Here is a 56,775-nt window from a genome sequence, read left to right as displayed (position 1 = left end):
TCGCCCTGGGTCGATGTACCGAGCGCCCGCATCATTGCGGCAGCGCCAATTGCGCCCGGAGACCCCAATACGCGCGCGCAGCAGGGCGTGCAGGAGAACTTCTCTCCCGCGAAACTGGCTGCGCTTTATGGCACGCGAGAGGCTTACCTTGCGCGGTTCAACGCCGGACTGGACGCTCTTGTCGCCGCGCGCTGGATCACCACTGCCGATGGCGCGCGCTACAAGTCGGAAGAGGCAGCCAAGCCGCCGTTCTGAGGCGGGTTTCGGGAGCGGACAAATGGATGAAGTGATACCTGCGCTGGATCGCCGCACACTCCTCTGTGGCAGTGCAGCACTGGGCCTGACAGGCGCAATAGCTTCGCCGGTTGGCGCTGCTGCTACCATTCCCGGTGCAACTGAGATCAAGGCCTTGATCGACGAGCGCGTGGCGGCGCAGCAGCTTCCGGGAGCGGTCGTCGCACTGGGGGGAAGCAACAGACCCGCTTCATTCGTCTTCGGCGGCACAGTCGATTTCGACAGCGCGAGCCGTGTCAACGAACACACGCTGTTCCGCATGGCATCGATGACCAAGCCGATCGCCGGCATGGCCACCATGCTCCTCATCAGCGAGGGCAAGCTGAAGCTGGACCAGCCCGTGGCCGACTTCATCCCCGCCTTCGCCAACATGCGGGTTGTTAGCGATCCTAAGACTACCGAAAGCCGCCCCGCAGAACGGCTGATCACCATTCGCCACCTAATCACCCACACCAGCGGGATCGTGAACGAGGCGTCTGGCACGATTGCCGAGAGCTATCGCCGCCTAGGCGTGGCAGGCGGCGCGCCCTCGCCAGCAGTGGCGGCGGATGCTCTGCCGGCTCCGCGATCCCATGAGGATTACGTCAATCGGCTCGCGCAGGTGCCTTTGGTCTGCGATCCGGGCACGAAGTGGCTCTATTCCCCCAACCTGGACATTGCCGCGCGGGTAATCGAGGTGATCTCGGGCATGCCGTTCGACACCTTCCTTGAAAAGCGCATGTTCGCGCCGCTGGGAATGACGAGCACCGGGTTCTGGGTCAGATCCAGAGACAAGGGTCGGCTGATGACCATGTATGCGCGACAGGGAGGGGCTCTTCTGCCGACCGATACTGCGGCGACATCGCGTCTGCTGGTGAAGCCCGATATTCCCCGCGCTTCTGGCGGGCTCGTCTCGACCGCGCGCGACTATGATCGCTTCCTGTGGATGGTGGTGAATGGCGGCTTGCTCGACGGCCGGCGCGTGTTCCCCGCCGATGCAGTGAAGCTTGCTACCTCGAACCTGCTGCCGCCGGGTACGGACATGACCCAGTACACGTCACGCACCGGCTATGATGGCTTTGGCGCGGGCGGCATGGTCACGGTCGGCGGTCCAAGGCCGGGCACATATGGCTGGGGCGGATCGAGCGGGACGACGGGTTTTGCCAATCCCGCCCTGAAGTCGCGCTGGGGGAGCTATACGAATGTCGGCGCGAGTGACTTTGGCCGACGCGCCATGGCGGCTGCTGGCATGTCTTTCAGTCAGGCCATCATGCCCGGCGGTGCCGAGCGGATGGTTCCGGCAAAGAACTGAGCTTCAAGAGCCGGGCCGCACGGCGGCAATCAGTCCGCCATCGACTAGTATGTCGGTGCCGGTGATGTACGAAGCCTGGTCCGAGGCGAGGAAGGCCGCGACCCCGGCAATTTCGAGCATCGAACACTCGCGGCCGAGCGGAGCGGCTTCGAGCAGCGCCATCTTGCCCGCCGAGTGCTTGTATGATTCCGCCCCCTGCGGCGAGGCGATGAGACCTGGCGACAGCGAAACGATGCGCAGACCGCGCTTGCCCCAAGCCGGGGCGAGTCTGCGGCACATGCGGTTGAGCGCTGCCTTGGACAGCGAATAGGCCTGATTTGCATTGGCCTCTGCGCCGAGCTCCGCCGCGAGCGCCGCGATGAAATCCGGCCGCAGCGGATCGTCGAGCAACGGCAGCAGAGCGGCGGGAACATCCTGCATGTGCGCTGCCGAGGACGAGATAAAGATGCCCGCGCCTCCGGGCTCCAGAACATCGAGGAAAGACTGTGCTACGCTCGCAGCGCCCACAAGATTGACCGCCATGATCGCAGTAAAGTCTTTCGCCGCGGGTGACAGGCCGACGACGTGAGCGAGTGTTCTTACATTCCCCTGCGCCGAAGCGGCATCAGCCAATGCGGCAATATCCGAAGGACTGGTGACATCGCAGGCGATGGCGATGGCATCGTAGCCCTGACTGCGCAGGTCGGCGCAGTGCTGTTCGGCCAGCTGGGCATCGCGATCGGCAATCAGCAGTCGGTGCGACAGGCCAAGCCGCCGGGCGACAACCATGCCCAATCCGCCGGCACCAACCACTACGGCCAAGGGCCAATCGGGCCGCTCGCTGCTTCCTGCTTTTGCCATGTTCGATCTCCAGGGCTGCTCGATTGCAGCCATGCCGCCGGACCATTGATGCAGGCAAGCGTTAAATTGAGTATGTTCATTTTATCAGGAGGCGTGCTCATCAAGACCATTTGAGGCTAAAATTGTCGCAGATTGTACGTTTGCCAACAAATGAGGTTGCTCAATATTGACCGTGGGCCGTCATTGGCATAGCTTTCGGCACAAGAGGCAAGCCAGTGACCGGATTCGTCGCTGCCCGCAAAGGGCGGGATGCGCTGGACCGCCGGAAAGGAAGCGTAAGGACTACAATGAGATCGTCAGCCATCCCGCCTTCCAGTCGCAAAATCCGGCCGTCCGTGGCGCCGCTGGCAGCACTCGGCACGCTTGCGGCGGCAGTCATCTCCTCAGGCGGCGCAGCGCAGAACCCCGGCTTTGCCGAGCCGCGGTCGCCCGGCGGTCCAACCACTTTCCGCCGTCTGGACGAGGCGCAGTACAAGCGCTCGATCGCGCAGATCTTCGGTGCCGACATCAAGGTGCCTGGCCGGTTCGAGCCGCCCGTCCGTGATGAAGGGCTGCTGGCCATCGGCAGTTCCAAGGTTATCGTCACTCCCTCGGGGATCGAACAGAGCGCCGTTCGCGCGCGTGAAATTTCGGCAGAAGTGCTGAGCGAAGCCAAGCGCAGCCGCTACGTATCGTGCCAGTTGACCGCTTCGTTCGATGGCCCTTGCGCCTCGCAGTTCCTCGACAAGTATGGCCGCCTGCTGTTCCGCCACCCGCTCTCGGCGCAGGAGCGCTCGGCAGCCTTGGCTCTCAGCCGCGATGTCACGCAGACCTCGGGCAGCTTTGCCAAGGGGCTGTCGGCGGGCCTGTCGTCACTGCTGGTTTCGCCCGCCTTCATCTTCCGCGTCGAACAGGCCGAACCGGATCCTGCGGACAAGGGGCGGCAGCGGCTCGATTCATGGTCGCTCGCCAGCCGCATCAGCTTCCTGTTGTGGAACGCGCCGCCCGATGCGGAACTGCTCGATGCAGCCGCCAACGGCTCGTTGCATACGCAGGCCGGTCTGGAAAGGCAGGTCGATCGCCTGCTCGCTTCGCCCAAGCTTGAGGATGGCGTGCGGGCATTCTTCAGCGATATGCTGGGCTTTGACCAGTTCGACGGACTGTCGAAGGATTCGGCAATTTTTCCGGTGTTCAACCCGCGGCTGCGCGACGATGCCAAGGAGCAGTCGCTGCGAACAATCACTTATCATTTGCTGACCAAGGACGCCGATTACCGCGAGCTTTTCACGACGCGCGAGACGTTCCTTAGCCGGTCACTTGGCGCGCTTTATGGAGTTCCGGTCACAGCCAAGGCGATCAACGGTTGGATGCCCTATAGCTTCCCGGAGGGCAGTCCGCACGCCGGTTTGCTGACGTTCCCCGGCTTCTTGCTGCTGGACCCTTCGCACGAGGGCCGTTCTTCTCCGACGATCCGCGGCAAGACCGTGCGTGAGAAGTTTCTCTGCCAGACGGTTCCCAATCCGCCGGCCAACGTCAACTTCCGCATCGTGCAGGATACTGCCAACCCGCAGTTCAAGACCGCGCGTGAGCGGCTTAGCGCGCACAACGAAAGCCCGGCCTGCGCAGGATGTCACCGCATCACCGATCCCATCGGTCTTGCGCTTGAGAACTACGATGCTGTCGGGACCTATCGGACGCACGAGAACGGTGCGTTGATCGACCCGAGCGGCAAGTTCGACGGCAAAACCTACAGCAACGCGATGGAACTGACGCGGCTGCTGCATGACAGCCCGAGCGTCCCGTCCTGCGTGGTCCAACGCACGTTCGAATATGGCACTGGCCGTCAGTCCGTTCCGGGCGAAGGACCTTGGCTGGAGGCGCTGAGCCAGCGGTTCACTGCCGATGGCTACCGCTACAAGGCCCTGCTGCGCCGCGTCGCCACCAGTCCGGCTTTCCAGGCCGTTGCACTGCCTGCACCGATTGCGCCCAAGCGCGTCGCCTTGCTCAATCGCCAGCCCTGAGGAGAATGTCGATGTCCCTTTCCAAGTGGAACCGGCGCAGCGTGATGAGCGGAATGCTGCGCGGTGCATCCGTTGCGGTCGCTCTGCCCTGCCTCGACCTTTTCCTCGATGGCAATGGCGAAGCCATGGCGGCAACCGGATCGCCGATCCCTACCCGGTTCGGCACGTGGTTCTGGGGCTGCGGCGTGAACGAAAAGCGCTTTTTCCCCGATGCGGTTGGCCGCGACTTCGCCTTCAAGGAGGAGTCGATCGCGCTCGCTCCGCTGAAGGACAAGATCACCATGTTCTCGGGCTTCAACGCCTATCTCGATGGCCAGCCGAACCTGACCCACTGGTCTGGCATCATGACGACGCTTGGCGGTACTGTGCCGACCAAGGGTGGCAACGGTCAGGGCGCTGCGCCGGCCACGACGCTCGATTGCCTTGTTGCCGATCACCTCGGCACTGGTACGCGGTTTAAGCAGATCGGTATCGCCTGCACCGGGCAATCGAATGTCAGTTTCTCGATGCGGGCTGGTACCACTGTGAACCCGTCCGAGGTCGATCCGCTGGCGCTCTACACCCGCCTGTTCGGCACCGGCTTTCAGGATCCCAATTCGGGAACCTTCAAGCCTGATCCCAACGTGATGATCGAACAGAGCGTGCTGTCGTCAGTGAAGGGCCAGCGCGAGGCGCTGGGCCGGGTTGTCGGCAGTGCCGACCGGCACCGGCTCGACCAGTACTACACCTCGGTTCGCGAGCTCGAGAATCAGCTTGCCGTGCAGCTCCAGCCGCCTCCGCGCGCCGACGCCTGCGTGGTGCCAAAGGCGCCCGCCGGCATGGAGCCCGGCACGACCTGGGAAGATGCCACCGCAATGCATGATCGGCTGACTGACCTGCTGGTGATGGCACTGGCCTGCAACCAGACCCATGTCTTCCACGTTGCGCTGTCACAGGCGACGTCGAACCTGCGCAAGGCCGGGCAATCGATCGCGCTGCATGAACTGACGCACGAAGAGCCGATCGATCCCAAGCTGGGCTACCAGATAGAGGCAACCTTCTTCCTCGAACGGGTCATGGGCCTTTACGCCAATCTGCTTACCAAGCTCGACAAGGTAAAAGAGGGCAACGGGACGCTGCTCGATCACTCGCTGATCCTGGCAACTTCGGAAGCCAATCTGGCAAAGCTGCACACGCTGGAATCGCTGCCAATGGTCGTGGGCGGCAGCGCAGGCGGCCGCTGGAAGGCGGGGCAGCATATCGCCGGGAAGGGCGACTCCGTCACCCGCGTCGGGCTCACGATCCAGCAAGCGCTGGGCATGCCGGTGGGCACCTGGGGAACCGGCGGCAACGAGACCTCGAAGACCATCGGTGAGGTCATGGCATGATCGATTGCACCCTGGCCCGTCGCTCGCGAACAAGGACGACCACAATGAAATCCATCGTAATCCTCGCAGCTGCTTCGCTTGCAGTCGGCAGCGCCGGAGCACCCGCGCTGGCCGCAGACGCTTCTCCGGCTGGCACTGCGGCGAAGTACACCTCCAAGACCACGCCAATGTCCGTGTTGCTGGGCGATCCGGCAGCAAAGGCGGTGCTGGTCAAGCATGTGCCGCAGCTGGTTGCGAACTCAGACATTGCGGAGCGTGCAGGCGGCATGACGCTCAGCGAGATCGGCGAGGCCATAAAGGCCTACTCGCCCGATGTGCTTTCCGAAGCGGTCCTCGTGAAGATCGACACCGATCTGGCAGCTTTGCCGGCGCGCTGAAACTTCGCGGATCGATTGAAAACAATAAGTGAGAGGACAGTATCGCGTGCGGAACGATGGAAAGCTTGGTCTGATTGCACTCTGTGCGATGGCGCTTGGCTGGAGCGAAACGGCCTCGGCATACATCGGCGACAGCTTCCTCTCGATCCCCGATCAAAAGGGCCACTGGCAGGGTACCGAACACAAGGGCTGGATCCGCGCGGAGGCCAGTGAGTGGCAGGGCCGCCTGACCCGGCTCAACAGCGGCGCCACCGATCCGCTGGCCGGAAACAAACTGTTCTTCGGTGGTCCCAACGTGCCGAAGCCGGGCAACGGCGGCGGGAAGATCGCGCTGTCCTTCAGCAAGACCAACGCCGATCTACCGGCACTTATGGCGCTTTGTGCCAAGAAGACACCGATCGCGCAGATGACCTATGCCGAAAATTCGGACCGTGCCCGTCCCGTGCTAGAACTTGGCGCCCGCCCGGCCGAGTTTCCAGCCTACTGGGAATACCGTCTGAAGGACGTAATTGTAGAGGATTGCCCGGTCCTCAAAGGCGCCGCTGACCAGATCATTATGATCTCGTTCCGCGACATCGAATGGCTGAACTATGATCCGGCGCGGCCCAACGCCAATCCCATTGCGGTCGCGCCTGAGAAAGTAAGGGCAGTCCGGCCGACAGCACCGCAAGCCGGCAAGAAGACCCGCGCCTACCTGATCACCTGGATTGCTCCCGCAACCCTGCCTCCGCAGACCGAAGCTTGCCCGGCGCTTGAAACCAAGCCTAGCGAGGCGGACGTCTATCGCTATCTCACGGCAGACGAAGTTGCCGTGCTCAAGAAGCGCTGGGCGATGAAGGGCGTGTCATATGGCCCTGACAGCGAACGGCGCGGACCGCACCGGATGAGCGTTGCCAGTTTCCCCGGTTCGGTGCCTGATCCGGTCATGCCTGAGCCGAAGGCGACGATTGCCGATGGCCTTGATCTCGATGGTGACCAGACCGGCACGCGCACGCCCAATGGCATCCGCAAACATGCCAATTTCACGGCGCCGGACGGCCGCAAGGGCATCGATAACCAGCTCCTGCGCGTCTATGGCTGCGTCCCCGGACTGCGCGGCAAGCAGGGCTATGGCAACCAGACGCCTAATGCCCGCCGCGCCGATGGCAACGTCGTCACCCTCATCGAAGTCAGCGGCATCGATGACGATAAGAATGACAGCGAGGTCGAGGTCGCGTTGATCTATTCGGGCGACAGGCCGGTGAGGGACAGCCTGGGCAAGACCTTCATCCCGAACTATACTTTCTCCCCGAGCCGCGATCCCAACTTTGCCATCTACAACGCGCGGGTGAAGGGGCGGATCGTGGACGGCGTGGTCATGTCTGACCCGATTTCGCTGCTCAAGATGAACCCCGGCCAAGGCCCGGAAGCCAGCCTGCATCAGGCCCGCTTCCGCATTGCACCGCAGGCGGACGGATCGGCCAAAGTGCTGCTTGGCGGCTATCAGGAATGGAAGAAGCTGGCCGTCAGCAGCGGCTATTCCGAGGGCCTGTTCAATTACAAGATCCCGGGCCTTTATTACGGCTTCCGCCGCCACGCTGATGGGCTCTACGATCCGTTCTCGGGTGAATACAACGGCATCTCGATGGCATACGAGATTGATACGGTGCCGGCGTTCCTTGTGGACGAATAGCGCGTTCAACGCGCCTCTCCGGTCCACCGACTGGACAGCGGCAAACTGCGCGGGCAAGTAACCCGGGTGAGCAAGGACAAGCCCGTCAGCCCGATCGACGTTGCGGCATCACGCCTGCGTGACGTTGCCCTGACCGCCGACGAGGGCACCCTGCTTGGCAGCGAGGATGCGCTGGTCGAGATGGCCGGTGTTTCGCGCGTTACCGTGCGGCAGGCCGCGCGGCTGCTGGAGCGGGAGGGCCTGCTCAAGGTAAAGCGCGGGATCAACGGCGGCTATTTCGCCTCGCGGCCTGATGCCGATCTCGTTGTAGCCACGGTGTGCAACTATCTCGATTCACTGGGCTTTCAGGCCAACCGCACCGGCAATGTCAGCACGGCCTTGTGGGTGGAGACGCTGCGTCAGGCGGCCTGCGCGGACCGTGACCGGGTGCGCAAGGTGGCCCGCGAACTGGTCGCATTGTACGAAGCCGTACCCGACGAGGCGCCTGCCATCGTCATCTCGCAAGCCGAACGTGATGGCCGCAAGCGGATCTTCGAACTGATCGACGGGGCCTATATCGACCTGATTTTCCAGATCAACGTCACCTTCGCCCGCAGCAAATATGCCACCCTGGTGTCAGGATCGCCGGGCGTGGTGAACAGCCGCTTTGCCCGGCGCTGGCGGCAGGCCAAGCTCGCCGAGCTTGATGCCATCGTCCAGGGCGACGAGCTGCTTGCCATGATGGCCGCCCTGCACACGCGCCGCCTGTGGGAGGGCCGCGCGGTCGATTGGAGCCAGGACGACGACAGCGGGCAATGACCCCGGACGGCGCGCCCGGCACGCTTGACGAAAAGCCGCAGCCGGCTCCCCGCCTCGGGCTTGGTGTCCAGTTGCTCTATGGCCTTGGCGCTCTGGCAAGCGCTGCCAAGACGGTCCCCATCAGCCTGTTCCTGATGCTCTACTGGAACCAGATCGTCGGCCTGTCGGCTTTCATGGTTTCGGCGATCGTCATGGTCTCGCTGGTTTTCGACGCGGTGTTCGATCCGTTGGTCGGGGCGTGGTCCGACCGGTTGCGCAGCCGGCTGGGGCGGCGCTTGCCGCTGATGTACGCGGCCATCGTGCCGATGTCGGTGCTGTTCATCATGCTGTGGACCCCGCCGCGCTTCACCCCCTTCGGCATTGAGATCTACCTGGCGGTGGTCCTGCTGGCGCTGCGTCTGTTTGATACCCTGTTCGAATTGCCCCACCTCGCGCTCGTGCCCGAACTGACGCGCGACTATGACGAGCGGACCCGCCTGCTCACCATCCGGTCGCTGTTCGAAGCCGTCGGCGGAATTGGCATTTCGGCGCTCGCCTACAACTACTTCTTGCGCGAGCACCCCGATGGCAGCGGCGGTGTGCTTTCGGGTCACGGCTATCTTTCGTTCGCGTTGTTCACCGGCGCGGTGATCGTGATCTGCCTGCTGATAAGCACCGTCGGGCTACATCGCCGGATCGCAGGTATGACGCCAAGTGCGCCGCAGCCGAAACCCGCCAGCCTGTTCGGACACATGCGCCGAAGCTTCGGATCGCCCGGCTTCAGGCGGCTGGCGCTGGCTGCGATACTGATTGCGCTTGGTTCCGGCATGGGCAGCGCACTGGGTCTTTACTGGCTGCTGTACTTCTACCGGTTTACCCAAGCCGAAATCTCACTTCTGTTTGTGCCGGCGATGATCGGCCTCGCGGCAACGGCACTGACGCCGGTGATCGTGCGCCGCATCGGCAAGCGCCGCACGGCGGTGGTCATGCTGTGGTTCTACCTCGCAATCACATCGCTGCCGCTGCTGGCGCGGCTCACCGAAATGGTTCCCGAACGAGGGACCCTGCTGTTCCTGCTGGTCGGCCTGCAAAGCGCGGTGGGCGCCGGGTCCATGGCGATGGTGCTCATCGCCTTGTCGTCAATGAACGCCGACCTGGTGGAAGAGGCGGAACTGCGCACCGGATACCGCTCCGAAGGACTGATGGTTTCGGCAAACACATTCGTGCGCAAGGCGTCGCAGGGTCTGGGAACTCTCGCCGCCGGGCTGGTCCTGACATTCGCCGAGTTCCCGATCGGCGCGGACAGGAGCGAGGTGCCCGGCGATGTCCTGACCCGCATGGGCTGGCTCTATCTGGCGGTCACCTTCGGGCTGGCCCTTGGCTCCACCCTGATCCTGCGCGGAGGCAACTTCGAGCGCGCGGACCATGTTCGCCGGCTGGAGAGGCTCAGCCAAAGCCAGCTGTGAACGCCACGCGCCCATCGGTGCGCGAGGCCCTGACGGTATAGGGCGCTGGCGTATGCGCGGCGACAAGGCTGGCGCCCAAATCAACCGCAAGATCAACGAGCTTGCGGCGGGTCGCAACCAGTTGGTCAATGTCCTCTCCGCCCGCGAAATGGACATGGGGGTCAGCCAGCTGGATCGGATGGTGGAAACAGTCCCCGGTGAAGAAAAGGTGCCGTCCGCCGGAATCAAGGTGGACCATCTGATGCCCCAGCGTGTGACCCGGCGAGGGTTTGACCGTGACCTGCGGGCACACGCCGTAGGTGCCTTCCGCCAGGTCCATTAGCCCGGCGCGCATCACGGGCTCGACACTCTGTTCAAACACCCCGTTGTTGTATGCCGGCACTTCCAGCCCCGTCTTCCCGCTGCGAAACCGGTCGTATTCTATGTGCTGCACGATGTAGCGCGCGTTGGGAAAGGTGGGCACCCAGCATCCATCGCGCAGGTGGGTGTTCCAGCCGCAGTGGTCGTGGTGAAGGTGCGTGCAGACCACGAAGTCTATGTCCTGCGGCCGGTAGCCGAGACGTCCCATCGTTTCGATATAGGGCGTGTCGAGCAGGTTGAAGAACGGAACGACATGCGGCCTGCCATTGCCGGTGCACGGATCGATCAGCACGATCCGGCCTCCGACTTCCACGATCCAGCTCTGGAAGACCAGATCGAACATGCCATTGGCATCGAGGAAGTGCGCTCGAGCCAATGGCGGTTCGCCGCGATCAGCGCCTCGTCCTGCGTGAAATAGGCAATCCTGTTCGGTATCCGGACCTCTTCGATCCGGTTCAGCCGGGCATCGCCGAAGGTGATCGCGGTCATGTCAGGTCATCCCGTCCAAAGTGACGCGCAGTTCAGGCGCCCGACGCCTTAGCCTCGCTCGCCATCACCGCGTGACGCTGCTTGATGCGATCGATCCAAACCTTGCGGCTGTGCTGCGCAGCAACTCCGGCCAGGTTCTCGTTTCCGCTGGCCATGGCGTTCATTTCCATGAGCTTCGCCTCGCGCCAGGAATTGACGAAGGCGGCGTGGGCGGGGCCGGAGTCGTTCTCAGCTGGCATACTGAAATGTCGGCGCGAGAACGTAACGTTCACGTCGAAGATCAGCTTGATGTAGGGGCTGTGCGCCAAGGAGAAAATTTCGTTCTGGATCATCAGATCGAGCTCGCGGACCTTGGCGAAGCTGGCGTTCTCGTCGAGCGACTTGAGCTTGCGGGATACGCGGTCGACAACGCTGCGGATTTGCGAGGACTCGGCATTGCTCGCCGCGCGGACGGCAACCACCCATAGCGCGGTTGCCATTGTCGTGGTGTCATTCCCGTCGACATTGAGCGCCTCGAGATGCGCGCCAAGCGTGCTCTCGATCGTCTCAGCCGTAGGGCGGGTCCCGAAATAGCCACCATTGATGCCCCGGCGGACTTTCAGCAGCCCTTCGCGCTCAAGCAGGCGGGCGGTTTGGCGGACAGTGCTGCGCGAACATTCGAGGCGGGTGACGAGCGAATCCTCGCTGCCGATCAGGGTGCCCTCAGGGGCGTCGAGAACGATTGCCCGCAGCCGGTCTGCTGCCTGCTGCGTCGCGGTGCGACGCTTGGTCTTGGCCATCTGTGCACACTCCCCAATGGGACGATTTGTCCGCATTTTCCCCAAATCGCGGAAAAGTCGCCCCTGCGCAACCCGCGCATGCCGATATTCCGGCTATAGATTATCCTCAATGGCCGCAGGCACTTCTGCGCATAGAACCCTCTCTTTAGGCCTCATTCGCACCAGCGATTGCCGCAAACTAGCTTAAAGAGGAAGAAAATGCCATTGCCAGCGCTTGTCAAAGAATATACTGAAGGCACTCAGATAACAAGATTGCGAAAGCGAAGCGCGGCCAAAGTGGCTTAAACATGACCCTCAAAAGCATGTGCGCGTCGTAAAAGAGACAAAGATGACCGGCACGAACCGGTCATATCCGTACTTTGGAGAGGGGGATTGCACATGAAGTTCCGTACATTCATTCTGCTGGCCAGCACTTGCCTGGCCCCGGTCGCGTTCACAGGCCAGGCCTATGCCCAGTCTTCCGCGCCGGCCTCTTCCGATGAGGAAAATGTCGACAAGGACGAGATCGTCGTCACCGGTTCGAACATCCGCGGCATCACGCCCGCCGGTGGCAATTCCACCGCCGTTTCCAAGCAAGAGATCGAAGCGCGCGGCGCAACCAGCGTGACCGAACTGCTCGATACCATCCCGCAGGTTTCGGGCGGCGCATCGAACCAAGGCTTCGGCACGGGTATTCCGCAGGTCAGCGCCGGTCAGGTCGGTGCCTCGTTCGGCAGCGGCACCAGCGTCATCAAGCCCGGCCTGCGCCAGAATCCCGGCGATGCGGAAACCGGTACGTCCACCCTGTTGCTGGTCAACGGCTTGCGCACTTCGGGCACCGGCATCACTCAGAACGTTGCCGATCCGAACACCATCCCGGTCTCGATCATCGAGCGCGTGGACGTCAGCCTTGATGGCGGCTCGGCGATCTATGGTTCGGACGCGATCGGCGGCGTGATGAACTTCGTCACCCGGCGCTCGTTCGAAGGCGCGGAAGTTTCCGGCAAGTACGGTTTTGCCGAGGGCGGTTACCGCAACTGGGACGTCAACGCGACGGTGGGCAAGAAGTGGGACAACTTCTCGGCCTTCATTTCCTACAACTACGCCGGCTCCAAGCCGCTGCAAAACTACAAGGTGGACTGGTTCCAGCCGCTCGATTTCTCGACCGGGTATGAGCGCGACCTGCGCTGCAATACGCCCAACGTCCAGTTCGGCTCGAGCAGCGTCGTTGCCGGAACGCACTATTATTCGTCGACTGCCACCGGGATCGGGACTGCCCCGTTCACCACGACCGGCACCTTGATCGGCACGCCGAATGTCTGCTCGCTTGGCGCGCTGGGATACAAGTCTCCGGAGACCGAGCGCCACAACGTCTACGGCGTTGTTGCCGTCGATCTGTCCGACAACATCGAGTTCACCCTGCGCGGCCGCTATGCGCAGAGCCGGGTCGCAGCGATCAATGGCTATATCGATAACCCCGGTACTGCCGGTTACACGACGACTATCACCAGCCGCAATCCGTTCTACCGTCCGGTCCCGGCTGGCGAGACTGCCAACGGCAATTATACCGTTCTCGGCAATTTCAGCTCGTTCATCCCGCTTGAGGACCGTGAGGCATCGACCTTCTTCAAGCAGTGGGGCGCTGTGGGCGAAGTGCTCGCACGGCTGGGCGGTGACTGGCAGGGCAAGTTCACCTTCAACTATGATGAAAGCCGCAGCAACGCGACGGCTCCTTCGACCGACACGGCTGCCTTCAACCAGATGCTGATGACGTCGAACACTTCAACGACAAGCTGCGCGGTCGCGGCCAACCTCAACTTCACCGCGCCCTCGGCAGCGAACCTCGCTGCGGCGCAGGCCGCCTGCTTCAACGTGTTCAATCCGGGCGCGACCAATCCGGCGCTCCTCGCCAAAATCACCGGCGGTCATCTCGACAGCTTCGCCCGCGACCGCATCTTCCAGACGCGCGCCGTGTTCGACGGCACCGTTGTTTCCCTGCCGGGCGGTCCGCTGAAGGCGGCGATCGGCGCCGAATATTTCGTCGATTCCACGACCAACGGGTTCTCCCAGATCCTGCCTTCCACGACCACGAACTTCCGTCCGCCTTCGGCCACGCAGAAGGTCTGGTCGGTATTCAGCGAAGCCAGCATCCCGCTGATCACCGAAGAGAACGCGACGCCGTTCATCAAGGAACTCCGGCTGTCCGCATCGGGCCGCTATGACAAGTTCAACCGCTATGGCGGCACGTTCAACCCGCACTTCGGAGTGGTCTGGCGTCCGATCGACATCCTCGCCCTGCGCGGTGCCTGGGGCAAGTCGTTCCGTGCTCCGACGACGATGGACGTGATCGCCAGCAGCCCTGCCGGTTCGCAGGTCAACTTCCGTACTGTCAACCAGGTGTTCCCGTTCAGCCAGGCGCTGATCAATCCCAGCGTACCTTGCGTGATCAACGCCAACTCGACCGCAACCTGCGCAGGCGGCCAGCTCACCACGCTCGCCACAATCCAGGGGACCAGTCCCAGCCTCAAGCCGCAAACCGGCAAGAGCTGGTCGATCGGGGCGGACTTCACGCCCGTCGACGGTCTGCGCGCCAGCCTGACCTATTACGTCACGACTTACGAAAACGCTTTTGCCAACCCGTCGCTCAACCCGGCCTATTCGACGCTGGGCCTCGGCATTTACAACAACTCGGCTGGCACCGCGATTACCCAGTCGATGATCGATGCTTTCATCGCACAGGGTTCGCTCGTCATCGGACCGACGGGCACCTCGCCGCCGGCAACGCCCAGCAACATCTACCTGCTGGCGGACATCCGCACGGTGAACATGAAGTCCAGCCGCGTCTCGGGTCTGGATTACTCGCTGCGCTATGACTTCAGCACCGGCTTCGGCAAGATGTGGGCCAGCATCAACGGCACCCATAATCTGACCAACACGTCGGTCCCCTATCCCGGGTCGCCGACGGTCAACAACCTGATCGTCTCGCAAGGCGCAACGGCGGGCAGCGAATCCGGTCCGCTCGGCCGCTTCACGGCGCAGCTTGGCGCGCAATCGGGTGGTTTCCGCACCCAGCTGACCTTGACCCATCTCGACGGGTTCCAGGTCCTGCCGACGTCGACGCTGTTCCAGAGCTCGGTGGATTCGTGGAACCAGTTCGGTCTCTACACGTCCTATGAGTTCCCGGAGGAAAGCCGGATCCTCAGCGGTACGCAGATCTCGGTGACAGTGAACAACCTGTTCAACACCGCTCCGCCGCTGGTCAAGTCGGTCGCCAACATCGCCGGTTCGGTCAACGGGCACTTCGGCGACACGGTTGGCCGGGTCATCCAGTTCGGTTTGCGCAAGCGGTTCTGACCGGATCGCAACATCTTCGCGGCCCGGTTTTCTCCCAAGGACCGGGCCGCGTTCCTCTCAACGGATTTTTCGATGACCTCTTTGCACGCCAGGCCGCAATCCTATCGCGCGGCGATCTTTCGCGGCCCTGGCAAGGTTGATGTGGTCGAACTTCCTTATCCGGCTTGCGGCGATGATGAAGCGATCGTGCGCAATGTCATGACCGGTGTCTGCGGGTCTGACATCTTTGCCTGGCAGAAGCATGGCCCGACCAGCCGGATCTGGATCGACGAAGAATTTGGCCATGAATCCGTCAGCGAAGTCGTTGAGCTGGGCCGGAACGTACAGGGCCTCAAGATCGGAGACCGGGTCTTCGTCAACACGGACAAAGCGTTCCGCGACAAGCGCCGTGTCTCGGCAGCGGGGGGATTTTCGTCTTACCTGCGTATTCCCCAATGCGAAGTTGGTTACAGCCTGCTGCCGCTGGGCAACGACCTGCCCCTGCGCTCATCGGTGCTGTTCGAGCCCTTCGTGATCGCCACGCGCGGCGTCAAACAGCTGGCTCTGCAACCCGGTGACCATGCTGTAGTCTTCGGTGCCGGCATCATCGGCATGGCCTCGGCGATCATGCTCAAATGGTACGGTTGCGAGAACGTCATGGTGGTCGACCTGTCCGACTTCCGGCTTGAGAATGCTGCGGGGCTCGGCTTTGCCACCTGCAATCCCGCGAGGGAGAACCTGCGCGAAAAGGCCAAGGACATCTTCGGCGGCAGCCCCGGCTATCCGGCCGAGAAGTGCGGCGCGCGGCTCTATGTCGATGCCGTCGGCGTGGCATCGGTGATCGATGATTTCGCCGCGCTCGCACCGCGCGACGGTAGCTTGACGCTCGTTGGCGTGCACAAGCAGCCGGTGGCGCTCGACCTCGCGCAAGTGGCCTTCAACAACTGGCACATCCACGGCTGTGGCAGCCATTCGACCGAAGAGATGTGGCCAGAGATCCTCGACATGATGCGCTCGGGACGCTTCGATCTCGCTTCGCTCATCACGCATGAATTTCCGCTCGAGCAAATCGAAGATGCGCTCGAACAGGCAGGACGGGCCGACGAAGCCCAGAAGGTCTGCATTACCTTCCCGGCCTGACCGGCCTGCCCGAGGACACATTCATGGCTCAGACGCAAATGACCGCAGGCCAGGAATGGAAGCGTTACTGGACGCTGGTTCTCGCCTCGTCGATCGGCGTTTCGTTTTTCTCGTTCATGTCGCCGGCGCTGGGCCTGTTCATGGAGTCGCTGACCCGGGAGTTCGGCTGGAGCCGCACCCAGATCAGCCTGGGCATGTCGCTTGGTGCCATCATCACGGTGATCGGTTCTCCCTTTGCCGGGATGCTGATTGATCGCTGGGGTTCGCGCCGGCTGGCCCTGCCCGGGCTGGTTCTGACAGCCGCGTCGATTGCTGCCTTCGGACTGTCGACGGGATCTGTCGCCTTGTGGATCGGCATGTGGCTGATCTTCGGTTTCATCTCGATGACGGTGAAGACAACGGTATGGTCGACCGCGGTTGCCGGCGTGTTCGACACCAGCCGCGGCTTGGCGCTGGGTGTCACTCTTTCGGGGACTGCCGCTGCCCAAGTGATTGTCGCGCCGCTGGGCAATTGGCTGATTGCAACGCAGGGCTGGCGTGCGGCCTTCCTGTGGCTGGGCTTTGGCTGGGGCGCCGTCGCGCTGCTGTTCAGCCTGCTGTTTCTCTACGACATTCACGATCACCGTCGCGCCGCGATCAAGAACGGGGGCGAGGCGCTGACGGCCCGCGAGGATCTTTCAGGACTAACCGTGGCGCAGGCCTGGCGTAACAGCGCCTTGTGGCGCGTCGCCATCGCAACGCTCCTCATTCTGGCCGTGACTATTGCCGTCAATGTCCACCAGTTCCCGATCCTTGTCGACGCCGGACTGACCCGCGCGGATGCGGGATGGATCGGCAGCGCAGTGGGGATTGCCGGGATCGTCGGAAAGCTTGTCACCGGCTGGCTGCTCGACCGTTTTCACGCGCGCTGGATCGGCGGCATTACGCTCGCCTCGACGGCAATTGCCTTCCCGCTGCTTATCAAAGGCGTGTCGGGCACGCCGGTCATCGTCGCGGCCATGATGGTCAGCGGTTATGCCGCCGGCACCAAGATCCAGATCTGCAACTACCTGACCGCGCGCTACGCCGGCATCCGCAACTACGGTACCATCTTCGGCTTCATGGCGAGCATGATTGCTCTGGCCGGAGCAATCGGGCCGCTACTGGGCGGCGTCGCCTATGACATGTCGGGGAGCTACGCGCCCTTGTTGTGGGGCGGGGCAGTGATCTCGCTGATCAGCGGCGCGCTGATTTTCAGCCTCGGCCGTTATCCGGATTGGACCGCCGATCCAGATGCTACGCCCCGCCGATAACCTAATAAAGTGCCCTTTATGGCCTTTTAACTGGTAAAAATTTGGCTATGAGCGTTTATTATGTGCAATACAGGATGCGTTGGAGATGTTGATGTCTAAGCTGCCTTGGGACATGAGCGGTAAGGTCGTGCTGGTTACTGGCGGCAATGCTGGGATCGGATTGGGGTTCGCCAAGGGCATCGCCAAGGCCGGGGGAGATCTGGTGATCTGGGGCCGCCGGGCCGAGGCCAATGCCAAGGCAAAGGATGAACTAGCAGAGTTCGGCACGCGGGTGCTGACCCAAGAAGTCGACGTTGCTGATGAGGCCCGCGTGATCGCTGCCTTTGCCGAAGCCGTTGTGGAAATGGGCCGCGTGGACGGCATCATTGCCAATGCGGGTCTGATGCTCAACCAGGGCTGCTTCACCAACATGACCAGCGAAGCGTGGCATGGCCTGCTCTCGGTCAACCAGCACGGCGCGTTCTATGTTGCGCGCGAAGGTGCCCGCCACATGCGCGCCCGGGCCGAAGCCGGCGATCCGGGCGGCTCGATCCTGTTCTGCGCCAGCTTGTCCGCGCTCACCGGTTCGATCGGTATGCAGCACTACAACGCCGCCAAGGGCGCGATGGCGTCGCTGGCACGCGGAATTGCGGTAGATATGGGCAAGTACGGCGTGCGCGCGAACACCGTTTGCCCGGGCTATACGGTCAGCGAAACCGTAGTCGATGGCGGGCCGGACTCGCCGCTCGGCGCGCAGGTGCGCGAACGCTGCCCGATGGGCCGCTTTGGCACGGCCGACGATTTCGAGGGCATCGGCGTCTACTTCATGTCCGACGCCTCGCGCTATCACACCGGAGACCTCGTCAAGATCGATGGCGGCTGGATGGCCAATGCCGGCAAGCTCAACACCTCGGCGGAGCGCCGGGCATGAGCGAGGTTCAAACGAAGGTCTTCCGGGTCGAGCAGTTCCGCAACCCCGAGATCGCGCCGGAACGCCGCGCCGAGCTTGAAGCGGCAGAAGCCGAGCCGGTTGATCTTTCGACCGAGAGCATCCTTGCCGAAGCCAAGGCGCAGACCTGTCTTGCCGATTTCGGTTCGATGGATTTCGTCGAACGGCTTGAAGCCATCGCTGGCGAAGTTGCGCGCAACACGAACCTGTGGCGCCATTCCAAGGCGCGGATGCGCGGCTCGCTGGTCAAGGCGGCGGCGAACCGGCTGAAGAACAAGGCCTATCTCGATGCCCACCCCGAAGTGGCGAATGAAAAGATCGATCGCCCGATCATCATCGTCGGACTGCCGCGTTCGGGCACCACTCACCTAGAAAACCTGATCGCAGCCGATCGCCGCCTGCGTCACTTGCCGGTGTACCTCGGTTCCGAAGCGGTGCCGACACCGGGTGAAGAACCCGGCCCGGATGGCCGCGACCCCCGCTGGGTGCGTTCTGCTGCGCATTGGGACCGGATGAGCGGCAACCCGATCATGGCGGCCATGCACGAACATTCGCCCGATCATGCCTGCGGTGAAAACGAGCTGCAGATGCCCGACTTCACCACCTATCAGTGGGAGTGGATGGCGGAAGTCCCGGGCTGGCGTGATTACTACCTCGGCCAGGATCAGACCCCGCACTATGCCTATGGAAAGCGGATGCTCCAAGCCATCGCGCACCAGTTCCCGAGCGATCGGCGCTGGATCCTCAAGGGCAACCAGCACAGCGAGCAGGTGCCCGCGCTGATGGCAAATTATCCGGATGCCTATATCGTCCAGATCCACCGCGATCCGCTGGCGATCCTGCAATCTGTGCTGACCATGCGCGGCCTGTCGATCCTGTCCGACCAGAAGCAGCCCGACATCAAGGCCCACGTCGATTACTGGGTCGACCGGATCGAACGGATGCTCCGCGCCTATCTGCGCGACATGGACAAGGTGCCCGCCGGCCAGCGGCTCGACATCCTGTTCGGCGATGTCATCGCTGACGATGTCGGCACGGCGCAGCGCGTGCTCAATTTCGCGGGGCTGCCCTCGACCGACGAAAGCATCGCCGACATGCGCGACTACATGGACAGCCACCCGCGCGGCAAGGACGGCCGGGTGGTCTATGACCTGTCAGGCGACTTCAACCTCGACGTCGCGGCCCTGCGGGAACGCTTCGCCTTCTATCACGAAGCATTTCCCTACAAGGAAGAGGTCAAGGCAGGATGAGCCAGCCGACGCGCGACACGAACCAGCCGCTCAATGCCCAGATCATCAACGACGGTCTCGGCAAGCAGGATGCTGTCGATCTGGGGGGCGGCATCTACATGTCGAAGGACGTGTCGAACCTCTACCTCATCCGCACCGACGATGGCAGCGTGCTGATCAACACCGGGATCATCTATTCGGCTGCCGAGAACAAGCGGCGCTTCGATGCGGTAACGAGCGATCCCATCCGCAAGATCGTCTTCACCCAGAGCCATGAGGACCACATCGGCGGCTGGCCAACGTTCAACGTGCCGGGTGTCGAGACGATTGCCCAGGCTAACCAGCCCTTCGTCCGCATCCAGTACCGCGAACTGGGTCAGGCCATGGCCCGCCGCAGCCGCGCGCTGTGGAGCCGCGATCAGAAGCAGGAACTGACCGAGCGCCCCGAACCGGTTCTTACGACCACGTTCCGCGACTCCCATGCGTTCGAACTCGGCGGACGCCGGTTCGAGCTCTACTCGGTACCGGGGGGCGAGACGATCTGTTCGCTGGTGGTCTGGCTGCCGCAGGACCGCATCGTCTTCACCGGCAACATGACCGGGCCGATCTTCGGCCACGTGCCCAACCTCTATACCGTGCGCGGCGAACGCTATCGCTATGTCCAGTGGTATCTGGATTCAGTCCAGAGCGTGATTGACCTTGCCCCCGAAGTGCTGATCACCGGCCACGGCGAACCTCTGCGCGGCGCGGAGGCCATTCGCGCCAGCCTGACGAAAATGCGTGACTGCGTGCAGTCGCTGCGCGATCAGGTCTTCGCTGGGATGAACGCCGGGGTGGACCTGTGGACGCTGATGCGGACGGTGAAAATGCCGCCCGAACTCGTCATCCCGCAAGGGCATGGCAAAGTGCCGTGGATCGTCCGCTCGATCTGGGAAGAGCACATGGGCTGGTTCCGCTTCGAAAGCTCGACCGAGCTTTACGACGTGCCCCCGCAGGCCGTGTTCCCCGACCTGATCGAACTCGCCGGCGGCATTGAACCGGTGCTCGGCAGGGCGCAGGCGCTGTTCGATGCGGGCAAGCCACTTGAGGCCATGCATCTCGCCGAAGCCGTGTTGGCGGAGGAAGCGGGCAACCGCGCCGCGCTCGGCATCAAACTTGCCGCAACCGAAGCCATCCTTGAGCGCGAAGGCCGCGAGAACTTCAGCGAAGTGCGCTGGCTCGAAGCCCAGATCGCCAAGCTTCGCACCGAACTGGAGGGCTGAACCATGGCCGTCAATTCGCGCCTTTCCGTCGATGCAATGTGCAGCTTTCGCTGGTCGTTCGAACAGGATCTGGCCTTGTGGACCAGCCTTGGCGTTCGGCACGCTGGCCTCCTGATCTCGAAAATCTCCGACGCCCCGGCACAAAGAATGCGGCAACTGGCAGACGCCGGCATCGGCTGCTCGACTCTGATCGTCGGCAGCTATGATCTCTCCTCGCCAAGTTCGTGGGAAGCTACCCGGGCCAGCCACCGTGAAGCCATTGACCTTGTTGCTGGCATCGGCGGCCATTCGATCTACTTCACCCCCGGGCGCACTGTTCGCTTGGACTGGGACGAAGACGCAAGCCTGCTGGCCGAAGCGGTCAAACCGACAGTCGCTTATGGCTCGGAAAAGGGCGTGAAGGTCGCAATCGAACCGACGCAGCGCACCAGCGTATCGTTCATCACCAGCCTCGCCGACGCCGTCGACATGGTGGAGCTAAGCGGCCTGTCCATCGTTGCCGACTTCGCCAATATCTGGACCCAGCGCGATCTGGGGCAGGTGTTCAAACGGGCCATGCCGCATGTCGCGCTGATCCAGATCGACGATGTTGTGATAGGTTCGTCAGGCCGCCCCGCACCGGGCGGACGCGCGCATATCGGCAAGGGCGAACTGCCGGTGCAGCGTTTCATGCAGGACGTAATTGATGCCGGCTACACCGGTGTGTTCGACCTCGAAGTGGTGCCAGCGGACTTCTCCGCCGCCACCGATGAAGCCGAACTGCGGGAAGGCATTATGGCGGCGTCTGCGCTGCTTGATGCCATGGGGATATCTTGAACATGATTAACCGCCTGGGTATCGAAAATCTGACCCTGATGGGCATGCCGCCCATCCAGTACGTCGAACTTGCCGCCGAACTGGGCTGCGTAGGCGTATCGCTCGGCCTGACGTCGATGCCCTTCGAACGGTTCGGGTTCACCAACGTGAACCTATACCCGGAGTGGTCGCTGGTTGATGATTTGAAGCTGCGCCGGGAGTTTAAGGCCGCACTTGCCGACACCGGGATTGCCATTTCGCTCGGTGAAGGCTTCCGCGCCGACCCGACGTTAGACGTTAGCGAGAAGGCCGAATGGCTGGATATTCTTGCCGAGCTGGGGGGGCAGCGGATCAATGCTGTCAGTATCGAGAGCGACCGCGCGAGGACCATCGACCAGTTGGGCAAATTGGCGGACATGACCCTCGACCGCGGCATGCAATTTACAGTCGAGTTCGCGCCGCCAAATGCGATCAATTCGCTGTCGGACGCAATCTCAGTCGCTCGGGCCATTGGCGGAGGCAAGGCAAAGGTCCTGATAGATTCAATGCATTTCTATCGTTCGGGCAGCAAGACCGAGGAAATTACCGCGATTGATTCAGATCTGATCGGGTATGCACAACTCTGCGATGCGCCATGGGAGCCGGTGGATGCAAAACCCTATCTGATGGAATCCACGTTCGGACGATCAGTGCCAGGCAAGGGCGATTTTCCCCTTCGTGATTGGATCGCGTCGTTACCTGAACACGTTCATATCGGTATCGAAGCGCCGGCTCTGGCCGACCTCCTCGCTGGACTTTCGCCTGGAGACCATGCAGCACGTGTGGTGGCTGCAGCGAGGGCGCTTGGGGCCTGACATTAGCTCAATAGAAATGCAAAGTCCGTAGGGACAATGGGCTCAAAAATAGCCAAATCGACTCATCGGTCCCGCCTGAACTCTTCAAGCGCCTTGCCTTCCCGCGAAGCTCCCTTCGCCCATGACCGGTTCTGAAGCTTCACCTTGTAGCGCTCGGGCATGCCGTCGTTGATGATGTCGAAGATGCGCTGCTCAAAGTGCCATTCGGCGAGCCAGAATTCCTTCTGCTTCTCGCCGCGCGCCTTGCGCCACTTCTCCGCGAAAGCATTGACCTCATCCTGCGCCTCGGCGCGGCGAGCGATGCGCTTCTCCCAATCCTTCTTCTCGCGTTCATCGAGCGGCCCTTCGGTCCGCACGTGACCAGTGCGCATATCGATGACGATGTCATCGGGATGCGGGACCGGATCGGGTAGGTCAGTGATCCCCAGCTTGCGCCGGCGCTCGAGCTCTTCTGTCCATTTCTGCTGGTACTCGAACGCGTTTTCCATGGATGTCAGGCGCTCGCTCGACTTGCGCTCCTCGACGGTGCGCACCAGCTCGGCGAGCGCGCGCTGCGACAGGCGGCTGCCCTTCATCGCCGAGATCGCCAGCGAGCGGACCGCGGCCTGGATCGCGGGCAGCTCGATGGTCTTTTCGCCCTCGCGGATGGTGACCGGGCGGTAGGCCTCCTCGAGAATGAGGTTGTCAGTCGGCTGCAGCGCAGGGTCCAGGGGCTTGGGCTTGTTCTTCGCGCCGCGGGGCCTGCCGCCCGGGTTGCCCGAACGTCCCTTCTGGAACCGGTGCTGGGCAGGCGGTCGCCCATAGCCAACTGCTTGTCCCGAGGCCGGCACCGGCAGCTTGTTATCGCTCATTCAGCCGCCTCCAGATTGTCGAGCACAACATCAAGCCGCGCATCGGCCAGGTCTTCGAACGTCTCGTTGGTCACCGCCAGCGTCGCTCGCTTGCCCGCAAGCCGCTCCCAGCGGCGCACGATCGTGTCACAGTAGAGCGGATCGTACTCGATCAGCCGTGCTGCGCGCCCGGTCTTCTCGGCCGCGATCAGCGTAGAGCTCGAGCCGCCGAAGCAGTCGAGTACCACCTCGCCGCGGCGCGAGCAGTCGCGGATGGCATCGGCGATGAGCGCCACCGGTTTGACCGTGGGGTGCATGGCCAGCTCTTCCGAACGCGAACCCGAGATGCTGCTGATACCAGCGTAGTCCCAGACATTGGTGCGATAGCGCCCGGTCTCACCTAGGTCGAAGCTGTTGGTGTGCTCGGCGGTGCCTTGCTTGAACACGAACACCAGCTCGTGCTTCGAACGGTAGAACGCTCCCGTGCCGCCATTGGTCTTGTTCCACACCACGAGGTTCTTGAGCTCGGTGAAGCAGTGCTGCCCTGCTGCGAGCAGTTCGCCCATGTGGCGCCAGTCCATGCAGACAAACGCGATGGCGCCGTCGCGCATCACCGATGCGGCATTGCCGAGCGTATCGGCAAGGAAGGTCGTGAACTGGGTCTGGCTCATCTCGCCAGAGGCAAAGGCGAACTCGCGGTGCTTGACCGTGCCCAGCCCGCAGACATTGCCATCGATCTTCACGTTGTAGGGCGGATCGGTGAACACGAGGTCAGCGACCTCGCCGCCCATCAGGGCCTCGAAGTGGATCGCGCTGCGCGCGTCGCCGCACAACAGCCGGTGGCGTCCGAGTTGCCAGAGGTCGCCCTGGCGCGAGACTGCGGGGCCAGCAGCAAAGCTGACCTGGTCATCTTGGCCGTCGACCTGATCAGGATCGGCATCGCTTGCTTCGTCAAGCACAAGGTCGATCTCGGCTAGGCTGAGCCCGGTGAGCTCGGTATCGAACTCGAGGTCGACGAGCGCCTGCAGCTCGATCGCCAAGATCTCCTTGTTCCAGCCGGCGTTGAGTGCGAGCTTGTTGTCGGCAAGCACATAGGCCCGCCGGTCGGTCTCAGAGAGGTGCGAGAGGGCCAGCGTCGGGACCGCCTTCCAGCCGAGCGACTTCGCCGCTTCGACCCGGCCATGCCCGGCGATGATCTCGCCGTCGTCCGAGATCAGCACCGGGTTGGTGAACCCGAACCGCACGATAGAGGCAGCGATCTGCTTGATCTGCTTTTTGGAGTGGGTGCGCGCGTTGCGCGAATAGGGCTTGAGCGCAGATATCGCGCGGTCAGCCACCTGGCAGGTGTGCATCAGTTGTTCCTTTCCGTCAGCCGTCACGGCGATGGTCCGAGGAGTATACACTAAGACGTCTCTGGAGAAAAGATCATAAAGGGAACATTCGTCGCGGCCTGAACACGGCCTGCCTTGAAAAATGGCCCCTCATGGCTCGAACATGGCGTCGGAAACGGTCACGCACCTTGGCTGTGATCGTTGGGCCATCCGATTGGACGAGCGCCCTGTTTTCGCCAGGCATTTCGCTGTTACGCGAAGTCAACTTCCCTGTTCCGCAATTTCGGATTCCCTGTTCCGCGTGCAGGGAATTTGGCTTGGAAGTGGCGGATGTCTGCGGCCTAGAGAGCCTCACTGGTCAATATTCGCCCTCAAATTTTCGCTATTTCCCTGTAAATTCCCAGTAAACAGGGAAAACAGGGACCGAGACGGGTCAGCACCTGACCGCGTCGCGCACCATTTCTCCGCCGTTCGTCCTCCCCTGTTTGGAGGACATTAGGCAGTCCCGCATACAATCGGCATCACTCCTGCGATCCTGCGGGGGCCCGGCGATTCGGTTTCAGGACCGGGACATCCTTGCGTCTCCGGATCAAAGCGGCTTGACCTGATCGGCAAATCCAGCGATGTGAGCGCCACAAAATAGCGGGGCTGAACCCGCCAGGCATACGAGCGCGAACAGCGCTGCGGGGCCGTAGAATAGGTAAGGGATCCTATGTCTGCGAGCTACCAACTTTCTTCCTGTATCGAATGGCAATTCACCGAAGCGGGCGAGCTTGACGCGCGTTTGCGCAGCGCAAAGGCGGCGGGTTTTGACCTAGCCGAATTCCACCTCTGGCGCGACAAGCCGGTCGATGCACTCGCACAGGCGCTGACCGATACCGGCATGCGGCTGACCGGGGTCTGCGTCGATCCGCGCCGCTCGATCGTCGATCCGGCAGAGCGTGAGGAAATGGTCGCTGCCGTGCGCGAGACGATTGCCGCCACGGCCAAGCTGGGCAAGCCCGACCTGATCGTCGCTTCAGGCTTTCGCGTCGAGGGGATGAGCGAGGAGGAGCATTTCGCCAATGCCGTCACCGCCCTGCGCGCGGCGGCCGATGCGGCGGAAGAGGCCGGCGTGACGCTGTTGCTCGAACCGCTCAACACGCGGCTGTTCGCGATCATGTACCTGGTCAGCACCAAGCTTGGTCTCGATCTCGTCGAGGCGGTGAACAGCCCCAACCTGCGCCTGCTCTATGATGTGTGGCACAGCGCGGTAATGGGCGAGGACATGGCCGAGGTTCTAGCGGGCCGCATCCATCTGGTCGCCCACGTACAGGTGGCCGACATGGACGACCGTAACGAGCCCGGCACAGGCACGCTCGACTGGGCGGCGGTCATGCAGACCTTGGACGACTTGGGCTATTCCGGCGCCATCGGGCTGGAATATTTTCCCACCCTGCCGATGGACCAGTCCTTGGCCCTGACCCGGCAGAAGCTGGGCTGCTGACGACCGAAATGGGCCTGTTGCGGCCTGACGAAATGGATGTCTGACATGAATATCGAAACGATTGCGATCAGCCTCGATCTGATCAATCGCCATTACCAGGAACCCAACCGGAACCGCTATGAAAGCCGGTATTTCTGGGAAGAGCTCTACCCGCTGATCGCTGTTTCAGGGTTCTCGGCCATCGAGATTCCCTATGAGCCGGTGTGGCAGTTTGGCGGTCGCAGCGGCGTGCCCTTCAACCGGTACTGCGTGAACACCAAGTACGAAAGCGCTGCAAATTACCGCGCACTGCTTGGCGCCAGCGGGATCGACCGGGTCACCGGCATTACCTTTGACCCCAACCTGTTCATGCGCAACGCCAATCTGGACTTCTACTTCGGCGCGTCCGGCCACTTCGCGGGCGAGGCCTTGTCCCACGCCGCCGACATGGGCGCCGACTATTTCGCCATCAGCCCCTCGGCCTATTATGGGCGCATCGCGCAGTATCACCCTGACATTGACGACAAGATGGAAGCCTTCACGTCGCGGACCAGTGAGCTGCTGACGGGCCTCGCCGCCAAGGCGGGAGAGCTTGGGATCACGCTCGTGCTGCGCAATGAATACTGGAGCCTGTACGGCGGCGAACGCGTGCTGCCGCTGCTTGGCGCCCTGCCGGATACGGTGAAGCTGGACGTCGATACGGCCAGCCTGTTCGTCGCCGATATCTCGCCCACGGACTTTATCGAGGCGCAGATCGACCGGATCGGCTGCGTCCACCTGACCGATACCGATTTTGTCGACACGGCTGACGTCTGGAAGACCGCCAACCCCGAGTTTCCGAGTAACCGTGCAACGCAGGTTTTCCGCGATCCGGGGACCGGGTCAGTCGATCTGGGGGCGGTCGCGGCCTTGCTGGACAGGCTGGACTATCGCGGGCCGATCACCTGCAGCGCCCGCCAGACGCGGGATCCGTTCCGCGCGCTGCTGAGAACCCGCGCCCTGCTCAACCATTTGCCGAAATAAGACGGACGGAGTCTCCGCCATGCCAAACATTCGTTACGCCAACATGTGCCACTGGAAATCGATTCCCTACCGGCAGATCGAGAACTTTCGCGAGTTCTATCAGGAGGACCGGACCAACAGCGCCTATTATTCGGACTGGGACAATATCCTGAAATACCAGTCGGCGCTGGGCTTTGGCGGGATCGAGATCGCGCCCTGGGACCTGGCGGATATCCTGCCGCTGTTCGGCTCGCCCGAAAACTTCTCCGCCTTCGCCAGGGATCGCGGTGTGGAAGTGATCGGCATGTTCCACGGCGCGCATGCATCGCATGATCTCGGACATTTCGACGAGGCCGTCCGCGCCGGGCGCGAGGCGGTGGACACGATCGTTCAGTTCGGCGGGACCTATATGAACACCTGCCCGACGCAGAACTATTTCGGCACGGGGCCGCTGAGCCGCGAAGAGGTGCAGCAATGCGCCAGGGTAATGAACGAGATCGGCCGTTACGCGACCGATCACGGGGTCAAGATCGGCCTGCACAACGAGTTCTTCTGCGCGATCAACCTGCCAAACCACCGCGAACTGATTGAATCGACGGACCCCAGGCTGGTCCACTACTGCATCGATACCGCGCAGATCTCGATTATGGGTGAGGACCTGCTGACCTTCTATTCGGACTATCACGATCGCATCAGCACGTTCCACCTCAAGGACACCGCATCGTCAAAGACGCCCGACGCCGTGCGCTATGCGCAGGACCCCGAGATCACCGACGATGGCTCGCGCTGGTTCTGGGAGCTGGGGCAGGGAGAGCTTGACCTCAAGGGTCTCTACCGCCTGCTCAAGCAGCACGAGTTCAAGGGCTGGATGTCGATCGAGTACGACGGCTCGCCCGACCTGCTCGCCTCGATGGCGATGACGCGGTACTATCTCGATAGCGAATTGCGGCCGATCTACGACTGAGCCGGCCGCAAGGTCAGGCTTCGATGTCGGCCCAGTCGGGGTTCTTCTCGAAGGCTTTGACGACGTAGCTGCACACCGGCTTGACCTTGAAACCCTGTGCGCGGGCGTCCTCGACCAGTGCGTCGACCAGTCGTGCCGCAATGCCCTTGCCGCCCAGTTCCGGCGGGACGAGCGTGTGTTCGGCGGCGCGGACATTGCCGCGTTGCACCCAGGTCAGGCGGCCGATCTTGTCAGTGCCGGGGACATGGGCATGGTATTCGCCGGCATGATCGCTGCCGTGGCGGGTGATTGTCAGGCCTTCCATCATTCGCACTCCTTGACGTTCGAGGCCTCATCGGCAAAGCCGATATGGTCATGCAATTCATGTCCGACAATGCCGCCCGGGTCCACCCGCAGGTCTGGGCAGCGATGCAGGCGGCTGACGCTCCTGATTCGCCCTATGATAACGACGCGCTGAGCCGCCGACTGGACGGGCTGTTTGCCGACCTGTTCGGACGGCCCTGCACCGTGCTGTGGACCGCGACCGGCACGTCGGCCAACTGCCTCGCGCTCGCGCCGATGGTCCAGCCGCATGGCGGCGTGGTCTGCCACCGCGAGGCGCATATCGAGATGGACGAGGCCGGCGCTCCGGGGTTCTATCTCCATGGAGCCAAGCTGATGTTGGCGGACGGCGCGGGCGCGAAAGTCAGCCCCGAAACGATCCGCGCGGTGATCGATCCGATCCGCGACGACGTGCACCAGGTCCAGCCGCACGCGATTTCGATCACGCAGGCGAGCGAATATGGTCTCTCCTATCGACCCGCTGAAGTCGCCGCGATCGGCGCGCTGGCCAAGGAGCGCGGGCTGGGCCTGCACATGGACGGCGCGCGCTTTGCCAACGCCGTCGCCTTCCATGGCTGCACGCCGGACGAGGCCTGCGGATCGGGCGCGGTGCAGGCGCTGTCGTTCGGCTTCGTCAAGAATGGCGGCATGGGCTCAGAAGCGATCGTCTTCTTCGAACCGGGCATGTCCGACATGGTCCGCTATCGCCGCAAGCGCGCCGGGCACCTGCAATCGAAGGGCCGTTTCCTTGCCGCGCAGATCATTGCCATGGTCGAAAACGACCTCTGGCTGGCCAATGCCCGCGCCGCCAACGCCGCCGCGCAGGAACTTGGCACGGCCTGCGGGGGACGACTGATGTATCCGGTCGAGGCCAACGAACTGTTCGTGACGATGACCGCAGCTGAACGTGAAGCGCTGCGAGCACAGGGATTTTCCTTCTATGACTGGGGCGCCGATGCCGCGCGCCTTGTCACCGCCTGGTCGACCGAGCCGGCGCACGTCACCGCGCTCGCCCGCGCGATTTCCGCCCTGTGAGCGTAATCAGGATGAGTTCCGCTCCCAATGCCTCGCTCCTCAATCCGAGGATTGCCGCGCCCTTCCTGCTCGTCGCGCTGATCTGGGGATCGACCTGGTGGGTGATCACCGGGCAGATCGATGGCGTGCCGGCGAGCTGGGCCGTGGTCTGGCGCTTCGTCATTGCCGCGCCGGCCATGGCGCTGATGGCGCTGGCGACGGGCTCCAGCCTGAAGATCGGCGCGAAGGGCCAGTGGCTCGCCATACTGGTTGGCCTCACCCAGTTCTGCGGCAATTACAACTTCGTCTATGAGGCGGAGCGGCACCTGACATCGGGTATCGTCGCGGTCATGCTGTCGCTGCTGTTCGTGCCCAACACGCTGCTTGGCCGCTTGCTGCTTGGCCAGAAGACCAGCGCGCGCTTTGCCTTGGGCAGCCTGATCGCCATTGCCGGTATCGGATTGCTGTTTGCCAACGAAGCGCGCAGCGGCGGGGTTGGAGGCAATGTCTGGCTGGGCGTGGTGCTCGCATTTTTCGGTATGCTCGCGGCTGCCGTGGCCAATGTGGTGCAGGCCAATGACACCGGCCGCTCGCTGCCGATGGCGAGCCTGCTGGCCTGGTCGATGGCCTGGGGCGTGGTGTTCGATACGGTCTTCGCGCTGATCACCGCTGGCCCGCCGGTCGTGCCGCGCGATCCGGCGTTCTGGGCGGGGACGGCCTATCTGGCGATTGCCGGGTCGGTGGTCACCTTCCCGCTCTATTTCGGCCTCGTGCGAAATCTCGGCGCGGGCAAGGCGGCGTACAACGGCGTGCTGGTCGTGGTGCTGGCGATGTTCCTGTCGACCCTGCTCGAAGGCTATCGCTGGACGGGCCTTGCCGTGGCAGGCTGCGCGCTGGCGCTGGCCGGACTGGTGATTGCGCTGTCGGATCGAAAATAAGGGAGAAGCGGAAGTGGGGCCGATTCTGTTTACGCTGATCATGGCCTCGGCACCAGCAAGTCCGCCTCCGCCGGTCATCGTGCCACCGCCCGTGCGGCCGGTGAAGGTGTGCCAGTCATGGGGTCCCCGACCGCCCGAATGCATTGAGCCGCCGCTGAGCGAAACGGTGACGATCTACAACAGCTGGCGCGTCCCCCAAGGCAGTGAGCCTGCCGGTATGATTCGCCGCCCCAGCGTGATCGATACCGACAGATCGTCGCTCACGAATGTTCCTTTCCCCGCATGGCTGCGCAGCGGCGAGGCGCAGCGGCAGGCTGAAGTGACGGTCGATCTAGTCATTGGGCCGGATGGCTCAATCGTTTCCTGCCGCGGAGCGCGGGTAGAGGCCTATGAATATGCCCCGGGCAAGCGGACCGAGCTTCCCGCCGACCCGGCCCTTGGCGATCAGGCCTGCGCGCTGGTCAAGGCCAACCGCAAGTTCAGGCCGGCGATTGATGCAGAAGGCAAACGGATCGAAGCACCGATGGCGGTTGCGGTTTATTACAAGCGCCAGCGCTATGAGCTGCTCGCGCCGCCAGCCCCGCCGCCGCCGAGCCGCTTCCTGGGGCCTGCGCCTTACAGCAATCGCGATGCATGGCCGCCCTCCTATTCGCTCGATGCACCGGTCAGCATCGTGCCGCCGAAGTTCAAGAATTTCCTCTCCGACAAGAAAGAACTGCCGAAGCAGGCCGTGACGGGTGCGGTTATCGACATTGCCAATACCGGGCAGGCCGTGCGCTGCGATCTGCGCGTGCCATCGGGCGACAAGCGGCTTGATGAAGCAACCTGTGCGGCACTGCTGACGGTGCGGACCGCGCCGATGCGCTGGGGCCTGCGCGGTTTGCCCGTTCAAGTGAGCTGGCAGGGTGACAAGACCAAGGTCCGGCTCGCTTCCCCGCCGACGCTGCCGGGCCTGGTTTCACCGATCATCGTGCCGCCCGAACAACGCCCTGCGACGCCGCCGAAGTGGCCGGTGCGGGTGCGCGTGCTGCTCGATCCGCAGGGCAAGGCGGCCTCGTGCATGATCCTGGGTCAGGGTGAGGATGATGCGCCCGATGCCGCCGCATGTAAGCTGGCGCGGCAGGCGCAATATACGCCCGCAAAGGATGGCTTCGGTCGCCCGGTGGCGGGCGGGGTGGACCTGCGCGTTGATTGGGCCAAGGGCGCGCTGTCCCTTCCCGGCTACTGAGCCTCAGCCGCAAGGCAGGCCGCCAGCCCTTCACGATAAGTCGGATAGCGCAGTTTCCAGCCCAGCACGCGCTTGGCCTTGCCGTTCGCCACCCGGCGGTTCTCTGCATAAAAGCCGCGCGCCATGGGGGAGAGCTGGGCTTCGTCCATCGACAGGAGCGGCGGCGCGGGCTGTCCGAGTAGGCGGCAGGCGTGTTCGATGACCGTGTTCTGGCTGCAAGGCTCGTCGTCGGCGAGATTATAGGCCCCGCCCGGCGCGTCCAGCCCGGCGATTACGCCTCCGGTAATGTCATCGACGTGGACGCGGCTGAAAACCTGCCCCGGCAAGTCTATCCGATGAGCCTTGCCCTCGCGCACCCGGTCGAGCGCCGAGCGGGAGGGGCCGTAAATGCCGGGAAGCCGGAACACCCGTGCGCCGCGCGCCAGCCATTCGCGGTCGCAATCCGCCCGCGCGGTGCGGCGTCCGGTGCCGACTGGCGCGCTTTCATCGACCCATGCCCCGCCGGTATCGCCATAGACTCCGGTCGAGGAAAGATAGCCCAGCCACTTGCCGCTAAGGCGCTCGCCATAGGCTTCGAGCACCGGATCGAACCCTTCGCCCGATGGCGGCACGGATGACAGGACATGGCTAGAATCGGCGAGAGCCATCAGCACATTGTCCCGGTCGTCAAAGCGCAAAGTCCCATCGCGCCCGCTCGAGACGACTTCCCAGCCCTGCGGTTCAAGGCGGCGGGCGATGCAGGCAGCGGTGTAGCCGAGGCCGAAGATGAACATGCGGGGCATCTCGCACCCTTGCCTTCACCGCGCGCGCAAGTCGAGTGGCGGCAGCGCCCTCGACACGCTGCCCACCCGCGCGGTAGATATGCCAGTATGGACATAGCCAGCAGACCTTCCGAACCCGCCACCAACCCCGAGACCGCCGATGCCGCCATGCCGCCGCAGGCCCCATCGACGATTCGCCGCGAGGATTACCAGCCGCCGGCCTGGCTGGTTCCCGAAGTCGCGCTCGATTTCGCGCTCGGCATTGAAGATACGCGGGTCGAATCGCGGCTGGTGGTCACGCGCAATCCGGCGGGCAACGGATCGCAGACGCTGCGGCTGGCCGGTGATGGTCTCAACGCCGAATCGGTGACGGTCGACGGCGCGGAGAGCAAGTCGTGGCGCATGGACGGCGCGGACCTGCTGATCGACCTTGGTGGCGAGCGCCACGAAGTGGGCATCGTTACCCGCATCGATCCTGCCGCCAACAGCCAGCTCATGGGGCTCTATGCTTCCAGCGGCATGCTCTGTACCCAGTGCGAGGCCGAAGGCTTTCGCCGGATCACCTTCTTCCCCGACCGGCCCGACGTGCTGTCGATCTACCGCGTGCGGATGAGCGGCGACAAGGCGGCATTCCCGATCCTGCTGTCGAACGGCAATTGCGTGGCCAGCGGCGAAGGCGAAGACGGCAGCCACTGGGCCGAATGGCATGATCCCTGGCCCAAGCCGAGCTACCTCTTCGCACTGGTCGCCGGCGATCTCGTCGCCACCAGCGACACGTTCACCACCAGCGGCGGGCGCAAGGTCACCTGCAACATCTGGGTCCGCCCGGGTGACGAGGACCGCACGCACCACGCGCTGCGCAGCCTGATCCACTCGATGAAGTGGGATGAGCGGGCCTTCGGCCGCGAATATGATCTTGACCTCTATAATGTCGTTGCCGTGTCGGACTTCAACATGGGCGCGATGGAGAACAAGGGCCTCAACGTCTTCAACACCCGCTACGTCCTTGCCGATCCGGACACCGCGACCGACGCCGATTATGACGGCATCGAAGGCGTGATCGGCCACGAATACTTCCACAACTGGTCGGGCAACCGCGTCACCTGCCGCGACTGGTTCCAGCTCAGCCTGAAGGAAGGCTTCACCGTCCTGCGCGACCAGATGTTCAGCGCGGCGATGGGCAGCGAGCCGGTCAAGCGGATCGAGGACGTGCGCGTGCTGCGCGCCGCGCAGTTCCCCGAGGATTCAGGGCCCCTCGCCCACCCGATCCGCCCGGATTCCTATCAGGAGATCTCCAACTTCTACACCGCGACCGTCTATAACAAGGGCGCCGAGGTGATCCGCATGATGCGCACGATGGCGGGTCCAGAGAAGTTCCGCGCCGGCACCGACCTATATTTCGACCGGCACGACGGAGAGGCGGCGACCTGCGAGGACTTCGTCAAGGCGATCGAGGACGGCAGCGGGCTCGACCTGACCCAGTTCCGCTTGTGGTATTCGCAGGCCGGCACACCGAAAGTCACCGCGCGGCTGGAACACGCCGGCGATACAGCCACTTTGCACCTCTCGCAGCAGGTGCCGGAGACGCCGGCCCAGCCGAACAAGCAGCCGATGCCCATTCCCTTGCGTATTGCACTGTTCGATCCGCAGACCGGCAAGCATGACGGTGAAAAGCTGGTCGTGCTCGACAAGGCCGAGGCCAGCTTCGAATTCCCCGGCCACGCCAGCCGACCGGTGCTTTCAATCAACCGCGGCTACTCCGCACCCGTGGCAATGGACGCCGGGCAGGACGCGGTGGACCTCGTGTTCCTCGCCGCGCACGATGACGATCCCTTCGCGCGGTATGAGGCCCTGCAGAGCCTTGTCGTTCAACACCTCGTCGGGGTGCTCGAAGGCAAGACCGGGGCCGATCAGGGCCGCGAGGCCATCGGACAGGCGATTGCCGCGGTGCTCGACGATGCCTCGCTCGATGATCTGATGCGCGGCGAATTGCTCGTCCTGCCGGGTGAGGCCTATCTCGCCGAGCAGATGGCGTCGGCCGATCCGGTGGCGATCTGGCAAACCCGCGAGGCGCTCAAGGGCTGGCTCGGCAGCACGCTCCAGTCGCGGTTCAAGGCGCTGCACGACCGCGCTTCGCAGGTTCCCTTCGGCCACGATGCCAAGGCCAAGGGCGCGCGCAAGGTAAAGACGCAGGCGCTGGTCTATCTTGCTGCCGGCGCTCCGGAGGAAGCCGCCCGCCGCGCCGCCGCGCAATATGACGCGGCCGACAACATGACCGACCGGCAAGCCGCGCTGATGACGCTTTGCGCGCTCGATACGCCGCTGCGCGATGAACGGCTGGCGCACTTCCATGCGCGCTATGCCGGCAATGCGCTGGTCATCGACAAGTGGTTCTCGCTTCAGTCGGGCTCGCTCCACCCCGATGCGCTGGCCCATGCCGAGGCGCTGGCGGATCATCCCGACTTCACCCTGCACAACCCCAACCGGGTGCGCGCGCTCTACATGGCGCTCGCGGCGAACGGTCATGCCTTCCACGATGCCTCGGGCAAGGGTTACCGGATGATTGCCGACCTGATCATCGCTCTCGACCCGCTCAACGCGCAGACGGCGGCGCGCTTTGTCGCGCCGCTGGGGCGCTGGCGGCGGATCGAGCCGGGCCGCGCGGCCATGATGCGCGCCGAGCTGGAGCGGATCGCCGCCGCGCCTGCGCTGTCGCGCGATACGCTCGAGCAGGTGAGCAAGAGTCTTGGCTGAACCCGTCGAGGTCAACCGCGCAGGCGTGCTTGAGGGTATCGCCCACGGCTTCCTGGGCCGGCGCGGCGGAGTATCGACTGGGGAGGTCGCCGGACTCAACGCCGGCCTTGGCGCGGGCGACGATGACCGCGCGGTGGCGCAAAACCGGGCGCTCGCCGTTGGTGCCGTGCTGCCGGGGGCGGAACTGGTCACGGTTTACCAGATCCACTCGCCCGATTGCGTCGTGGCGCAGCAGGCGTGGCCGCTCGATCAACGCCCGCGCGCCGACGCCATTGTCACCAAGGTCCCCGGCCTGCTGCTCGGCATCGTTACCGCCGATTGCGCCCCGGTGCTCTTCGCCGACCGCGAGGCCGGTGTTATCGGCGCGGCCCATGCCGGGTGGAAGGGCGCGATCGGCGGCGTCACTGATCGCACCATCGCTGCAATGGAAGGCCTTGGCGCGCGGCGTGACAGAATCGCCGCCGCGATTGGCCCGTGCATCGCGCAGGCGTCCTATGAGGTCGATCAGGCCTTCCGCGACCACTTCCTTGAATCCGATGCGGCTTCGGGCGATTGCTTTGCCGCAGGGCAGGCAGGGCACTGGCAGTTCGACCTTGAAGGCTATGTCGCCCGGCGACTGGAATCGGCAGGAATCGGCGCGGTTGAGCGCCTGCGCCTCGATACTTATGCGGCGGCGGAGCGGTTCTATTCCTATCGGCGCGCCACTCACCGGGGCGAGGCGAGCTATGGCCGCCAGCTCTCGCTGATCGGCCTCTAGGGCAGGCCTGCGGGCGCTGCCGGGGACAGCGGTGAAAAAGGCGGTTGGCAGGCCAATTTTTCGCGTCTAGAGGGGGCCGCAAGTCGGTATCGGGGCGGTGTAACAACCGCACTCTCCCCACCGGCGGGAGGGGGCTCCGAAAGGCGCGAATTGTGGTTTCCGGCCTGTCAGCGGCGGTTCGTCGCGAAACGGGTCGCCAAGACGGGATAAGGTCAACCATGTCACAGGAAGCGGGCACCGCCACCCCTGAAGGCCATACGGCCGAGGGCGTGCGCCGGCGCGACTTCATCAATATCGCGGCAGTCAGCGCAGCTGGCGTCGGCGCAGCGGGGACTTTGCTCCCCCTGATCAGCCAGATGTCTGCTTCGGCCGACGTGCTGGCTGAAAGCTCGACCGAAGTCGATATCAGCGCGATCCAGCCCGGACAGGCGATCAAGGCGGTCTTCCGCAAGCAGCCGCTGTTCATTCGCAACCTTACCCCGGCCGAAATCGAAGCCGCGAACAAGGTCGACGTGTCTTCGCTGCGCGATCCGCAGTCGCTCAAGGATCGCACGGTCGATTCCGAGAAGAACAAGAAGGGCAAGGAAAACTGGCTCATCACCATGGGTGTCTGCACCCACCTCGGCTGCGTGCCGCAGGGCGCCTCCGAAGGCGAAGTGAAGGGTGAGTTCGGCGGGTATTTCTGCCCTTGCCACGGTTCGCACTATGATACCGCCGCCCGCATTCGCAAGGGCCCCGCGCCGAAGAACCTTGTGGTTCCGGATTATGAATTCACCACCGACACTGTCGTGAAGATCGGCTGAGGTAGACAACCATGAGCTTTCCCTGGGCCAAGGAATACAAGCCAAGTCATCCGATGATGCAGTGGCTGGACGATAGGCTGCCGATGCCGCGCCTCGTCTACAATGCGATCGGCGCCGGCTATCCGGTTCCCCGCAACCTCAACTATTTCTACAACTTCGGCGTGCTGGCCGGCTTCTGCCTGGTGCTGCAGATCATCACCGGCGTTGTTCTGGCGATGCATTACGGCGGCAATACGCTCGTCGCCTTCGATTCGACCGAGCACATCATGCGCGACGTCAATTGGGGCTGGATGATGCGTTATGCCCACGCGAACGGCGCCTCGGCGTTCTTCGTCGTGGTCTATCTCCATATCTTCCGCGGGTTCTACTACGGCTCCTACAAGGCGCCGCGCGAGATGATCTGGCTGCTGGGCGTCACCATCTTTTTGCTGATGATGGCCACTGCCTTCATGGGCTATGTGCTTCCCTGGGGCCAGATGAGCTACTGGGGCGCGCAGGTCATCACCGGCCTGTTCGGCGCCATTCCCTTGGTCGGCGAGCCGATCCAGCACTGGCTGCTCGGCGGTTTCGCGCCGGATAACGCCGCGCTGAACCGCTTCTACTCGCTCCACTTCCTGATGCCCTTCGTGATCGCCGGTGTCGTTATCCTGCACATCTGGGCTCTGCACATCCCGGGTTCGACGAACCCCACGGGTGTCGAAGTGAAGACCGAGAGTGATACCGTTCCGTTCCACCCGTACTACACGGCAAAGGATGGCTTCGGACTGGGCGTGTTCCTGCTGATCTACTGCGCGATCCTGTTCTTCGCTCCGAACATGCTGGGTCACCCGGACAACTACATCCCGGCGAACCCGATGCAGACCCCGGCACACATCGTTCCCGAATGGTACTTCTGGCCGTTCTACGCGATCCTGCGCGCCTTCACGATGGACTTCCTGTTCTTCCCGGCGAAGCTGATGGGTGTCCTGGCGATGTTCTCGGCAATCCTGGTGTGGTTCTTCCTGCCCTGGCTCGACAAGTCGCCCGTGCGCTCGGCGAACTATCGCCCGCTGTACAAGAAGTTCTTCTGGTTCGGCCTGATCCCGTCGATGCTGGTGCTGTTCTATTGCGGCGGCGCCCCGGCGGCAGAGCCCTATGTCATGCTCAGCCAGCTGGCTTCGCTGTACTACTTCGCACACTTCCTGATCATCGTGCCGATCGTTTCCTCGATCGAACGCCCGGACCCGCTGCCCTTCTCGATCACCGATTCGGTGCTCGGAAGCGACGGCGCCAAGGCCTGAGCCAGCGGTAAGGAAAGAGACAGAACCATGATCCGCATCTTCTCCATCCTCATCGGACTGTTCTTCACAGTGGTCCTTGGCTACTCGTTCGTTTCGGGCGCCATCACCACTGCCAAGGACGGCCTGCCGCACACGGTTGAAGCCCAGTTCGTCAAGCATCCCGAACCGCTCCACCTGTCGAGCGACGGCGTGTTCGGCCACTTCGACAACCAGCAGCTGCAGCGCGGCCTGAAGGTCTATCAGGAAGTCTGCGCCGCTTGCCACTCGCTGCGCCACGTGGCCTTCCGCGACCTCAAGGCGCTGGGCTACAACGACGACGAAGTGAAGGCGATCGCCAAGCCTTATCAGATCCCGGTCTATAACGCCGGTACGGGTGAGGTTAAGTCGCGCCCCGGTCTGCCGACCGACAAGTTCCCGCCGGTGGCTTACGGCGGCCAGGGCGTTCCGCCCGACCTGTCGTTGATCACCAAGGCGCGTCATGGCGGCGCTGCCTATGTGCACTCGCTCCTGATGGGCTACGCCGATCCGGCGACCTACAAGAACGAGGAAGGCAAGGCGCTGCCGAAGGAGAATTATCCAGGCAATGGCCTCCACTTCAACCCGTACTTCGCCAACCTGAACCTTTCGATGCCCGCACCGATCGCCAGCGATGGCCAGGTGACCTATTCGGACGGCACGAAGGCAACGAAGGACCAGATGTCGCAGGACGTTTCGGCGTTCCTCGTCTGGACGGCAGAACCCAAGCAGGACAAGCGCCGCCAGACCGGCTGGATCGTGCTCGGCTTCCTGCTCTTCGCCACGGTTCTTGCCTATATGGCCAAGCGCCAGATCTGGGCTGACAAGCACTGATCGATGCGCCCCTAACGGCATAAAGGATCAGGCCCTTCGCACCCCGGTGCGGAGGGCCTTTCCTTTTTGGAAGGATGATCCATGACCCCTGATGACCTGAAGCAGCTGGTCCGCACCGTTCCGGATTTTCCCGCGCCGGGCATCCTGTTTCGCGACATCACCACGCTGATCGGCCACGGCGCGGGATTCGCTGCGAGCGTCGAGCATCTTGCCGAGCGGGCTGCGGCAGCGCGGGCGGAATCGGTCGCCGGCATGGAAGCGCGCGGCTTCATTTTCGGCGCGGCCGTTGCGGCGCGGCTTGGCATCGGTTTCGTGCCCGTGCGCAAACCGGGCAAGCTGCCGGTGGCCACGCTCGGCATCGACTACGCGCTCGAATATGGCAGCGACCGGTTGGAGATTGATCCCAGCGCGATTTCATCGGGCGAGCGCGTGGTCATCGTCGATGATCTGATCGCGACCGGCGGCACGGCCCTCGCCGCGGCGGAGCTATTGCGGCAGGCCGGGGCGCAGGTTGACCATGCGCTGTTCGTGATTGACCTGCCCGATCTGGCGGGCGCGCAGCGGCTGCGGGACGCGGGCGTGACGGTCGATGCGCTGATGGAATTTGCCGGCCATTAGACTTTACCCGGCGACTTAGTACGTCCGGAATCAGGCTGCGGTTTCAGGCCGCGGCAATCCGCTGCGGCAGGCTGCTCAGCACCGCGCGCTTTTCCGTGGCGGTGAGCATTGGCCAGTCGGCAATCTCGGTCAGCGTCCGGCGACAGCCTTCGCACCACTTCGACGCCGGATCGATCCGGCAAATCGAGGTGCAGGGGCTGGGCGGGTGATGGCGCATGACCATCGTGAAAGCACGCCGCGCGCCTTGGGGCAAGTAAACCCGCCTTAGGTATTACAACATATTGAAGGTAACATCGCTCCTGCTTGACCGCGTCCGCCGCGCCCGCCATCGAAACAGGATGCGTGATGCGGATCAGCAAGGCGGCTCGTGGCTTGCCCGGGCAAGGGCACCGGGGGGCAGCCTCGGCCCATTCCGCCACCCCGCATTTGCCGCGATCTGGACCGCCAACCTGTTCTCTGCGATCGGCTCGTCGGTTCAGTCGGTCGGCGCGGCATGGCTGATGACCGACCTGACCAGCTCGCACCGCCTGATCGCCATGGTGCAATCGTCAGTCACCCTGCCGATCATGGCGCTTGGCCTGTTTGCCGGGGCGATTGCCGATAATTTCGACCGGCGACGGGTGATGCTCGCCGCGCAGATATCGATGCTGCTCGCCTCGGCTGTGCTCGCCGTAATGACCTATGAGGATATGATCGGCCCCGCCTCGCTGCTGGTGCTGACATTGGTGCTCGGCGCGGGCACGGCACTCAATTCCCCGGCGTGGCAGGCATCGGTGCGCACGCAGGTTGGCGCGGAGGACTTGCCGGCGGCGATCTCGCTCAACACCATCGCCTTCAACCTTGCCCGCTCGATCGGGCCGGCGCTGGGCGGGCTGCTGATTTCCTTCGCCGATGTCGGCGCAGCCTTCGCTCTGAACACGGTGAGTTTTCTGGCGATGATCTGGGTGCTGTGGCGCTGGCGGCCCGGATCTTCGCCGCCGGTCCGGCAAGCGATCCTGCCATCGATCGCCGCCGGGCTACGGTTCTGCTTCACCTCCTCGCCGCTGCGCAAGGTGCTGGCGCGGGGATTTGCCGTGGGCTTCGGCATCGCCGGATATCAGGCGCTGATCCCGGTGGTGGTGCGCGAACAGCTCCACGGCAGCGAGTTCGATTTCGGCGTCATGCTCTGCGCCTTCGGGCTCGGCTCGATCCTCTCGGCGCTGGCCCTGCCCAATGCGCGGCGACGGCACGGGACAGAGATTGTCGTCGGGTTGGGCACGTTTTGCTATGTCGTGCCGCTGCTGGTCCTGCCGTTCCTGACGCAGGTTGCCTATGCGCTGCCCTTCGCCTTCATCGCCGGGGCTGGTTGGGCCACATGCCTGACCACGCTCAACATGGCGATGCAGTTCCGTTCGCCCGATGCGATTCTCGGTCGCTGCCTGTCGACCTATTCGGCGGTGACGTTCGGCGGCATGGCCATCGGCGCCTGGGCATGGGGTGCGGTTGCCGACTGGCAGGGGCTGGGCGCGGCGCTGCTTGCCGCCGGGGCGTGGATGCTGCTGGTCCTTGCCGCCTTTCCCTTTATCGCGCCGCTGCCCAAGCGTGACGAAGGCCGCGTTGAGACGACCTAAAAACAAGTCGCGCCAAAATTCGCGCAACTTAACTTTTAATCAACCATGTTGAGCGAAAACCCCCCTGAGACCTAAGGGGGATTGACGAATGGACAGCTTGCGCGGGGATTTCGGTGGTCATTCAGACCGTTCCGATTCCTATGATCCGGCTGAGGACGATGTCGGGCACGAAGCGCCCCCGGCGGCCATCGGCACGGATGAGCGCCGCCTGCAGGTTCGCGCCTATAATCACTGGGCCAGCCTGCTGCATGACCGCGCCTTCCCGGTCATTGCCGATCTGGCAACCGGCAGCCTGCCCGATTTCGACCGCTACAGCGTCCTGCTCGATTTCACCAAAGGGATCGATGACCCGGCAATCCGCTTCCTCGGCACCTCGCTGGCCGAGGAATGCGAGACCAGCGCCGATTCGATCCGCACCCTTTCCGACGTGCCCAGCCGCTCGCTGCTGTCGCGCATCACCGACCATTACCTGCAGATCCACGCCAATCAGGCGCCGATCGGGTTCGAGGCGGAATTCGTCAATTCGGCTGGCCGGACGATCCTCTATCGCGGCATTCTCCTGCCGTTCTCGAGCACGGTCGACAGCGCCGAGATCGACCTGATTTATGGCGTGATCAACTGGAAGGAACTGGCCGACCAGGATTCGACCGAGGCGCTGCTGCGCGAGGTTGACCGCGCATTGCACGAAGCGCCGCGCCGCGAAGCCGCTGTCCTGACCGACTGGGCCGATGGTCCGGCGGATACCGGTGCAGACATCCTTGAACTCAACGTGCCATTCGACGACGTCGGCGCAGACTCGCTCGCCTGGCCGGCACCGGCCTTTGGCGAGGCGGACAATTCGGACGATCTTGCCCTCGCGGACTGGCTCGCCTCGGCGCGTCAACTGGCGCAGGCAGCGCAGGGTTCGGAAGACCGCACCCGCAACGCGCTCTATGCCGCCATCGGCCGCGCCTGGGACTTTGCACTCGCCGCGCAGAAGCATCCGGACGACTTCACCGAGCTGCTCGAAGATGCGGGCCTAACGCGTCAGGAGCGCGCGCCCTATACGCCGGTGGTCAAGCTGGTCTTCGGCGCCGATTACGACAAGACCCGCCTGACCGAATATGCCTCGGCCATGGCTCATGCCCAGCGCTGCGGCATCGGGCAGGGTGCGCTGGCGGAATACCTTTCCAACGCAGCCGGCGGCCTCAAGGGTGTGGTCCAGGCCGAACGCCGTGCCCGCCGCGAGGAAAGCGGCAAGCCCGGATCGCTGCGCGACACCCCGCGCGAGGCGCTGTCTCGCCGCCTGCGCGAGATCGAGCCCCGGCCGATCAAGGCGCTTGAAGGCGAGGGCGAGGAGTTCGCGCTGGTCGTCGTGCGCCGCATGGCCGATGGCCAGGTGCTGCTCGTCGGCGAAGTTGAAGACGACGTGCCGCTGCTCGAACGCGCGGTAAAAGCGCTGGCCGCTTAAGGAAATTCGCCGCGGGCTTCGGCTCCGGCACACGCTGAGCGAGTGGGGCGCCGTGTCTGGATCAGACATGGCGCCTTTCGCGTTTAGGGGCTAGCTTAAGCCCTAGTTCATCGCTTCAAGGCTTCAAACGCGCCCATGCGCAGGCTTTCCAGACTTTTCACGGCGTTCATCGCAGCAGCCTTCTGCGTGCAGAGCGCGGCGGCGCAATCGATCCTGCGCGACGCCGAGACCGAGGCCTTACTGCGCGACATGGCGCGGCCCTTGGTGGTCGCCGCCGGGCTCGATCCCGCCAATGTCGATGTCGTGCTGGTCAACGATTCTTCGATCAACGCTTTCGTCGTCGCGGGGCAGGCGGTCTATATCCATTCGGGGCTGATCAATTCGGCTGACAGCGCCAACCAGGTGCAAGGCGTGATCGCCCACGAACTGGGCCACATCACCGGCGGTCACGCGATCAGCGGCGAGAGCGCAGCGAAGGAAGCCAACGGCATATCGATCCTCTCGCTCCTGCTCGGCGTGGCAGCGGCGGCAGCCGGCGGCGGCGAGGCGGCGATGGGCGTGATCATGGCAGGCCAGCAGGCCGCGATGGGCAAGTACCTCGCCTTCAGCCGCGCGCAGGAAAGCTCGGCTGACGCGGCGGGCGCGCAATATCTTTCGAAGGCGGGGATCACCGGGAAGGGCTCGGTCGAATTCTTCAAGAAGCTGGCCAATCAGGCCTATCGCGCCGGCTACAGCCAGAAAGAGCTCGGTGACTTCCTGAGCACCCACCCGCTCGAAAGCGATCGTATCGCCACCCTGTCCGACAGCTATTCGAAGGACCCGGCGTGGACCAAGCCTTCCGACCCTGAGCTAGAGGCGCGCTTCCAGCGGATCAGGGCCAAGCTCTATGGCTATCTCGCCAAGCCGCAACAGACGCTGCAAAACTATCCCGTGACCGATAATGGCGTGCCGGCGCGCTATGCACGGGCCTATGCCTGGCACAAGGAAGCCTACATCGACAAGGCCATGGCAGAGACTGATGCCTTGCTGAAACAGGCCCCGAACGACCCCTATTTCCTTGAGCTCAAGGGCCAGATCCTGCTCGAATCGGGCAAGCCCAGTGAAGCGCTGGCCGACCTGCGCCGCGCGACCGACCTGACGCAGAACCAGCCGCTGATCGCCACGACTTTCGGCCATGCCCTGGTGGCCACCGAGGACCCGAAGAACCTTGCCGAGGCGCAGCGCGTGCTGAAAGCCGCCGTCGCCCGCGACCGGGAGAATCCCTATGCCTGGTACCAGCTCGGCGTGGTCTATGCCGCCAATGGCGACCTGCCGCGCGCCCAGCTGGCCAGCGCAGAGCAGCAGGTGATGACGTTGCGCTTTCCAGAAGCGCTACGCAATGCCGAGGCTGCAGAATCGAGCCTGCCGCGGGGATCGGCTGATTGGCTTCGTGCGCAGGATATTGCCATGCAAGCGCGCGCCGCGATTGAACGCAAGGGCAAGCGCCGCTAGGCGGGCCGCATGTCCGAAAGCCAGAACCCGCGCCGAACGCTTCTCATCGCCATCGCCTGCGTCGCCGCCGGGCTTGGCCTTGGCTGGGGCTCGCAGCAATGGCGCGCCGCCTCCGACCCGGCATCGTCGCTGTCAGGCGGCGAACGCGCGGCGATCGAACAGGTGGTCCACGATTACCTGATCGAACACCCCGAAGTCCTGCCCAAGGCGATGGAAGCCCTGCAACGCAAGGAAAACGCCAGTGCGCTTTCCGGCATCAGGGGCGACGTGACGAAGGAATGGCCGGGGCAGGTGCTCGGCAACCCGGCGGGCAAGATCACGCTCGTCGAATTCACCGATTTCGCCTGTACCTATTGCCGCCAGAGCGAGGCCGATGTCGATGCGCTGGTGCGTGCGAATCCCGAACTGAAGGTGGTGATCCGCCAGTTGCCGATCCTCTCGCCTGAAAGCGCCGATGCCGCCAAGTGGGGCATGGCTGCCGCCGAACAGGGCAAGTATTCCGCGTTCCACCACGCGATGTACGCCGCGGGCAAGCCCGACGCGCGCACGATCGAGGCGGCGGCCCGTGCCGCCGGGCTCGACATGGCGCGCGCGCAGAAAGTGATTGCCGATCCCCGCGTCGAGGCGGAACTTGGCCGTAATATCGAACTCGCCCGCCAGCTTGGCTTCAATGGCACGCCCAGCTGGGTGATCGGCGATGCGCTGCTCTCGGGCGCGGTCGGCAAGGAACGGCTGCAAGCGGCGATCAAGGATTCGCAGAGCTGAGACAGGCCCCGCGCGTCCGGGCGCTGATCGCCGCACTAACGCTCTTCGCGGGCGCGGCGCCGGCGCTTGCTGGTGCCCCTGCTTCTGGCCTTGCCGCCAAAAGCTCGCTGGTCGAGGCTCTTCGCGTGCTGCAGATCGACGATCACCGGGTCAACACCATCGGCTTTCGCCTGATCACCGCAAACGCGCCGTTCTGCGATGAGCGCCGCCCGGCGACCGGGCTGTTGCTCGCCGACATGGCCACCTATCGCGATCCGCAGGCCATCCGCGCCGCACTGGGCCTGAAGGGCGATTTTGCCGTTCAGGCCGTTGCTCCGGGATCGCCCGCTGCCGAGGCCGGCATCGTGGCCGGACCTGAGGTTTTCACCATCGATGGCAACCCGCCCGCCTCGCTCGCCAGCTTTACGCCCGGCGGCACGGGGCGGCTCAATGCACTGCACGAACGGATCGAAAGCGCCGTTGAAGGCGCGCGCGAAGTCCGCCTGCGCCTGACGGACCGCACCGCGGCGGTACGCGGAGTGGCCGCCTGCCATGTCCATTTCGAACTGACCACCGACGGCAAGGGCGCGCAGGCGGGTGACGGGTTGGTGCTGGTCAGCCGCGCGATGCTCGCCGAAACACGCTCGGACGACGAGGCGGCTTTCGTGATCGCGCATGAAACCGCGCATATCGTCCTCGGCCATCAGGCGCGGCGCAATGCGGCGGGCAAGGCGCGCGCCGTGCTGCTCGAAACCGAGCGAGAGGCAGACCGGATTGCCGTGTGGCTGATGGCCAATGCCGGCTATGATCCCGCCGCCGCGCCAGCCTTCATGCGGCGTTACGGGGCGAAGGGACTGGCATCGCTGTTTCCCGGGCCGCACCATGATCGCGCAAGTGTGCGGGCGCGAACGGTAGAGGCGGAAATCGCCGCGTTCAGAGCGGCTCCGGCAGGCGGACCCAAGGACTGGCGCGCGGCGCTTACTCCCCGTCCGCAAGACTCGAATAAATCCCGCTGAGCGGCCGCGCCATCACCCGCCGCAGCATCGGTTCGAAGAAGCTCAGCGGCGCGGTGTCATGGGCCGGGTCGAAGGCGGCCTGATCGTACTTCTCGCAAAACTCGGCGCAGGCCGCGAAATGCGGATGGCCATGCAGCCGGTCGCGCAGGTTACGGTCCCAGCCAAGGTGATGGAAGAAGTAATAGCCCTGGAACACGCCGTGCTGTTCGCAGATCCAGCGCAGTTCTTCGGACACGAAGGGCTTGATCATGGCCGCGGCGATGTCGGGATGGTTGAAGGTGCCCAGCGTATCGCCGATGTCGTGGAGCAGGGACATGACGACATAGCCCTCGTCCCGCCCATCACGATGCGCGCGGGTTGCGGTCTGCAGGCAGTGCTGAAGCCGGTCGATCGGAAAGCCGCCATGATCGCCGTCAAGCAGCATCAGGTGCGCCATGACCCGGTCGGGCAGCGACTTGCCGAAGGTCATCATCTCGCCCGCGATGATCGCCCAGTCTTCCCGAGTGCCTTCGGTCAAGGCCGTGAATTGCGCTCGCGCGCCGCCATCATCGTGCATTGATGCTCTCCTGCGCCTCACCCGTTTCCCGGCGCGAAAGCTAGCGGCATTCGCGATCTTGGCAAGCGCAAGGCGAATAGGCAGGCGAGCGGTGTGCCGGATGGTGCATTGCGGCGCCCGCAGGATTCCCTTGGCGGCAAAATCGCATTAGGAAGCAGGCATGACGAGCCTGACCGTGAACGGCCGCCCGCTGGCTTTCCAGATGGACCCGCAGACCCCGCTGCTGTGGGCGCTGCGCGATGGCGCGAACCTCACGGGCGCCAAATATGCCTGCGGCGAGGGCTTCTGCGGAGCCTGTAATGTGCTCATCGATGGCGAAGTGCGCGCATCGTGCACTCTCACCCTTGGCGAGGCCGAGGGGCTCACCGTGACGACAATCGAGGGGCTGCCCGCCGATGGTTCGCACCCGATGCAGCAGGGCATGCTGCTCGAAGGCGCGATCCAGTGTGGGTTCTGCACACCGGGTATCGTCATGGCCGGCGCAGCATTGCTTTCCCGCAACGCCGATCCGGGAGAGGCGGAAATTCGCGAGGCGCTGACCAATCTGTGCCCCTGCGGAACCTATCCCCGCCTCGTCCGCGCGGTGCAGCGCGCCGGGCGAATTGCGCGCGGGGTGGAGGCCGCCCCGAAGACCGGCCCCGTCCCCGCGCTCAAGTCCGTTTAGAACTTCAGGCGCGCGGTCATTCGGGCGTTGAGCGGCTTGCCCGTGGCGATGTTGTTGTCGGTGTGGGCGCTGGGATAGTAACCGGCGTCGGTCAGGTTCTCGACGTTGAACTGCACGGCGAAGCGGTCGGTCACGTCGAAGAACACCGCGGCATCGATGCGGGTGAAGGCCGGCAGGACCACGGCATTGCTGATCGTCCCGAACTGGCTCGACTGGTGGACCACTCCTAGCCCGAAGCCGATGCTGCTCGACACGTTGTAGCGCGTCCACAGCGAGACCTGATCGCGGGGCAGTTTGTCAAGCTTGCGGCCGGCGGGGGCGGCGGCGGTCGTGGTGCGGATCTCGCCGGTCTGGTGAGCATAGCCAAGGCTGGCCTGCCAGCTGTCGGTGATCTGTCCGGCAAGCGAGGCTTCGAAGCCGCGCACGCGGCTGGCACCGGTCAGCACCGGGTTGCCGGTCAGCGGATCGTTGGCGCGGGTGTTGGTGCGGTCGAGCTGGAACACGGCGGCGGTCAGCGCCAGACCGGGGGTGACGTCCCACTTGGCACCGGCCTCGAGGTTGCGGAACTCTTCCGGCGCCAGTGTCTGCAGGTTCGCCGCCAGCGTGGTGAACTGGTCGCCGGTCTGCGGCAGGAAGCTCTTTGCATAGCTGCCGTAGAGCGAGATATTCGGGCGCGGCTTGAACACAAGGCCCAGGCGCGGTGACCACTTGCCGTCAGTGCGGCCGGTGACAGCGCCGCCGAACAGGTTCGTCGCTTCGATCCGGAAATCATCATAGCGAACCCCGGCGATCAGCTGCAGGTGTTCGCCGATCTCGATCTGATCCTGCACATAGGCGGACAGCGAGCGCACGTCTGACTGGCTGCTGCTGTTGGCGACCCAGGTCGAAGCTGGGACCGCGATGCGCATGGCCAGCGGCACCGAAACGCTCGATGCGCCGCCGAAGCGGCTGTCATCGCGGCTGGCAAGGGTCGACTGGTCGCTCGTCTCGACACCGACGAGCAGCGTGTGCTTGATGCCACCGGTATTGCCGTTCCACACCAGGTTCGCCTGACCGATCCAGTTGTCGCGTGTGGTGCTGCTGCGATAGCCGGAGAGCGAGACTGAAGTGCGCGCGGCGTTGACCGCGCCGGGCAGGATGTTGCCGTAATACTTGTCGTAGGTTGCGTACTGGCCGATCACGTTGAAGCTCAGCCCTTCGCCCAGCTCCTGATCAAGCCGCAATCGGGCGAAGTGCGCGGTCACATCGCTGCGGTTGATGGCGAGGTCGCCGAAAAAGGTATTGTCGAAACCGCTGATCGGCAGGCCGCCGAACGAGGGTACGCCGCGATCGGTGGTGCGGCTGTCCTCGACATATTCATAGGCAAGGCTGAGGCGCGTGGTTTCACCGAGCTTGACGCCGAGCGTGGGGGCGAAGCCGAAGAAGTGGCCGTCATAACCGTCACGGTGATTGGCGAACTCTTCGTAAGTCTCATTGATGCGCAGCGCGACTGCATCGCCCAGCGCCATGTTCGCATCGCCCGATACCGACCAAGCACCAAAGCTGTCGCCACTGCCTGCCATGGCCAACCGGTCCTCGCCGAGGATCGGTGCCTTGGTTACGCGGTTGATTACGCCGCCGCCGCCGCCGCGGCCAAACAGCAGGGCATTGGCGCCCTTGAGCACTTCGACGCGCTCGGTGTTGTAGAGCGGGCGGTAATACTGCGCATCGTCGCGCACGCCGTCGAGGTAGAAGTCGGCGGTTGTCGACTGGCCGCGAATGGTGATCTGGTCGCGGTGGCCCTCGCCCTGGGCCAGCGTGACGCCGGGGACATAACGCAGCGCATCGTTAAGCTGGTCGATGCCCTGATCTTCAAGCTGCGCGCGCGAAATCGTGGTGACCGATTGCGGCGTATCGAGAAGCGGCGTGCCGGTTTTGAGGCTGCTCGCCGAATCGGCCTTATAGCCTTCCTCGCGGTGCCCCTCGACCACGATGGCCGGCGCCTCGCCTTCGCCATAAGCCTCTTCCGCCCACGAAACCTGCGGCATTGCGAGGGCCAGCGCGGCGGTGGAGAGGCGGAACAGGATGGGGGCCGGGAGGGACAAAAGCTTTTCCTTAATGAGAACCATTCGCAATAAATATGCCGCTAATGCGAATCGTTCTCATTGACAAGGATCAAATTGCGAGGGGAATTTATTGCCGCTAGGGCGATGGCAGGAGGCAGCCCGGCGCTGCGGCACGACATGAGGATGCGATGAAGGCGACGATCTGGCACAATCCCAACTGCGGCACCTCGCGCAAGACGCTGGCGATCCTGCAGGAAACCCCGGGCATGGACGTCACCGTCGTCGAATATCTCAAGAACCCGCCATCGGCTGACAAGCTTACCCAGCTTTACCGCGACGCCGGGATTACTCCCGCACAGGGGCTGCGCCTGCGCGGCACCGATGCCGAAGAGCGCGGCCTGCCCAGCGCCAGTGACGCCGAAGTGCTGGCGGCCATGGCTGCCCAGCCAGCCCTGATCGAGCGACCTCTGGTGGAAACCGACAAGGGCGTGCGGCTGTGCCGGCCGCAGGAAAAGGTCCACGAGATCCTGTGAACCCTTTCTAAGCCGGCACGGCCGGTCCCAATTGGCTTGCCAAGCAGAGGCAAATTTGCAAACGCGTCGAACCCTTATGACGCCCCGTTCGGAACTTTCCCCCCTATGACAGGCACTGAGCTTGCCCGCGAAGCACTGCCGCGCCGCATCATGCGCCGCATATCGCGCCTGCTGGGTCCGCGCGGGGTCTTCCTTGAAGGCTTCCTCGAACACCCGGTGATGGTCGGATCGATCATCCCGTCATCGCGCTTCACCATCACCAAGATGCTGGCCCCGGTGAAGTGGGGCGAATGCAAGGTCTTCGTCGAATACGGTCCCGGTGTCGGCACCTTCTGCCGCCCGGTGCTCAGCCGTTTGGCGCGCGATGGCCAGCTGATCGTGATCGACACCAACCCGCTGTTCATCGATTACCTGCGCGCGACGATCTCCGACAGCCGCTTTTCCGCCGTGCTCGGCTCAGCCGCTGACGTAGAGGACATCGTCCGCGCGCACGGACACGACCATGCCGATTACGTACTCTCGGGCCTGCCGTTCTCGACCCTGCCTGACGGGGTCGGCCCGGCCATCGCCTCGGCCACCCACCGCGTGCTGCGGCCCGGCGGCGCGTTCCTGGTCTATCAGTTCACGGCCAAGGCGCGCGACTTCATGGCGAAGCACTTCACCCGCATCGATTCGGGCTTCGAACTGCTGAACGTCCTGCCCTGCTTCCTCTATTGGGGCTGGAAGGACACGCCTGCCGACGAATAAGGGCAGGCGCTCCGGCTTAGCCGCCGGGCTTCAGCTGAACGTATCGTCCAGCGCCGGATCCCTGACCCCGGCAAGCTGGGCATGGACCGCCGCCAGCACGGCACTGGCGATTACGCCCACCACTGCCCCGATTGCGCCGGCCAGCACGCTGGTGAACATCTGCGTTGCCTCACCTGGCTCTCCGCCGCCGGCAATGCCGGTTGCCGCGCCGATAATCACCATCAACAGCACGGTGATCACGACATAGGCGATGAACAGCAGCGCGTAGAACCCCAGCAGCCGGAAAGCATTGCCCTTTGCCAGCCGCCACGACCGCTGCAGTGCGGCGATGGGGTTGAGCGTGTTTTCGACCACGACGACCGGAAAGGTCATCGAAAAGCGCGCTACCACGGTCAGGACCAGCGCGAGGATGGCGATGAAGACCAGCGCCACACCTGCACCGCCCAGAACGGCGCTCAGGATTCCTCCGATGACGCTGATAAGAATAATGCAGAACAACAGCGCGAAATAACCGATCACCGTCGCGGCCAGCGCGGTTGGCAGACAGCGCAGGCCGCGCATGATCGCCTCGCCCACGGTCGGCCGTGACCGGTCGGTCAGCAGCACCAGCACCGAAAGGTAGCCGACAAAGCCGGCGATCATCGACAGCAGGCTGACGATCAGGATCTTGCCCATCTCGGCCTGGAAAATGCCGTTCAAGACTTCGCGTTTGTCCATGTTCTCGAAAATCCGGGCCTGGACATCGCCGAGCAGGAACGAACTTGCCACGCTGGGGACGAGGAAGAACACGCCCGCGATCGGCAGCAGCAGCGATCGGCATGCCTTGACGCCGGCGATTGCCTCTTGCCAGGCGCGGTTGCTGTCGAAATTCATCATTGATCCCCTGCTGGTGCGTGCCCCCTTGATAACCACGGCAAACCCCGGCAGGCAACCGCCATGGCCCGAGGACTCCCCACCGGTATCGAATGGCGCGTCGAAACCGCGCGCATTCCCTATCGCGCCGCGCTTGAGGAAATGGCGGGGCGCAACGCCGCGATTGCCGCTGGCGAGGCGGAGGAACTGGTCTGGTTGCTCGAACATCCGCCGGTCTACACGGCGGGCACCAGCGCGGCGGCGGGCGAACTGCTCGACCCGCGCTTCGAAGTGGTTGAGGCCGGGCGCGGCGGGCGCTACACCTATCACGGGCCGGGGCAACGGGTCGGCTATGTCCTGCTCGATCTGCGCAAGCGCGCGCGCGATGCCCGCGGCTTCGTCCATGCGCTCGAAGGCTGGGTGATCGATACGCTCGGCGATTTCGGCGTTTCTTCATGGCGGGTCGATGGCCGCGTGGGCATCTGGACGCGCGACATCGACGGGTCGGAGGCCAAGATCGGCGCGATCGGCGTGCGCATCCGCAAATGGGTGACGATGCACGGCTTTGCGGTGAATATCGCGCCTGACCTTTCGCATTTCGGGGGCATCGTCCCTTGCGGTATCGGTGATGCCGGGGTCACCAGCCTTGAACGGCTTGGCGTGACGCTTGCCTTCGAGGACTGGGATCGGGCATTGCTCGCCCGCGCCGGGGAATTTCTCGCCCGCCTCAATGTACCTTGCCCGGGGGAAGGACCTGCATGACCAAGCCTATCCTGATCCTTGCCGCAGCCATTGCCATGCTGCCTCTGGCCGCCTGCAACAGCAAGCCCGAGACGCAGGCGCAGGCTGGCGGCGAGATCCTTGAAGGATCGATCAGCGATGCCATGTTGCCGCTCGACACGGCCACCTCGCAGCCGCCGCTCGCGCCGAAGACCGTGACCACCGGCGATAAGGGCGACGCTAAGGACGCGGCGGAGGAAGACAAGGCAGAACCCGCCGCCAAGACCGAAGATCCTGCGCCAAAGGCCCCCGCCGCCGAGCCGGAATAGGTCTTGGCCGAACTGCAATCCCTGCCGCCGCAGCGTAGCTGGCAATGGCGGCACTTCCTCGCCCTGCTGGCCGCAAACGCGGCGCTGGCATTAGGTCCGTGGTGGGTGCGCATGGCGGACAGCGGGCCGGTTTCCGCCGGATTCTGGCGCTGCTTCCTGCCCCTGCCGCTGCTCTTCGCCTTTGCCCGGTTCAGCGGCCAGCCGGTCAGCGGGTTTCCGCGTCGCACGCTGCTGATCGTGCTCGCCGCCGGGCTGTTCTTCGGCGTCGACATCGCCTCGTGGCACATCGGCATCGGCATGACGCGGCTGGGTAACGCTACGCTGTTCGGCAATGCCGGCAGCCTGATCGTGATGATCTGGGGCTTCGTCGCCCTGCGCCGCCGCCCGCACTGGCCCGAAGCGCTGGCCATCCTTGCCGCGATTGCCGGGGCGGCGATCCTGTTCGGGCGCAGTCTGGAGATTTCGACCCGTACGCTGGCCGGCGATCTGTTCAGCCTGTTCGCCGGGGTCTGCTACGCCTTTTACCTGATCCCCCTGCAAACGGCGCGCGGCACGCTGGGCAACTGGTCGCTGCTCGCCTGGTCAAGCCTCGCCAGCACGCCGCTGCTGCTGGTGATTGCGCTGGCGCTAGGCGAGCCGATCTGGCCGACGACATGGTGGCCCGTTATCGGGCTGGCCTTGTCGAGCCAGGTGCTGGGGCAGGGGCTGCTGGTCTATTCGCTGAAGCATTTCCGCCCGCTGGTGATCGGGCTGATGCTGCTGACCCAGCCGGTGATCGGCGTGCTCGCCGGCTGGCTGGCCTTTGGCGAAGCCGTGGGCGGAGTCGATCTGCTGGGCATGGCCTTGGTGGCCAGCGCGCTGGTCATCGCACGGGCGAGCGAGAAGTCCGCCTAATATCTACTGCAGTGTCACGGGCTCGTCGTCGCCATCGCTGTGGCCATAGAACTGCATGAGCTGGATCATCAGTTCGCAGCGCACGGAAATGCTGTCCGCCTCAAGCAGGGCCTGCTTCGATGCTGGGTCGAACGGGGCGATCTGCGACACGCCGTTGATCAGCGACACGTCATCGAGCCGGGCGACCGACTCCCAGTCGACACTATAGCCCTGCGCCTCGGCAAAGCGGCGTGCTTCGCGTTCGAAGCCGGCGCGCTCGATTGAAGCGAGGGCTTCCTCGCAGCGTTCCTCGATCAGTTCGCCCTCGATCTGGCGGAACGGCGTGGTGACATCGAGTTCGCGCACCATGCGAAAGCGGGATTCGCCGACCAAGACCACGTTGAAGCGGCCGTCCTCCAGCGCCTCGACCTCGTCGATCTTGCCGAGGCAGCCGACGGCATAGAGCGGCGCGCCTTCCTCGGCGCGTTGCGGCTGGATCATGCCGATGCGCCGATCGCGCGCCAGCGAATCGGTGATCATCGAGCGATAGCGCGGCTCGAAGATGTGCAGCGGCAAGTGCAGCCCCGGCAGCAGGATCACGCCGGTCAGCGGAAAAATTGAGATGCGGGTTTTGGACACTAGCCGAACAGGACCGTCGAGAGCTTGCGGCGGGTCGCCGAAACCCACGGGTCTTCCAGCCCGATCGCCTCGAAGATCTGCAGCAGCTTGGTTCGGCCTGCGCCTTCGTTCCATTCGCGGTCGGCGGCGATCATGCGCAGTAGCGTCTCCGCCGCCGCATCGCGGTCGCCTGCGGCAAAGGCGGCGCTGGCCCAGGCAAATTGCTTGTCCATGTCTGCCGGAGCCTCCGCCGCGGTGGCGCGCAGCACGGCCAGCTCACTATCCTCGGGCCGGTCGGCGGCGAGTTCGAGCGCGGCCTTGGCCTGCGCAAGCGCCGGATCGCCGGCCATTGCCGGATCGAGCGCCGCAATCACCGCGCGGGCTTCCTCGATCTGGCCGGCCAGAGCCAGCGCGCGGATCAGACCGGCATGGGCGGGAACCGAATCGGGGGCGATCTCGACGATCTGGGAAAAGACACCCGCCGCCCGCTCGCCATCGCCGCTGGCCAGCACGTCCTCGCCCATGGCGATCAGCGGGGCAATGTCCTGCGCCGGCGATCCGCCGCCGGGCTGGATCGGCAACTTTTCAAGCAACTGGTCCAGCATCGCCTTCAATTGCGATTCGCTGCGGGCGTTGGTCAGGTCCGCAACCGGTTGTCCCTGGAACAGGGCATAGACCGTCGGGATCGATTTGACCTGGAACTGGCCGGCGATGAACGGTTCCTCATCGACATTGATCTTGGTCAGCACGACGCCCTTGTCGGCATATTCGGCGCAGACCTTTTCCAGTACCGGTGTAAGCGCCTTGCACGGGCCGCACCATTCGGCCCAGAAATCCAGCACGACCAGACCCGTCATCGATGGTTCGACCACCGCGCTGCGAAAGCGATCGACGGCCTTCTGTTCCTCGATGTTCAGTCCCATGCTCGCCACGCGCAAACTCCTTTTCGACAAGCGCCTTATGTGGGTCCTGCCACGGATTTGTGAAGGCCGGAAGCGCTCCGGCGCCGCGGATTGCACATTCAATGCAGAATCCCCCTTGGCAAGGTCCAAACCCGGTGCTAACCGCGCGCCTCACCCGGACGGCCTAGCCGTTCCAAGGCGCCAGAGCGGGCGTAGCTCAGGGGTAGAGCACAACCTTGCCAAGGTTGGGGTCGAGGGTTCGAATCCCTTCGCCCGCTCCAGTTTTTCCTATAAAACTGAACAGGTTAGGCGGAGCGCAAACGCGCGATTTCTGCTTCCCCGCTCCTTTGGCGTTGCCGGGGAAGCAGGGGGGAAGCAGGAAATCGAATTTCGTGGTGTGTTTTGGCGTCGGCATCCTGCTATTTTGCAGGTCGCTTTGCCAAGCCGCAAGGGCGGATGCGTCCAGTTTTGGGCAAATTCGATTTGATGGCACGGTCGGAATGCCGGCACACCTGTCGGACGTCTTACGCATCGCTCGCCCTACTTTTTTAGGAGTTAGGGCCTCCCGTTATTGCATATTGCAATGACAACGCACTTTGCTTTGCACGTCGCCGAAACCTGCAAAGAAAATCCGGAAAACTTTACACGTTTGGAGAACCGGCTAGGCGATCACCAAGTCATTTGCATGAATGCCTGACCCGTCAAATGGACTCGATATGCGGTGCAAGCACTGACGCCGTCTCCATCAAGCCGTTCGCTTCGAACGATCTCAGCAGGTCCTCAGCCGAAAGTTCGGGTCGCACCAGGCGCAAACGCATGCGATTGATCGCGGCTACAGCTTTACCCTCCTCGAGGGCAATGGTGTCAGCTATGAAGTCATCGGCGCTTCGTGCCTCTATCCCGAGCGGTGCAAGCACCTTCGCAGGAAAATCTGTGAGGTTTTCAGTTACAATTGCCTGAGCCTGCGTCTTGAGTGCGGCCGACAGAACATGTTCGTCTCCCTCATCGGGAAGGCCGAACGACATCGTCTCGAAAAGCTCGAAGTCCTCGACGAGCGCCTCGGGAAAGGCAGCCTTCATATTTGCGATCGAGGCTTTCGCTCTCGTCGTGCCGTCTGGCAATCCTCGTTCGTCGAACAACCGCACCAAGGTCCGTTCAGTTTCTTCGAGGACCTTGCTCGACCAGCGGACCCGAAAGAATTCAGCCTCTGCTAGAGTGAGAAGGAGATTTCGGCGCCAGACGCTCACCAAAGTGCATGCATCGATCAAGGCGGTGTAGCGATTTGCGAACATGAGTATGGGTCAAATCAAGTCGGCATCGTCGCCAATCAGGGCGTCGAGCGCCTTCGAGCGAACTTCATCGCGCTTGGCCTTGTATGCGAATATGTCCTCTGCCCTTATCCTGCGGTGCCGTCCGACAAGAGTATGCGGCATCTCGTTCTGATCGAGCAGCTTTATGAGATGGGGGCGCGAGACATTGAGCAGATCCGCCGCCTGCTGAGTTGTAAGCATCTCCTGAATCGGAACCAGAGTTACGGCATGCCCACTCCCGATGTGCCGAAGCAGTTCGAGAAAGATGTCGGACATTGCCGGCGTGAGAGTGACCTCAACGGGCCTTTTTGTGTCCGGTTCCCGTACGCGGAGTGTCGCCTCGCCAGATTTCTGGGCAGCAAGCAACCGGCGCAATTGATTGGCGATCTGACGGTCGCCAGCCGATGGCATGTGGCCGCCGAACGGCTCTGAATGTGCTGACAGTGTCATGGATGCGGCTTTCGTGGTGGTAGTTTGCATTAGCAAATATTCGAAACAAACGCAACGATCTTCGGTTCCCGTGGCAGTCAATGACGCCGCGAACAACCAGATGAGTGACTTCAAGTTCGGTCGATCTGCATCCACCCCGCTCTCAAAGGCCAATCCGTTGGCCGCCTCAAATCCTCCTTCAATCAACCCGTAAAGGGTCCGCTACGTGTGCCACGTGCGGCCACTGCGGCCTTCTGCCTTCGTGGTGATTGCGGCTTTGTGCCGTCTGTCCGGGGCCTGTCGAGCGGGGATGGTCCCTGCTCCGAGACAGGAGCTCGAACATGTCACTCACCATCGCACAGCGTCACGCCTGGAGCCTCGCCCGCACCCTGATGGTCTGCATCACCCTGTTCCACGCCGGTAACGGCTACGCCGCCGTCCCAACTG

At 63.6% G+C, this 56,775-nt stretch carries 55 protein-coding genes and 1 tRNA gene (1 of these 56 only partly in view); 40 read left to right on the top strand and 16 right to left on the bottom strand.

Features of this window, described 5'->3' with window-relative positions:
• Both WG900_RS19735 and WG900_RS19730 read left to right on the top strand, forming a co-directional pair.
• Positions 1-255, top strand: partial view of an alpha/beta hydrolase domain-containing protein gene (locus WG900_RS19735; protein WP_339970036.1) — the end only. Its footprint begins 1,113 nt before the window's first position; 255 of the gene's 1,368 nt are visible here — the last part of the coding sequence; its start codon lies beyond the left edge, outside the window; its stop codon occupies positions 253-255.
• 22 nt (positions 256-277) lie between these two features.
• Complete coding sequence (locus WG900_RS19730) at positions 278-1,585, top strand: serine hydrolase domain-containing protein (RefSeq protein WP_339970035.1); 1,308 nt, start codon at positions 278-280, stop codon at positions 1,583-1,585.
• A 3-nt stretch (positions 1,586-1,588) separates the two neighbouring features.
• Here WG900_RS19730 and WG900_RS19725 read toward each other — a convergent pair whose 3' ends face one another.
• Positions 1,589-2,425, bottom strand: coding sequence for an SDR family oxidoreductase (locus WG900_RS19725; protein ID WP_339970033.1), 837 nt, complete (start codon positions 2,423-2,425; stop codon positions 1,589-1,591).
• Between the two features lie 335 nt (positions 2,426-2,760).
• Here WG900_RS19725 and WG900_RS19720 point away from each other — a divergent pair, with 335 nt between their 5' ends.
• The 6 genes from WG900_RS19720 (at position 2,761) to WG900_RS19695 (ending at position 10,084) form a co-directional block, all read left to right on the top strand.
• Complete coding sequence (locus WG900_RS19720; RefSeq protein ID WP_339970031.1) at positions 2,761-4,425, top strand: DUF1592 domain-containing protein; 1,665 nt, start codon at positions 2,761-2,763, stop codon at positions 4,423-4,425.
• Between the two features lie 11 nt (positions 4,426-4,436).
• The gene (locus WG900_RS19715) at positions 4,437-5,792 is read left to right on the top strand and encodes a DUF1552 domain-containing protein (protein WP_339970029.1); all 1,356 of its coding nucleotides are present in this window, start codon (positions 4,437-4,439) and stop codon (positions 5,790-5,792) included.
• 44 nt (positions 5,793-5,836) lie between these two features.
• Positions 5,837-6,169 (top strand): hypothetical protein, encoded by a 333-nt coding sequence (locus WG900_RS19710; RefSeq protein WP_339970027.1) that lies wholly within the window; start codon positions 5,837-5,839, stop codon positions 6,167-6,169.
• A 46-nt stretch (positions 6,170-6,215) separates the two neighbouring features.
• Positions 6,216-7,841 carry a hypothetical protein gene (locus WG900_RS19705; RefSeq protein WP_339970025.1) on the top strand — a complete coding sequence of 542 codons (1,626 nt, stop codon included), beginning with the start codon at positions 6,216-6,218 and terminating at the stop codon, positions 7,839-7,841.
• A gap of 66 nt (positions 7,842-7,907) precedes the next feature.
• Positions 7,908-8,639, top strand: coding sequence for a GntR family transcriptional regulator (locus tag WG900_RS19700; RefSeq protein ID WP_339970023.1), 732 nt, complete (start codon positions 7,908-7,910; stop codon positions 8,637-8,639).
• Entirely contained in the window at positions 8,636-10,084 is a 1,449-nt protein-coding gene (locus WG900_RS19695; RefSeq protein ID WP_339970021.1) for an MFS transporter, read from the top strand. The genes WG900_RS19700 and WG900_RS19695 overlap by 4 nt, the downstream gene beginning before the upstream one ends.
• Here the strand turns inward: WG900_RS19695 and WG900_RS19690 are convergent.
• The 3 genes from WG900_RS19690 to WG900_RS19680 are packed head-to-tail and all read right to left on the bottom strand — an operon-like array spanning position 10,065 to position 11,712.
• On the bottom strand, positions 10,065-10,787 hold the full coding sequence (locus WG900_RS19690; RefSeq protein WP_339970019.1) for an MBL fold metallo-hydrolase: 723 nt from the start codon (positions 10,785-10,787) through the stop codon (positions 10,065-10,067). The two genes, WG900_RS19695 and WG900_RS19690, sit on opposite strands and share 20 nt — an antisense overlap.
• Entirely contained in the window at positions 10,730-10,933 is a 204-nt protein-coding gene (locus WG900_RS19685) for a hypothetical protein (RefSeq protein WP_339970017.1), read from the bottom strand. Before WG900_RS19685 ends, WG900_RS19690 begins: the two co-directional genes overlap by 58 nt.
• A 32-nt stretch (positions 10,934-10,965) precedes the next feature.
• Positions 10,966-11,712, bottom strand: a complete 747-nt coding sequence (locus tag WG900_RS19680; protein ID WP_339970015.1) for a FadR/GntR family transcriptional regulator — start codon at positions 11,710-11,712, stop codon at positions 10,966-10,968.
• A gap of 378 nt (positions 11,713-12,090) precedes the next feature.
• On the opposite strand from WG900_RS19680, the gene WG900_RS19675 reads away from it, so the two are divergent.
• The 8 genes from WG900_RS19675 (at position 12,091) to WG900_RS19640 (ending at position 22,524) form a co-directional block, all read left to right on the top strand.
• Positions 12,091-15,045, top strand: coding sequence for a TonB-dependent receptor domain-containing protein (locus WG900_RS19675; protein WP_339970013.1), 2,955 nt, complete (start codon positions 12,091-12,093; stop codon positions 15,043-15,045).
• Between the two features lie 72 nt (positions 15,046-15,117).
• The gene (locus tag WG900_RS19670; RefSeq protein WP_339970012.1) at positions 15,118-16,164 is read left to right on the top strand and encodes a zinc-dependent alcohol dehydrogenase; all 1,047 of its coding nucleotides are present in this window, start codon (positions 15,118-15,120) and stop codon (positions 16,162-16,164) included.
• Between the two features lie 23 nt (positions 16,165-16,187).
• The gene (locus WG900_RS19665; protein ID WP_339970010.1) at positions 16,188-17,456 is read left to right on the top strand and encodes an MFS transporter; all 1,269 of its coding nucleotides are present in this window, start codon (positions 16,188-16,190) and stop codon (positions 17,454-17,456) included.
• Between the two features lie 91 nt (positions 17,457-17,547).
• A complete protein-coding gene (locus WG900_RS19660) occupies positions 17,548-18,366 on the top strand; it encodes an SDR family NAD(P)-dependent oxidoreductase (protein WP_339970008.1) in 819 nt (272 codons plus the stop codon).
• Positions 18,363-19,634: a sulfotransferase family protein gene (locus WG900_RS19655; protein WP_339970007.1), complete on the top strand. Its 1,272-nt coding sequence runs from the start codon at positions 18,363-18,365 to the stop codon at positions 19,632-19,634. The genes WG900_RS19660 and WG900_RS19655 overlap by 4 nt, the downstream gene beginning before the upstream one ends.
• Positions 19,631-20,875, top strand: coding sequence for an alkyl sulfatase dimerization domain-containing protein (locus tag WG900_RS19650; protein ID WP_339970005.1), 1,245 nt, complete (start codon positions 19,631-19,633; stop codon positions 20,873-20,875). The genes WG900_RS19655 and WG900_RS19650 overlap by 4 nt, the downstream gene beginning before the upstream one ends.
• Before the next feature lie 3 nt (positions 20,876-20,878).
• Complete coding sequence (locus WG900_RS19645; protein WP_339970003.1) at positions 20,879-21,691, top strand: sugar phosphate isomerase/epimerase family protein; 813 nt, start codon at positions 20,879-20,881, stop codon at positions 21,689-21,691.
• 2 nt (positions 21,692-21,693) lie between these two features.
• Positions 21,694-22,524 (top strand): sugar phosphate isomerase/epimerase family protein, encoded by an 831-nt coding sequence (locus WG900_RS19640; RefSeq protein ID WP_339970001.1) that lies wholly within the window; start codon positions 21,694-21,696, stop codon positions 22,522-22,524.
• Between the two features lie 62 nt (positions 22,525-22,586).
• On the opposite strand, the gene WG900_RS19635 is transcribed toward WG900_RS19640, so the two are convergent.
• Both WG900_RS19635 and WG900_RS19630 read right to left on the bottom strand, forming a co-directional pair.
• Positions 22,587-23,375 carry a DUF5681 domain-containing protein gene (locus WG900_RS19635; protein ID WP_339969999.1) on the bottom strand — a complete coding sequence of 263 codons (789 nt, stop codon included), beginning with the start codon at positions 23,373-23,375 and terminating at the stop codon, positions 22,587-22,589.
• Positions 23,372-24,706 (bottom strand): site-specific DNA-methyltransferase, encoded by a 1,335-nt coding sequence (locus WG900_RS19630; RefSeq protein WP_339969998.1) that lies wholly within the window; start codon positions 24,704-24,706, stop codon positions 23,372-23,374. The genes WG900_RS19635 and WG900_RS19630 overlap by 4 nt, the downstream gene beginning before the upstream one ends.
• Before the next feature lie 691 nt (positions 24,707-25,397).
• On the opposite strand from WG900_RS19630, the gene WG900_RS19625 reads away from it, so the two are divergent.
• From WG900_RS19625 to WG900_RS19615, 3 genes are read left to right on the top strand one after another with little or no spacing between them, the layout of a single operon-like run.
• Positions 25,398-26,171, top strand: a complete 774-nt coding sequence (locus WG900_RS19625) for a TIM barrel protein (protein WP_339969996.1) — start codon at positions 25,398-25,400, stop codon at positions 26,169-26,171.
• A gap of 45 nt (positions 26,172-26,216) precedes the next feature.
• A complete protein-coding gene (locus WG900_RS19620) occupies positions 26,217-27,173 on the top strand; it encodes a sugar phosphate isomerase/epimerase family protein (RefSeq protein ID WP_339969994.1) in 957 nt (318 codons plus the stop codon).
• A 19-nt stretch (positions 27,174-27,192) separates the two neighbouring features.
• Positions 27,193-28,116, top strand: coding sequence for a sugar phosphate isomerase/epimerase family protein (locus WG900_RS19615; protein WP_339969992.1), 924 nt, complete (start codon positions 27,193-27,195; stop codon positions 28,114-28,116).
• 13 nt (positions 28,117-28,129) lie between these two features.
• On the opposite strand, the gene WG900_RS19610 is transcribed toward WG900_RS19615, so the two are convergent.
• A complete protein-coding gene (locus tag WG900_RS19610; RefSeq protein ID WP_339969990.1) occupies positions 28,130-28,420 on the bottom strand; it encodes a GNAT family N-acetyltransferase in 291 nt (96 codons plus the stop codon).
• A 50-nt stretch (positions 28,421-28,470) separates the two neighbouring features.
• Here WG900_RS19610 and WG900_RS19605 point away from each other — a divergent pair, with 50 nt between their 5' ends.
• Genes WG900_RS19605 through WG900_RS19595 form a run of 3 tightly spaced genes read left to right on the top strand, consistent with a single transcriptional unit; the run spans position 28,471 to position 31,617 of the window.
• A complete protein-coding gene (locus tag WG900_RS19605; RefSeq protein WP_339969988.1) occupies positions 28,471-29,472 on the top strand; it encodes a threonine aldolase family protein in 1,002 nt (333 codons plus the stop codon).
• 11 nt (positions 29,473-29,483) lie between these two features.
• Positions 29,484-30,389: a DMT family transporter gene (locus WG900_RS19600; protein WP_339969986.1), complete on the top strand. Its 906-nt coding sequence runs from the start codon at positions 29,484-29,486 to the stop codon at positions 30,387-30,389.
• 13 nt (positions 30,390-30,402) lie between these two features.
• Positions 30,403-31,617, top strand: coding sequence for an energy transducer TonB (locus tag WG900_RS19595; RefSeq protein WP_339969985.1), 1,215 nt, complete (start codon positions 30,403-30,405; stop codon positions 31,615-31,617).
• Here WG900_RS19595 and WG900_RS19590 read toward each other — a convergent pair.
• A complete protein-coding gene (locus WG900_RS19590; RefSeq protein WP_339969983.1) occupies positions 31,611-32,399 on the bottom strand; it encodes a Rossmann-fold NAD(P)-binding domain-containing protein in 789 nt (262 codons plus the stop codon). The genes WG900_RS19595 and WG900_RS19590 overlap by 7 nt on opposite strands.
• 87 nt (positions 32,400-32,486) lie before the next feature.
• On the opposite strand from WG900_RS19590, the gene pepN reads away from it, so the two are divergent.
• From pepN to WG900_RS19560, 6 genes are all read left to right on the top strand, one after another.
• Complete coding sequence (pepN, locus tag WG900_RS19585) at positions 32,487-35,132, top strand: aminopeptidase N (RefSeq protein ID WP_339969981.1); 2,646 nt, start codon at positions 32,487-32,489, stop codon at positions 35,130-35,132.
• Positions 35,125-35,889: a peptidoglycan editing factor PgeF gene (pgeF, locus tag WG900_RS19580; RefSeq protein WP_339969979.1), complete on the top strand. Its 765-nt coding sequence runs from the start codon at positions 35,125-35,127 to the stop codon at positions 35,887-35,889. Before pepN ends, pgeF begins: the two co-directional genes overlap by 8 nt.
• 218 nt (positions 35,890-36,107) lie before the next feature.
• Positions 36,108-36,692: a ubiquinol-cytochrome c reductase iron-sulfur subunit gene (gene petA / locus WG900_RS19575; RefSeq protein ID WP_339969977.1), complete on the top strand. Its 585-nt coding sequence runs from the start codon at positions 36,108-36,110 to the stop codon at positions 36,690-36,692.
• An 11-nt stretch (positions 36,693-36,703) separates the two neighbouring features.
• Positions 36,704-37,972, top strand: a complete 1,269-nt coding sequence (locus WG900_RS19570; protein ID WP_339969975.1) for a cytochrome b — start codon at positions 36,704-36,706, stop codon at positions 37,970-37,972.
• Positions 37,973-37,999: 27 nt separating this feature from the next.
• On the top strand, positions 38,000-38,821 hold the full coding sequence (locus WG900_RS19565) for a cytochrome c1 (protein WP_339969973.1): 822 nt from the start codon (positions 38,000-38,002) through the stop codon (positions 38,819-38,821).
• Positions 38,822-38,902: 81 nt separating this feature from the next.
• Positions 38,903-39,439, top strand: coding sequence for an adenine phosphoribosyltransferase (locus WG900_RS19560; RefSeq protein WP_339969971.1), 537 nt, complete (start codon positions 38,903-38,905; stop codon positions 39,437-39,439).
• 43 nt (positions 39,440-39,482) lie between these two features.
• Here the strand turns inward: WG900_RS19560 and WG900_RS19555 are convergent, their stop codons facing one another.
• The gene (locus tag WG900_RS19555) at positions 39,483-39,656 is read right to left on the bottom strand and encodes a DUF1289 domain-containing protein (protein WP_339969969.1); all 174 of its coding nucleotides are present in this window, start codon (positions 39,654-39,656) and stop codon (positions 39,483-39,485) included.
• 121 nt (positions 39,657-39,777) lie between these two features.
• On the opposite strand from WG900_RS19555, the gene WG900_RS19550 reads away from it, so the two are divergent.
• From WG900_RS19550 to WG900_RS19530, 5 genes are all read left to right on the top strand, one after another.
• Positions 39,778-41,049, top strand: a complete 1,272-nt coding sequence (locus WG900_RS19550) for an MFS transporter (protein ID WP_339969967.1) — start codon at positions 39,778-39,780, stop codon at positions 41,047-41,049.
• An 88-nt stretch (positions 41,050-41,137) separates the two neighbouring features.
• The gene (locus WG900_RS19545; RefSeq protein WP_339969966.1) at positions 41,138-42,499 is read left to right on the top strand and encodes a PAS domain-containing protein; all 1,362 of its coding nucleotides are present in this window, start codon (positions 41,138-41,140) and stop codon (positions 42,497-42,499) included.
• Positions 42,500-42,634: 135 nt separating this feature from the next.
• Complete coding sequence (locus WG900_RS19540; protein WP_339969964.1) at positions 42,635-43,990, top strand: M48 family metalloprotease; 1,356 nt, start codon at positions 42,635-42,637, stop codon at positions 43,988-43,990.
• A gap of 9 nt (positions 43,991-43,999) precedes the next feature.
• Positions 44,000-44,755: a DsbA family protein gene (locus tag WG900_RS19535; protein ID WP_339969962.1), complete on the top strand. Its 756-nt coding sequence runs from the start codon at positions 44,000-44,002 to the stop codon at positions 44,753-44,755.
• A gap of 125 nt (positions 44,756-44,880) precedes the next feature.
• Positions 44,881-45,750, top strand: coding sequence for a M48 family metalloprotease (locus tag WG900_RS19530; protein ID WP_339969960.1), 870 nt, complete (start codon positions 44,881-44,883; stop codon positions 45,748-45,750).
• Here WG900_RS19530 and WG900_RS19525 read toward each other — a convergent pair.
• A complete protein-coding gene (locus WG900_RS19525; protein ID WP_339969958.1) occupies positions 45,713-46,306 on the bottom strand; it encodes an HD domain-containing protein in 594 nt (197 codons plus the stop codon). The genes WG900_RS19530 and WG900_RS19525 overlap by 38 nt on opposite strands.
• Positions 46,307-46,466: 160 nt before the next feature.
• Between WG900_RS19525 and WG900_RS19520 the strand changes: the two genes are divergently transcribed.
• Complete coding sequence (locus WG900_RS19520; RefSeq protein WP_339969956.1) at positions 46,467-46,970, top strand: (2Fe-2S)-binding protein; 504 nt, start codon at positions 46,467-46,469, stop codon at positions 46,968-46,970.
• Here the strand turns inward: WG900_RS19520 and WG900_RS19515 are convergent.
• The gene (locus tag WG900_RS19515; protein ID WP_339969954.1) at positions 46,967-49,054 is read right to left on the bottom strand and encodes a TonB-dependent receptor; all 2,088 of its coding nucleotides are present in this window, start codon (positions 49,052-49,054) and stop codon (positions 46,967-46,969) included. The genes WG900_RS19520 and WG900_RS19515 overlap by 4 nt on opposite strands.
• A 149-nt stretch (positions 49,055-49,203) precedes the next feature.
• Between WG900_RS19515 and arsC the strand changes: the two genes are divergently transcribed.
• Both arsC and WG900_RS19505 read left to right on the top strand, forming a co-directional pair.
• Positions 49,204-49,548, top strand: a complete 345-nt coding sequence (gene arsC, locus WG900_RS19510; protein ID WP_339969953.1) for an arsenate reductase (glutaredoxin) — start codon at positions 49,204-49,206, stop codon at positions 49,546-49,548.
• A gap of 105 nt (positions 49,549-49,653) precedes the next feature.
• Positions 49,654-50,295, top strand: a complete 642-nt coding sequence (locus WG900_RS19505) for a class I SAM-dependent methyltransferase (protein ID WP_339969952.1) — start codon at positions 49,654-49,656, stop codon at positions 50,293-50,295.
• A gap of 30 nt (positions 50,296-50,325) precedes the next feature.
• On the opposite strand, the gene WG900_RS19500 is transcribed toward WG900_RS19505, so the two are convergent.
• Positions 50,326-51,168 (bottom strand): lipoyltransferase, encoded by an 843-nt coding sequence (locus tag WG900_RS19500; RefSeq protein WP_339969951.1) that lies wholly within the window; start codon positions 51,166-51,168, stop codon positions 50,326-50,328.
• Between the two features lie 63 nt (positions 51,169-51,231).
• On the opposite strand from WG900_RS19500, the gene lipB reads away from it, so the two are divergent.
• The 3 genes from lipB to WG900_RS19485 are packed head-to-tail and all read left to right on the top strand — an operon-like array spanning position 51,232 to position 53,090.
• The gene (lipB, locus tag WG900_RS19495; RefSeq protein WP_339969949.1) at positions 51,232-51,909 is read left to right on the top strand and encodes a lipoyl(octanoyl) transferase LipB; all 678 of its coding nucleotides are present in this window, start codon (positions 51,232-51,234) and stop codon (positions 51,907-51,909) included.
• Positions 51,906-52,196 (top strand): hypothetical protein, encoded by a 291-nt coding sequence (locus tag WG900_RS19490; protein WP_339969947.1) that lies wholly within the window; start codon positions 51,906-51,908, stop codon positions 52,194-52,196. The genes lipB and WG900_RS19490 overlap by 4 nt, the downstream gene beginning before the upstream one ends.
• 3 nt (positions 52,197-52,199) lie before the next feature.
• A complete protein-coding gene (locus WG900_RS19485) occupies positions 52,200-53,090 on the top strand; it encodes a DMT family transporter (RefSeq protein ID WP_339969945.1) in 891 nt (296 codons plus the stop codon).
• 3 nt (positions 53,091-53,093) lie between these two features.
• Here the strand turns inward: WG900_RS19485 and WG900_RS19480 are convergent, their stop codons facing one another.
• Together WG900_RS19480 and WG900_RS19475 are read right to left on the bottom strand one after the other, a co-directional pair.
• Complete coding sequence (locus tag WG900_RS19480) at positions 53,094-53,708, bottom strand: LON peptidase substrate-binding domain-containing protein (protein ID WP_339969943.1); 615 nt, start codon at positions 53,706-53,708, stop codon at positions 53,094-53,096.
• A complete protein-coding gene (locus tag WG900_RS19475; protein ID WP_339970040.1) occupies positions 53,708-54,610 on the bottom strand; it encodes a tetratricopeptide repeat protein in 903 nt (300 codons plus the stop codon). Before WG900_RS19475 ends, WG900_RS19480 begins: the two co-directional genes overlap by 1 nt.
• A 185-nt stretch (positions 54,611-54,795) precedes the next feature.
• On the opposite strand from WG900_RS19475, the gene WG900_RS19470 reads away from it, so the two are divergent.
• A tRNA-Gly gene (locus tag WG900_RS19470) sits at positions 54,796-54,870 on the top strand.
• Between the two features lie 420 nt (positions 54,871-55,290).
• Here WG900_RS19470 and WG900_RS19465 read toward each other — a convergent pair.
• Both WG900_RS19465 and WG900_RS19460 read right to left on the bottom strand, forming a co-directional pair.
• Entirely contained in the window at positions 55,291-55,881 is a 591-nt protein-coding gene (locus tag WG900_RS19465) for a PIN domain-containing protein (protein WP_339969941.1), read from the bottom strand.
• Positions 55,882-55,890: 9 nt separating this feature from the next.
• Positions 55,891-56,535 (bottom strand): helix-turn-helix domain-containing protein, encoded by a 645-nt coding sequence (locus tag WG900_RS19460; RefSeq protein ID WP_339969939.1) that lies wholly within the window; start codon positions 56,533-56,535, stop codon positions 55,891-55,893.
• Between the last annotated feature and the right edge of the window lie 240 nt (positions 56,536-56,775).

It is taken from the genome of Novosphingobium aquae, from assembly GCF_037572715.1.
Taxonomy (GTDB): domain Bacteria; phylum Pseudomonadota; class Alphaproteobacteria; order Sphingomonadales; family Sphingomonadaceae; genus Novosphingobium; species Novosphingobium aquae.
The sequence above is the reverse complement of the archived record's forward strand: the minus strand, read 5'-3'. Positions and strand labels throughout refer to the sequence as shown.

Coding starts and splice junctions, on each gene's coding strand:
- WG900_RS19590 (WP_339969983.1), bottom strand. CDS start 32,399: ATGCCCCGCATGTTCATCTTCGGCCTCGGCTACACCGCTGCCTGCATC.
- WG900_RS19550 (WP_339969967.1), top strand. CDS start 39,778: ATGCGTGATGCGGATCAGCAAGGCGGCTCGTGGCTTGCCCGGGCAAGG.
- WG900_RS19565 (WP_339969973.1), top strand. CDS start 38,000: ATGATCCGCATCTTCTCCATCCTCATCGGACTGTTCTTCACAGTGGTC.
- WG900_RS19545 (WP_339969966.1), top strand. CDS start 41,138: ATGGACAGCTTGCGCGGGGATTTCGGTGGTCATTCAGACCGTTCCGAT.
- WG900_RS19665 (WP_339970010.1), top strand. CDS start 16,188: ATGGCTCAGACGCAAATGACCGCAGGCCAGGAATGGAAGCGTTACTGG.
- lipB (WP_339969949.1), top strand. CDS start 51,232: ATGGCCCGAGGACTCCCCACCGGTATCGAATGGCGCGTCGAAACCGCG.
- WG900_RS19520 (WP_339969956.1), top strand. CDS start 46,467: ATGACGAGCCTGACCGTGAACGGCCGCCCGCTGGCTTTCCAGATGGAC.
- WG900_RS19675 (WP_339970013.1), top strand. CDS start 12,091: ATGAAGTTCCGTACATTCATTCTGCTGGCCAGCACTTGCCTGGCCCCG.
- WG900_RS19685 (WP_339970017.1), bottom strand. CDS start 10,933: ATGACCGCGATCACCTTCGGCGATGCCCGGCTGAACCGGATCGAAGAG.
- WG900_RS19475 (WP_339970040.1), bottom strand. CDS start 54,610: ATGGGACTGAACATCGAGGAACAGAAGGCCGTCGATCGCTTTCGCAGC.
- WG900_RS19525 (WP_339969958.1), bottom strand. CDS start 46,306: ATGCACGATGATGGCGGCGCGCGAGCGCAATTCACGGCCTTGACCGAA.
- WG900_RS19500 (WP_339969951.1), bottom strand. CDS start 51,168: ATGAATTTCGACAGCAACCGCGCCTGGCAAGAGGCAATCGCCGGCGTC.
- WG900_RS19710 (WP_339970027.1), top strand. CDS start 5,837: ATGAAATCCATCGTAATCCTCGCAGCTGCTTCGCTTGCAGTCGGCAGC.
- WG900_RS19600 (WP_339969986.1), top strand. CDS start 29,484: ATGAGTTCCGCTCCCAATGCCTCGCTCCTCAATCCGAGGATTGCCGCG.
- WG900_RS19690 (WP_339970019.1), bottom strand. CDS start 10,787: ATGTTCGATCTGGTCTTCCAGAGCTGGATCGTGGAAGTCGGAGGCCGG.
- petA (WP_339969977.1), top strand. CDS start 36,108: ATGTCACAGGAAGCGGGCACCGCCACCCCTGAAGGCCATACGGCCGAG.
- WG900_RS19630 (WP_339969998.1), bottom strand. CDS start 24,706: ATGCACACCTGCCAGGTGGCTGACCGCGCGATATCTGCGCTCAAGCCC.
- WG900_RS19540 (WP_339969964.1), top strand. CDS start 42,635: ATGCGCAGGCTTTCCAGACTTTTCACGGCGTTCATCGCAGCAGCCTTC.
- WG900_RS19610 (WP_339969990.1), bottom strand. CDS start 28,420: ATGGAAGGCCTGACAATCACCCGCCACGGCAGCGATCATGCCGGCGAA.
- WG900_RS19680 (WP_339970015.1), bottom strand. CDS start 11,712: ATGGCCAAGACCAAGCGTCGCACCGCGACGCAGCAGGCAGCAGACCGG.
- pepN (WP_339969981.1), top strand. CDS start 32,487: ATGGACATAGCCAGCAGACCTTCCGAACCCGCCACCAACCCCGAGACC.
- WG900_RS19715 (WP_339970029.1), top strand. CDS start 4,437: ATGTCCCTTTCCAAGTGGAACCGGCGCAGCGTGATGAGCGGAATGCTG.
- WG900_RS19695 (WP_339970021.1), top strand. CDS start 8,636: ATGACCCCGGACGGCGCGCCCGGCACGCTTGACGAAAAGCCGCAGCCG.
- WG900_RS19605 (WP_339969988.1), top strand. CDS start 28,471: ATGCAATTCATGTCCGACAATGCCGCCCGGGTCCACCCGCAGGTCTGG.
- WG900_RS19465 (WP_339969941.1), bottom strand. CDS start 55,881: ATGTTCGCAAATCGCTACACCGCCTTGATCGATGCATGCACTTTGGTG.
- WG900_RS19555 (WP_339969969.1), bottom strand. CDS start 39,656: ATGCGCCATCACCCGCCCAGCCCCTGCACCTCGATTTGCCGGATCGAT.
- WG900_RS19535 (WP_339969962.1), top strand. CDS start 44,000: ATGTCCGAAAGCCAGAACCCGCGCCGAACGCTTCTCATCGCCATCGCC.
- WG900_RS19650 (WP_339970005.1), top strand. CDS start 19,631: ATGAGCCAGCCGACGCGCGACACGAACCAGCCGCTCAATGCCCAGATC.
- WG900_RS19620 (WP_339969994.1), top strand. CDS start 26,217: ATGAATATCGAAACGATTGCGATCAGCCTCGATCTGATCAATCGCCAT.
- WG900_RS19570 (WP_339969975.1), top strand. CDS start 36,704: ATGAGCTTTCCCTGGGCCAAGGAATACAAGCCAAGTCATCCGATGATG.
- arsC (WP_339969953.1), top strand. CDS start 49,204: ATGAAGGCGACGATCTGGCACAATCCCAACTGCGGCACCTCGCGCAAG.
- WG900_RS19615 (WP_339969992.1), top strand. CDS start 27,193: ATGCCAAACATTCGTTACGCCAACATGTGCCACTGGAAATCGATTCCC.
- WG900_RS19670 (WP_339970012.1), top strand. CDS start 15,118: ATGACCTCTTTGCACGCCAGGCCGCAATCCTATCGCGCGGCGATCTTT.
- WG900_RS19625 (WP_339969996.1), top strand. CDS start 25,398: ATGTCTGCGAGCTACCAACTTTCTTCCTGTATCGAATGGCAATTCACC.
- WG900_RS19505 (WP_339969952.1), top strand. CDS start 49,654: ATGACAGGCACTGAGCTTGCCCGCGAAGCACTGCCGCGCCGCATCATG.
- WG900_RS19635 (WP_339969999.1), bottom strand. CDS start 23,375: ATGAGCGATAACAAGCTGCCGGTGCCGGCCTCGGGACAAGCAGTTGGC.
- WG900_RS19655 (WP_339970007.1), top strand. CDS start 18,363: ATGAGCGAGGTTCAAACGAAGGTCTTCCGGGTCGAGCAGTTCCGCAAC.
- WG900_RS19645 (WP_339970003.1), top strand. CDS start 20,879: ATGGCCGTCAATTCGCGCCTTTCCGTCGATGCAATGTGCAGCTTTCGC.
- WG900_RS19560 (WP_339969971.1), top strand. CDS start 38,903: ATGACCCCTGATGACCTGAAGCAGCTGGTCCGCACCGTTCCGGATTTT.
- WG900_RS19660 (WP_339970008.1), top strand. CDS start 17,548: ATGTCTAAGCTGCCTTGGGACATGAGCGGTAAGGTCGTGCTGGTTACT.
- WG900_RS19490 (WP_339969947.1), top strand. CDS start 51,906: ATGACCAAGCCTATCCTGATCCTTGCCGCAGCCATTGCCATGCTGCCT.
- WG900_RS19725 (WP_339970033.1), bottom strand. CDS start 2,425: ATGGCAAAAGCAGGAAGCAGCGAGCGGCCCGATTGGCCCTTGGCCGTA.
- WG900_RS19730 (WP_339970035.1), top strand. CDS start 278: ATGGATGAAGTGATACCTGCGCTGGATCGCCGCACACTCCTCTGTGGC.
- WG900_RS19640 (WP_339970001.1), top strand. CDS start 21,694: ATGATTAACCGCCTGGGTATCGAAAATCTGACCCTGATGGGCATGCCG.